The 55029-nt window shown below is 67.6% G+C and carries 56 protein-coding genes, 1 tRNA gene, 1 pseudogene and 1 riboswitch (1 of these 59 only partly in view); of the genes and pseudogenes, 30 read left to right on the top strand and 28 right to left on the bottom strand.

The window, feature by feature from the left end; translation table 11 throughout:
• Both HV798_RS15820 and HV798_RS15815 read left to right on the top strand, forming a co-directional pair.
• Window positions 1–690, top strand: the 3' portion of a protein-coding gene (locus tag HV798_RS15820) for a CaiB/BaiF CoA transferase family protein (RefSeq protein WP_175193622.1). Its footprint begins 540 nt before the window's first position; only the last 690 of its 1230 coding nucleotides appear in the window; the start codon falls outside the window, past its left edge; the stop codon is at window positions 688–690.
• An 88-nt stretch (window positions 691–778) separates the two neighbouring features.
• Entirely contained in the window at window positions 779–2305 is a 1527-nt protein-coding gene (locus HV798_RS15815) for a 3-hydroxyacyl-CoA dehydrogenase (RefSeq protein WP_175193621.1), read from the top strand.
• 114 nt (window positions 2306–2419) lie between these two features.
• Here the strand turns inward: HV798_RS15815 and HV798_RS15810 are convergent, their stop codons facing one another.
• Complete coding sequence (locus tag HV798_RS15810) at window positions 2420–3331, bottom strand: c-type cytochrome (RefSeq protein WP_175193620.1); 912 nt, start codon at window positions 3329–3331, stop codon at window positions 2420–2422.
• A gap of 231 nt (window positions 3332–3562) precedes the next feature.
• On the opposite strand from HV798_RS15810, the gene HV798_RS15805 reads away from it, so the two are divergent.
• Window positions 3563–3637: transfer RNA gene (locus HV798_RS15805), tRNA-Arg, on the top strand.
• 185 nt (window positions 3638–3822) lie between these two features.
• On the opposite strand, the gene HV798_RS15800 is transcribed toward HV798_RS15805, so the two are convergent.
• A complete protein-coding gene (locus HV798_RS15800; protein WP_175193619.1) occupies window positions 3823–4983 on the bottom strand; it encodes a calcium:cation antiporter in 1161 nt (386 codons plus the stop codon).
• A 225-nt stretch (window positions 4984–5208) separates the two neighbouring features.
• Here HV798_RS15800 and HV798_RS15795 point away from each other — a divergent pair, with 225 nt between their 5' ends.
• Window positions 5209–6234 (top strand): AraC-like ligand-binding domain-containing protein, encoded by a 1026-nt coding sequence (locus HV798_RS15795; RefSeq protein ID WP_175193618.1) that lies wholly within the window; start codon window positions 5209–5211, stop codon window positions 6232–6234.
• Here HV798_RS15795 and HV798_RS15790 read toward each other — a convergent pair.
• Together HV798_RS15790 and HV798_RS15785 are read right to left on the bottom strand one after the other, a co-directional pair.
• On the bottom strand, window positions 6222–7013 hold the full coding sequence (locus tag HV798_RS15790) for a hypothetical protein (RefSeq protein WP_025135519.1): 792 nt from the start codon (window positions 7011–7013) through the stop codon (window positions 6222–6224). The two genes, HV798_RS15795 and HV798_RS15790, sit on opposite strands and share 13 nt — an antisense overlap.
• Before the next feature lie 48 nt (window positions 7014–7061).
• A complete protein-coding gene (locus HV798_RS15785) occupies window positions 7062–7889 on the bottom strand; it encodes an acid phosphatase (RefSeq protein ID WP_175193617.1) in 828 nt (275 codons plus the stop codon).
• A gap of 416 nt (window positions 7890–8305) precedes the next feature.
• Here HV798_RS15785 and HV798_RS15780 point away from each other — a divergent pair, with 416 nt between their 5' ends.
• Window positions 8306–9424: a porin gene (locus tag HV798_RS15780; RefSeq protein ID WP_025135521.1), complete on the top strand. Its 1119-nt coding sequence runs from the start codon at window positions 8306–8308 to the stop codon at window positions 9422–9424.
• Between the two features lie 300 nt (window positions 9425–9724).
• Here HV798_RS15780 and HV798_RS15775 read toward each other — a convergent pair whose 3' ends face one another.
• Window positions 9725–9970: a hypothetical protein gene (locus HV798_RS15775; RefSeq protein WP_025135522.1), complete on the bottom strand. Its 246-nt coding sequence runs from the start codon at window positions 9968–9970 to the stop codon at window positions 9725–9727.
• A gap of 207 nt (window positions 9971–10177) precedes the next feature.
• Between HV798_RS15775 and HV798_RS15770 the strand changes: the two genes are divergently transcribed.
• From HV798_RS15770 to HV798_RS15710, 13 genes are all read left to right on the top strand, one after another.
• Complete coding sequence (locus HV798_RS15770) at window positions 10178–11302, top strand: cupin domain-containing protein (protein WP_175193616.1); 1125 nt, start codon at window positions 10178–10180, stop codon at window positions 11300–11302.
• An 88-nt stretch (window positions 11303–11390) separates the two neighbouring features.
• Window positions 11391–12302, top strand: coding sequence for a fumarylacetoacetate hydrolase family protein (locus tag HV798_RS15765; RefSeq protein ID WP_175193615.1), 912 nt, complete (start codon window positions 11391–11393; stop codon window positions 12300–12302).
• Window positions 12303–12360: 58 nt separating this feature from the next.
• Window positions 12361–13530, top strand: a complete 1170-nt coding sequence (locus HV798_RS15760; RefSeq protein WP_175193614.1) for an ABC transporter substrate-binding protein — start codon at window positions 12361–12363, stop codon at window positions 13528–13530.
• The gene (locus HV798_RS15755) at window positions 13527–14441 is read left to right on the top strand and encodes a branched-chain amino acid ABC transporter permease (protein ID WP_175193613.1); all 915 of its coding nucleotides are present in this window, start codon (window positions 13527–13529) and stop codon (window positions 14439–14441) included. The genes HV798_RS15760 and HV798_RS15755 overlap by 4 nt, the downstream gene beginning before the upstream one ends.
• Entirely contained in the window at window positions 14441–15424 is a 984-nt protein-coding gene (locus HV798_RS15750; protein ID WP_232786473.1) for a branched-chain amino acid ABC transporter permease, read from the top strand. The genes HV798_RS15755 and HV798_RS15750 overlap by 1 nt, the downstream gene beginning before the upstream one ends.
• Entirely contained in the window at window positions 15414–16181 is a 768-nt protein-coding gene (locus HV798_RS15745; protein WP_025135528.1) for an ABC transporter ATP-binding protein, read from the top strand. Before HV798_RS15750 ends, HV798_RS15745 begins: the two co-directional genes overlap by 11 nt.
• The gene (locus HV798_RS15740; RefSeq protein WP_025135529.1) at window positions 16168–16860 is read left to right on the top strand and encodes an ABC transporter ATP-binding protein; all 693 of its coding nucleotides are present in this window, start codon (window positions 16168–16170) and stop codon (window positions 16858–16860) included. Before HV798_RS15745 ends, HV798_RS15740 begins: the two co-directional genes overlap by 14 nt.
• 21 nt (window positions 16861–16881) lie before the next feature.
• A complete protein-coding gene (locus HV798_RS15735) occupies window positions 16882–17943 on the top strand; it encodes a carbon-nitrogen hydrolase family protein (RefSeq protein ID WP_175193612.1) in 1062 nt (353 codons plus the stop codon).
• 54 nt (window positions 17944–17997) lie between these two features.
• Window positions 17998–18759 (top strand): GntR family transcriptional regulator, encoded by a 762-nt coding sequence (locus tag HV798_RS15730; RefSeq protein WP_175193611.1) that lies wholly within the window; start codon window positions 17998–18000, stop codon window positions 18757–18759.
• Entirely contained in the window at window positions 18752–19636 is an 885-nt protein-coding gene (locus HV798_RS15725) for an alpha/beta hydrolase (protein WP_175193610.1), read from the top strand. Before HV798_RS15730 ends, HV798_RS15725 begins: the two co-directional genes overlap by 8 nt.
• A gap of 25 nt (window positions 19637–19661) precedes the next feature.
• The gene (locus HV798_RS15720) at window positions 19662–20576 is read left to right on the top strand and encodes a LysR family transcriptional regulator (protein ID WP_175193609.1); all 915 of its coding nucleotides are present in this window, start codon (window positions 19662–19664) and stop codon (window positions 20574–20576) included.
• 157 nt (window positions 20577–20733) lie between these two features.
• Complete coding sequence (locus HV798_RS15715; RefSeq protein WP_025135534.1) at window positions 20734–21726, top strand: Bug family tripartite tricarboxylate transporter substrate binding protein; 993 nt, start codon at window positions 20734–20736, stop codon at window positions 21724–21726.
• A 45-nt stretch (window positions 21727–21771) separates the two neighbouring features.
• Window positions 21772–22716, top strand: a complete 945-nt coding sequence (locus tag HV798_RS15710) for a M14 family metallopeptidase (protein WP_175193608.1) — start codon at window positions 21772–21774, stop codon at window positions 22714–22716.
• A gap of 6 nt (window positions 22717–22722) precedes the next feature.
• Here HV798_RS15710 and HV798_RS15705 read toward each other — a convergent pair whose 3' ends face one another.
• The 3 genes from HV798_RS15705 to HV798_RS15695 are packed head-to-tail and all read right to left on the bottom strand — an operon-like array spanning window position 22723 to window position 25810.
• Entirely contained in the window at window positions 22723–23244 is a 522-nt protein-coding gene (locus HV798_RS15705; protein ID WP_025135536.1) for a lipocalin family protein, read from the bottom strand.
• Between the two features lie 53 nt (window positions 23245–23297).
• Window positions 23298–24869, bottom strand: a complete 1572-nt coding sequence (gene gshA / locus HV798_RS15700) for a glutamate--cysteine ligase (RefSeq protein WP_175193607.1) — start codon at window positions 24867–24869, stop codon at window positions 23298–23300.
• Between the two features lie 32 nt (window positions 24870–24901).
• Window positions 24902–25810 (bottom strand): alpha/beta hydrolase, encoded by a 909-nt coding sequence (locus HV798_RS15695; RefSeq protein WP_246288846.1) that lies wholly within the window; start codon window positions 25808–25810, stop codon window positions 24902–24904.
• Window positions 25811–25855: 45 nt separating this feature from the next.
• Between HV798_RS15695 and HV798_RS15690 the strand changes: the two genes are divergently transcribed.
• Window positions 25856–26395: a hypothetical protein gene (locus tag HV798_RS15690; protein WP_175193606.1), complete on the top strand. Its 540-nt coding sequence runs from the start codon at window positions 25856–25858 to the stop codon at window positions 26393–26395.
• Here the strand turns inward: HV798_RS15690 and HV798_RS15685 are convergent.
• A complete protein-coding gene (locus HV798_RS15685; protein ID WP_175193605.1) occupies window positions 26385–26621 on the bottom strand; it encodes a helix-turn-helix domain-containing protein in 237 nt (78 codons plus the stop codon). The two genes, HV798_RS15690 and HV798_RS15685, sit on opposite strands and share 11 nt — an antisense overlap.
• Before the next feature lie 109 nt (window positions 26622–26730).
• Between HV798_RS15685 and HV798_RS15680 the strand changes: the two genes are divergently transcribed.
• Complete coding sequence (locus HV798_RS15680; RefSeq protein ID WP_175193604.1) at window positions 26731–27627, top strand: AEC family transporter; 897 nt, start codon at window positions 26731–26733, stop codon at window positions 27625–27627.
• Between the two features lie 46 nt (window positions 27628–27673).
• Here the strand turns inward: HV798_RS15680 and HV798_RS15675 are convergent, their stop codons facing one another.
• The 5 genes from HV798_RS15675 to HV798_RS15655 all read right to left on the bottom strand — a co-directional run bounded on the left by HV798_RS15675 (window position 27674) and on the right by HV798_RS15655 (window position 32255).
• Window positions 27674–28681 (bottom strand): Ldh family oxidoreductase, encoded by a 1008-nt coding sequence (locus HV798_RS15675; protein ID WP_175193603.1) that lies wholly within the window; start codon window positions 28679–28681, stop codon window positions 27674–27676.
• 31 nt (window positions 28682–28712) lie between these two features.
• Window positions 28713–29648, bottom strand: a complete 936-nt coding sequence (locus tag HV798_RS15670; protein ID WP_175193602.1) for a hydroxyacid dehydrogenase — start codon at window positions 29646–29648, stop codon at window positions 28713–28715.
• A 13-nt stretch (window positions 29649–29661) separates the two neighbouring features.
• Window positions 29662–30675 (bottom strand): Bug family tripartite tricarboxylate transporter substrate binding protein, encoded by a 1014-nt coding sequence (locus tag HV798_RS15665; RefSeq protein WP_025135544.1) that lies wholly within the window; start codon window positions 30673–30675, stop codon window positions 29662–29664.
• 90 nt (window positions 30676–30765) lie between these two features.
• Window positions 30766–31941 (bottom strand): UxaA family hydrolase, encoded by a 1176-nt coding sequence (locus tag HV798_RS15660; protein WP_175193601.1) that lies wholly within the window; start codon window positions 31939–31941, stop codon window positions 30766–30768.
• Window positions 31942–31973: 32 nt separating this feature from the next.
• The gene (locus tag HV798_RS15655) at window positions 31974–32255 is read right to left on the bottom strand and encodes a UxaA family hydrolase (RefSeq protein ID WP_175193600.1); all 282 of its coding nucleotides are present in this window, start codon (window positions 32253–32255) and stop codon (window positions 31974–31976) included.
• 183 nt (window positions 32256–32438) lie between these two features.
• Between HV798_RS15655 and HV798_RS15650 the strand changes: the two genes are divergently transcribed.
• From HV798_RS15650 to HV798_RS15635, 4 genes are all read left to right on the top strand, one after another.
• On the top strand, window positions 32439–33194 hold the full coding sequence (locus tag HV798_RS15650) for a GntR family transcriptional regulator (RefSeq protein ID WP_175193599.1): 756 nt from the start codon (window positions 32439–32441) through the stop codon (window positions 33192–33194).
• Between the two features lie 79 nt (window positions 33195–33273).
• Window positions 33274–33355, top strand: a riboswitch (SAM riboswitch).
• The gene (metX, locus tag HV798_RS15645; protein WP_025135548.1) at window positions 33345–34622 is read left to right on the top strand and encodes a homoserine O-succinyltransferase MetX; all 1278 of its coding nucleotides are present in this window, start codon (window positions 33345–33347) and stop codon (window positions 34620–34622) included. It overlaps the preceding riboswitch by 11 nt.
• Window positions 34619–35233 (top strand): methionine biosynthesis protein MetW, encoded by a 615-nt coding sequence (gene metW, locus HV798_RS15640; RefSeq protein ID WP_025135549.1) that lies wholly within the window; start codon window positions 34619–34621, stop codon window positions 35231–35233. The genes metX and metW overlap by 4 nt, the downstream gene beginning before the upstream one ends.
• Window positions 35234–35303: 70 nt before the next feature.
• Window positions 35304–36587 (top strand): muropeptide transporter, encoded by a 1284-nt coding sequence (locus tag HV798_RS15635; RefSeq protein WP_425486148.1) that lies wholly within the window; start codon window positions 35304–35306, stop codon window positions 36585–36587.
• Between the two features lie 23 nt (window positions 36588–36610).
• Here the strand turns inward: HV798_RS15635 and HV798_RS15630 are convergent, their stop codons facing one another.
• Complete coding sequence (locus tag HV798_RS15630; protein ID WP_175193598.1) at window positions 36611–37480, bottom strand: universal stress protein; 870 nt, start codon at window positions 37478–37480, stop codon at window positions 36611–36613.
• A gap of 250 nt (window positions 37481–37730) precedes the next feature.
• Between HV798_RS15630 and HV798_RS15625 the strand changes: the two genes are divergently transcribed.
• Together HV798_RS15625 and HV798_RS15620 are read left to right on the top strand one after the other, a co-directional pair.
• Window positions 37731–38369 carry a trimeric intracellular cation channel family protein gene (locus tag HV798_RS15625; RefSeq protein WP_025135551.1) on the top strand — a complete coding sequence of 213 codons (639 nt, stop codon included), beginning with the start codon at window positions 37731–37733 and terminating at the stop codon, window positions 38367–38369.
• A 164-nt stretch (window positions 38370–38533) separates the two neighbouring features.
• On the top strand, window positions 38534–39259 hold the full coding sequence (locus HV798_RS15620) for a GntR family transcriptional regulator (protein WP_425486149.1): 726 nt from the start codon (window positions 38534–38536) through the stop codon (window positions 39257–39259).
• A 28-nt stretch (window positions 39260–39287) separates the two neighbouring features.
• On the opposite strand, the gene HV798_RS15615 is transcribed toward HV798_RS15620, so the two are convergent.
• From HV798_RS15615 to HV798_RS15600, 4 genes are read right to left on the bottom strand one after another with little or no spacing between them, the layout of a single operon-like run.
• Entirely contained in the window at window positions 39288–40055 is a 768-nt protein-coding gene (locus HV798_RS15615; RefSeq protein WP_175193597.1) for a LamB/YcsF family protein, read from the bottom strand.
• A gap of 1 nt (window position 40056) precedes the next feature.
• Window positions 40057–41055 (bottom strand): 5-oxoprolinase subunit C family protein, encoded by a 999-nt coding sequence (locus HV798_RS15610; RefSeq protein ID WP_175193596.1) that lies wholly within the window; start codon window positions 41053–41055, stop codon window positions 40057–40059.
• Window positions 41052–41786, bottom strand: coding sequence for a 5-oxoprolinase subunit PxpB (pxpB, locus tag HV798_RS15605; RefSeq protein WP_175193595.1), 735 nt, complete (start codon window positions 41784–41786; stop codon window positions 41052–41054). The genes HV798_RS15610 and pxpB overlap by 4 nt, the downstream gene beginning before the upstream one ends.
• A gap of 24 nt (window positions 41787–41810) precedes the next feature.
• The gene (locus tag HV798_RS15600; RefSeq protein ID WP_013391240.1) at window positions 41811–42242 is read right to left on the bottom strand and encodes a VOC family protein; all 432 of its coding nucleotides are present in this window, start codon (window positions 42240–42242) and stop codon (window positions 41811–41813) included.
• Between the two features lie 140 nt (window positions 42243–42382).
• On the opposite strand from HV798_RS15600, the gene HV798_RS15595 reads away from it, so the two are divergent.
• Both HV798_RS15595 and HV798_RS15590 read left to right on the top strand, forming a co-directional pair.
• On the top strand, window positions 42383–43246 hold the full coding sequence (locus HV798_RS15595) for a LysR family transcriptional regulator (RefSeq protein ID WP_175193689.1): 864 nt from the start codon (window positions 42383–42385) through the stop codon (window positions 43244–43246).
• Window positions 43247–43260: 14 nt separating this feature from the next.
• Window positions 43261–43860 (top strand): HD domain-containing protein, encoded by a 600-nt coding sequence (locus HV798_RS15590; RefSeq protein ID WP_175193594.1) that lies wholly within the window; start codon window positions 43261–43263, stop codon window positions 43858–43860.
• A gap of 438 nt (window positions 43861–44298) precedes the next feature.
• Here the strand turns inward: HV798_RS15590 and serA are convergent, their stop codons facing one another.
• The 9 genes from serA to phoB all read right to left on the bottom strand — a co-directional run bounded on the left by serA (window position 44299) and on the right by phoB (window position 53683).
• Entirely contained in the window at window positions 44299–45498 is a 1200-nt protein-coding gene (serA, locus tag HV798_RS15585) for a phosphoglycerate dehydrogenase (RefSeq protein ID WP_025135558.1), read from the bottom strand.
• Window positions 45499–45663: 165 nt separating this feature from the next.
• Window positions 45664–46137, bottom strand: coding sequence for a DUF411 domain-containing protein (locus tag HV798_RS15580; protein ID WP_175193593.1), 474 nt, complete (start codon window positions 46135–46137; stop codon window positions 45664–45666).
• 25 nt (window positions 46138–46162) lie between these two features.
• A complete protein-coding gene (locus tag HV798_RS15575) occupies window positions 46163–47107 on the bottom strand; it encodes a copper resistance protein B (RefSeq protein ID WP_175193688.1) in 945 nt (314 codons plus the stop codon).
• A gap of 18 nt (window positions 47108–47125) precedes the next feature.
• Window positions 47126–48943, bottom strand: coding sequence for a copper resistance system multicopper oxidase (locus HV798_RS15570; protein WP_175193592.1), 1818 nt, complete (start codon window positions 48941–48943; stop codon window positions 47126–47128).
• Between the two features lie 18 nt (window positions 48944–48961).
• Window positions 48962–49456: a cupredoxin domain-containing protein gene (locus HV798_RS15565; protein WP_175193591.1), complete on the bottom strand. Its 495-nt coding sequence runs from the start codon at window positions 49454–49456 to the stop codon at window positions 48962–48964.
• Between the two features lie 73 nt (window positions 49457–49529).
• Window positions 49530–50924 carry a heavy metal sensor histidine kinase gene (locus HV798_RS15560; protein ID WP_175193590.1) on the bottom strand — a complete coding sequence of 465 codons (1395 nt, stop codon included), beginning with the start codon at window positions 50922–50924 and terminating at the stop codon, window positions 49530–49532.
• Window positions 50921–51607, bottom strand: a complete 687-nt coding sequence (locus HV798_RS15555; RefSeq protein WP_175193589.1) for a heavy metal response regulator transcription factor — start codon at window positions 51605–51607, stop codon at window positions 50921–50923. The genes HV798_RS15560 and HV798_RS15555 overlap by 4 nt, the downstream gene beginning before the upstream one ends.
• A gap of 57 nt (window positions 51608–51664) precedes the next feature.
• Window positions 51665–52972, bottom strand: coding sequence for a phosphate regulon sensor histidine kinase PhoR (gene phoR / locus HV798_RS15550; RefSeq protein WP_175193588.1), 1308 nt, complete (start codon window positions 52970–52972; stop codon window positions 51665–51667).
• 12 nt (window positions 52973–52984) lie between these two features.
• The gene (phoB, locus tag HV798_RS15545; protein ID WP_006386862.1) at window positions 52985–53683 is read right to left on the bottom strand and encodes a phosphate regulon transcriptional regulator PhoB; all 699 of its coding nucleotides are present in this window, start codon (window positions 53681–53683) and stop codon (window positions 52985–52987) included.
• A 161-nt stretch (window positions 53684–53844) separates the two neighbouring features.
• Between phoB and ubiE the strand changes: the two genes are divergently transcribed.
• Both ubiE and HV798_RS15535 read left to right on the top strand, forming a co-directional pair.
• Window positions 53845–54621 carry a bifunctional demethylmenaquinone methyltransferase/2-methoxy-6-polyprenyl-1,4-benzoquinol methylase UbiE gene (gene ubiE / locus HV798_RS15540; RefSeq protein ID WP_025135566.1) on the top strand — a complete coding sequence of 259 codons (777 nt, stop codon included), beginning with the start codon at window positions 53845–53847 and terminating at the stop codon, window positions 54619–54621.
• 180 nt (window positions 54622–54801) lie between these two features.
• Window positions 54802–55029 (top strand): annotated as a pseudogene (locus HV798_RS15535) (Tim44 domain-containing protein); the annotation flags it as partial.

Raw genomic sequence — 55029 nt, 5'->3', positions numbered from 1 at the left:
GTGGCGGATCTGATGACCGGCATGTATTCCACCGTGGGCATCCTGGCGGCGCTGCATGAGCGTTCGGTCAGCGGGCTGGGGCAGCACATCGACATGGCGCTGCTCGATTGCCAGGTGGCCATGATGGCCAACCAGAATCTGAACTTCATGACCTCCGGCAATGCGCCGCGGCGGGCCGGCAATGCGCACCAGAACCTGGTGCCGTATCAGGTTTTTGCGGCCAGTGATGGCCACCTGATCGTGGCAGTGGGCAATGACAGCCAGTTCCGCAATTATTGCGGCGCCATCGGCTTGCCCGAGCTGTCGGCGGATCCGCGGTTTTCCACCAATCCGCAGCGCGTGAAGAACCGCGAAGAACTCGTGCCCTTGCTGGTCGAGCGCATGGCCACGGGGGCGCGTGATTACTGGCTGGCGGCGCTGGAAGGCGTGGGCGTGCCGGCCGGGCCCATCAATACGCTGGACCAGGTCTACGAAGATCCGCAGGTGCTGGCACGCGGCATGAAGCGCGAGCTGCCGCATCCGGTGGCCGGCACGGTGCCCATGGCGGCCAGTCCGCTGAAGTTCTCGGGCAGCCCGGTGCAATACCGGCGTCCGCCGCCCATGCTGGGCGAGCACACGGCGCAGGTGCTGGCTGAAAAGCTGGGCTTGTCCGCCGAAGAAATCCAGGCGCTGGCCCAGGGCCAGGCCTGATTCATATGGCCGCGCGGCGCTTGCCGCCGCGTGGCAGCAAGCGCCGCGGCGCGCGAACACTATTCCCATTACAGGCAGGAGAGAGTTGATGACGGAGATTCAAACCATCGGCGTCGTGGGCGCCGGGGCCATGGGGCGGGGCATTGCCCAGATCGCGGCGCAAGCCGGTCTGCGCGTGCGCCTGTACGACACCAGCGCCGACGCAGTGGCGGCGGCGCGCGAATCGCTGCGCCAGACCTGGGACAAGCTGGCCCAGAAGGGCAAGCTGTCGGCCGCCGATGCGCAGGCCGCGCTGGACCGCGTCGAATCGGCCACGGCGCTGACCGATATGTCGCAGTGCCAGTTGGTGGTCGAAGCCATCGTCGAGCGCCTGGACGTCAAGCGTGACCTGTTTGCCGCGCTGGAAGGCGTGGTGGCCGATGACTGCATCCTGGCCTCGAATACCTCGTCGCTGTCCATCACCGCCATCGCCGCGGCGTGCAAGCGGCCGCAGCGCGTGGCGGGCTACCACTTCTTCAACCCGGTGGCGCTGATGAAGGTCGTCGAGGTGATCGACGGCCTGCGCAGCGCGCCCGAAACCGGCGACGCGCTGGCCGAGCTGGCGCGCCGCATGGGCCACACGCCCGTGCGCGCCAAGGACATGCCCGGCTTCATCGTCAATCATGCGGGCCGTGGCATGAATACGGAAGGCCTGCGCGTGGCGCAGGAATCGGTGGCGACCTTCGCGCAGGTGGATGCCATCATGCGCGAGCAGGCCGGTTTTCGCATGGGCCCGTTCGAGCTGCTGGACCTGACCGCGCTGGATGTCTCGCACCCGGTGATGGAATCGATCTATCGCCAGTTCTTCGACGAGCCGCGCTTCCGTCCGTCGCCCATCACCACCGTTCGCCTGGCTGGTGGCCTGATCGGCCGCAAGGCTGGCGAAGGTTTCTACACCTATGTCGACGGCCAGAAGCAGGTGCCCGCCGAGCCGCCCGTGCCGGCGTTGCCGCAGGGCCTGAAGGTCTGGATCAGCCCCAAGCATCCCGAGGGCTATGCACGCGCCACGGCGCTGCTGGAAAAGCTGGGTGCGCCGCTGGTGTCGGGCGCATCGCCGGCCGCGGACGCGCTCATCATCGTCACGCCCTTTGGCGAAGACGTGTCCACCACGGTGTCGGCGCAGGGCCTGGATGCCTCGCGCACCGTGGGCCTGGATACGCTGCAAGCCTTTGACACGGCGCGCCGCCGCAGCATCATGGTGTCGCCGGCCACGCAGGACAAATGGCGCGATGCCGCCCATGCCTTGCTGGCGGGCGATGGCGTGCCGGTGTCGGTGATCCAGGATTCGCCGGGTTTCGTGGCCCAGCGCATCGTGGCCATGATCGTCAACATCGCCGCCGACATCGCGCAGCAGCAGATTGCCACGCCCGAGGACATCGACCGTGCCGTGACGCTGGGCCTGGGTTACCCGGTGGGCCCGCTGGCGCTGGGCGATGCCCTGGGCGCCGAGCGCATCCTGGAAATCCTCAAGAGCATGCAGCGCGTCACGGGCGACCCACGCTATCGCCCCAGCCTGTGGCTGCAGCGCCGCGTGCAGCTGGGCATGTCCTTGCTGAAGGCATCCGCCGCCGACTGATCCCCGTCTGGCTGTGCGCCATGTAAAAAGCCCTTCGATTTCTCGAAGGGCTTTTTCTTGCGGGGGCGTGGTGTGCCTGGCGCCCTGCGTGCGCCGCGGGGCGTGGATGCGGCCTTATTTGGCGGCGTCCACCATGTACTGCACGGCCGCGCGGATGTCGTCTTCCGAGGCGTTGGCCGCGCCGCCCTTGGGGGGCATCGGCGGCTTGCCTTGCATGGCGACCTTGACCATCGCGTCCATGCCGGTCTTGATGTAAGGGTCCCAGGCGGCCTTGTCGCCGAACTTGGGCGCGTTGGCCACGCCGGTGGCGTGACAGGCGAAGCAGACGCTCTTGTAGAGCTTTTCGCCGGCCGGATTGACGGCAGCGGTGGACTGCGCGGGAGCCGGCGCAGCAGCAGGAGCCGGTGCAGCGGCGGCGGCAGGGGCGGCCGCAGCGGGGGCTGCAGCAGCAGGGGCAGCGGCAGCGGGCGCCGCGGCCGGCGTGGCGTCGGCTTCCTTCTTGGCGCCTTCTTCCGCGGGGGCGGCCGGTTCGGGCAGCGAGCCGCCGGACTTGTTGGCCATGTAGACCACGGCGCGGGCCACTTCGTAGTCGGACAGCGTGGGGTTGCCGCCCTTGGCGGGCATGCCGCCCTTGCCATGCAGGGCCACGTTCATCATGGCGTCAAAGCCGGACTGGATGAAGGGCGCCCAAGCGGAGTTGTCGCCGATCTTGGGGGCGCCCGCCACACCGGCGGTATGACAGGCCGTACAGACGGCGGCAAAGACTTGTTCGCCCGTCTTGAAGACCTTGGGGGCGTTGGCGTCGACCAGATCGAAACCGGCGACTGGGGCAATGCGTTTGGTGACGGCTTCGTTGGACAGGGTGTCCGAGCCGGCGCCTACCTTGGTGCCTGATACGACCAGATTCACCAACAGGATGATGATCGCGATGGGCACCACGAAGGATAGGACGATGGTGACGACCAGTTGCTTCGGGGTCTTGATGGGGGAGGAGTGCTCTTCTATGTGTTCCTGCTCGTTGCTCATGACCAAATCCTGCTAACGGGTACCGGGGGCGCCTGGCGGCGGCAACAGAAAATCAGTACTGCACAAAGGGCGGCAAAAGCAGACCGCCTTGCAAGCAAACGCTGGATTATATAACGGTGTCATGGACACGCGTCCAACCCCCGGACACGGGTTTTCGCGGAGTTTTCCCTATGGTTTGATCTGCTTCATGCAGATTGCGCAAAACTAGGTACAATACCGCCTCCTTGCGCTGCGCCCGTAGTTCAATGGATAGAATGAGAGTTTCCGAAGCTCTTGATACAGGTTCGATTCCTGTCGGGCGCGCCACCTCTGCGCTTTACCCCCTCCCTGCAAGTCTCCCTCCAGCTTTATTCAAGCCCTGTCTTCGCCGTTTCGAGCCAGACTCGAATATGCCGTGGCCGATGCATGCTGCCTGGTCGTCGCAATACTGAAGCTGGCGGTTCGTTGCCATGACGAATATCGGGCGCGCGTTCAACGTCAGCGATTCCGCTTCAGGGGTTGAATAATAAAAAGCCGTACACCGCAAACAGCGCCAGGTGCATCGCGCCCTGCATGACGGACGTCCGCTGGCTATTGAAAGACAGCATGCCCAGCAGCACCGTCAGCCCCAGCAATACCGTTTCCAGCATCGATATGCCCATGACGACCTGCTTGCCGGTCACCAGGCCGATGACGAGCACGGCGGGGACGGTCAGGCCGACGGTCGACACGAAGGCGCCCAGGCACAGGTTGACCGAGCGCTGCATTTCATTGCTGCGCGCGGCCTTGATCGCGGTCAGTGATTCCGGGGTGAAGACGATGATGGCGATCAGCACGCCGCTGACGGCAATGGGCGCGCCGGCCGTGACCACGCCGTAGTCGATGACGATGGCCAGGTGGTGCGCCAGCAGCACGATGGGGATGATCATGCCCAGCAGCAGCGCGCTGCTGCGCCAGATCGAGGTGTTGTCGCCCGATTCGGTGGCCGGCTCGTTGGGCGCAGGGGTCGCGCTACCGGCGGCCACGGCCATCTGCCCCGCGGGCGGCTGGATGAACAGCCGCTTTTCGCGGCCCATCTGCAGCCCCAGGAACACCGCATACAGGCCGGCCGTGATGGCGGCAATGGTCCAGGCCTGCAAGGTCGTGAATTCGCCGGCGCCCGACAGGTAGTTGGGCAGGACGAGCGCGGTGCCGGTCAGCAGCACGATCATCGTCAGGTAGGCGTTGGCGCCTTGCGCGTTGTATTCCTGTTCGCCGTGTTTCAGGCCGCCCACGACCAGGCAAAGCCCCATGACGAGGTTCAGGATGATCATCATCACCGCGAAGATCGAGTCGCGGCCGATGGTGGGAAATTCTCCCGGGCCCAGCAGCATCGACGCGATCAGGATCACCTCGATCGAGACGATGGACAGCGTCAGGATCAGCGTGCCGTAGGGTTCGCCCAGCTTGTGGGCCAGCAGGTCCGCTTCGTGCACCACGCCAAACGAGGCCGCGACGATGGTGAAGAACAGGACGGCGAAGCAGAGCATCGCGGCCACCGGGGTCAGCGGCTGCGCGAGCCACGTGCCGCCGTAGACGGTGAAGGCAATCACGACCAGCCAGGCCCAGCCCAGTTTCAGCCAGGTGGTCTTGGGGATGCGAGAGGGGTGTGCAGAAGAGGAGGGGACGGGCATCGCTGTTCTTTCCGTGAAAGATGACAGGGTCGTCCCTAGGAGTGACACGCCGGCCAGGTCGTCCTGGCGGGGTAAGCGCAAGTGCGCTTGAGTGAATGCGATTTTAACCGATCGGGCGTCGCGCTCAAGCGGGCCGCCGTGCCCGGATCGTCACACATAGCGGCGGCAAAGCCACTTGCGTCGGTTATCCTGCGGTTGATCGCTCTCAAAGAAGAAGACCTCATCATGGCCTCCACGGATATCCTTATTTCCACGGACGCAGTCGAGCCCGCGCTTCGCAACGACTACTGGCGCGAGGTCACGCGGCCGTTCTGCGACACGACGCCGATGGCCGATGACGAGGCCGCGACGCTGGAAGGCACGATGCGCATCCGCACCGTGGCCGGCTTGACGCTGGGGTCCACGGCCTTCAATGCCCAGCGCTACAGGCGCGACCGCTGGACCATCGCCCGAAGCCCCATCGACCATTATCTGGTGCACGTGCTGGTGGCCGGCTCGATCCGTGGCGACTTTGCCGGGCGCAATGCCGTCGCCGCGCCCGGGGGCATCTGCATCATCGACCTGTCGCGGCCCTACGCCTGCGAGGTGGACGCGGGCGTGCGCCTGGCCACGACGGTGCCGCGCGCCAGCATCGATAAATTGCTGGGCGCGCGCGACCTGCACGGCTTCGCGCTGGATCCCCGGCTGCCGATCACGCGGCTGCTGGTGGATTATCTGCAAGGGCTGCATGCGGTGTCCGGCGATCTGTCCGCCAGCGAGGACGTCGCGGTGCAGGATGCGCTGATGACCTTGCTGTCGGCGGGCCTGGCAGGGGCGGGCCCCGCCCAGGATGAACCGCAATCCGTGCTGGGACGGGCGCTGCGCGCACGCACGCTGGCCTTCATCGACCGCTACCTGGCAGACCCGAAGCTGGGCCCGGACATGCTGATGCAGCGCTTCAGCGTCTCGCGCGCCCATCTGTATCGCGCGTTTGCCGATCTGGGCGGCATTGCCCACGTCATCAAGAGCAAGCGGCTGGATGCCGCCTACGCCGCGTTGATCGATCCGCGCAACGCCGCGGTCGCCACGGCGCGGATCGCCGCCGATACGGGGTTTGCGGATACCGGCAAGTTCCGCAAGGCGTTCATCGAGCGCTTTGGCATGACGCCGCAAGACGCGCGTGATCGTGAACACTGGCCCGTGTCCATCACTGGCGGGGCGCCCCAGCTATCGCAGCATTTCGCGGCCTACGGCGCGGATCAGAAGCGGTAGGCCAGCCCCATGATCGGGCCTTGCTGAACCACGTTGTAGATGAAGCCGTTGCGGTTGTAGTTCACGCCCAGCGCGCGATAGCCCAGCACCGCGGAAAAATTGTTCTTGAACTGGTAGCCAAATGCCGCGGTGGCGTCCCAGTCGAGCCGGGCCTGGCCCGCGCCGACGAGGCCCCATCCGGTCACGAACCAGCTGTCATCCAGCATGTAGCGTCCGCGCAGGCCGACGACGGCGTCGATCCACGTCGCGCTGTCGCGTTCACCCTTGCCGTCCAGCCGTCCGCCCTTCAGTGAAATCTCGGTGCTGGCATACCAGAGGCGCCCGCCGCCGACGACGTCCAGGTGGCCGCGATCGGATTCGGCCACGCTGTAGCCTGCCCCTAGAAAGCCGGAGAACGACTTGGACGTGATGTCGACTTCCTTGCTGAGCACGCCGATGCGGTTCTTGCCGCTGACCGACAGGCGGCTGTACATGACGTCGCCCAGCAGGCTGACGCGTTGGCGCCGGGCTTCGATGGCGCCCATGAAGGCCAGGTCCAGGTCGCTGAAGATCTTGCTGAAGCTGGAATCGATCTTGCTGGCCGGCTGGCCGAATTGGCCGGCCTTGCCGCTCAGGCTCGCGGCCCAGATATAGGGGCTGGCGCTGACGCTCCAGCTGTCGCCGCTGTTGGCGTTGTCCTTGAGCAGCGGGCTGATGGGCAGCGGGTTGTCGGCCAACGCCGCGCCGGACAGGGCGGACAGCGCAGTGGCGAGGATCAAGGTGGGGACGAAAGACCGCATGATTTCCTGATGAAGCAATGTCTGGAAAGGCGTGGCGATGCGCGCCGATCAACGCGCCGACAAGACGGCGTCTTCCACACCGCAGTTCTGCTTGGGCGCTGCGCCATTGGCCTTGGCCGCCAGCACTTCCTGGCGGGCGGCCGCCATGTCGGCCAGGAATTCGGCGTTGGTGTGCAGCTTGGCCACGGTCGCAGCGCCCATCGTGCGGCCGGCGTCGACATCGCTTTGCCAGTGCGCATTGCAGATGACGCGGCTTTGGCCGAATTCCAGGCCGCGGCGCAGCAGCGCGTCGGTTCGTTCAGGATTGAGTTCGGCCAGCACCAGCGCCCAGGCCCAGCCCGCAGCGGTATGGCCCGAAGGATAGGAGCCGTCGTTGCGCAGCAGCGGTTCCTGCTCGGCGAAGCAGGTGCCCTCGTTGTGCACCACAAACGGACGGGTGCGGTTGTAGGTGTTCTTGACGCCGTAGGTGGACAGGCCGGCGTCGGTCAGCACGCGCTGCATCAGCACGAACAGGCGCGGCGTGGTGGTCTCGCTGATGTCGATGCCCATCGCGCACGAGAAGTTCGCGGCCGGCTGCGGAAACTGCAGATCGGCGTCCAGCCTTGCCAGGCCGGCGCGTGCCTTGCCGCGCAGGGGGATCGTGGCGGTGCGGGCTTCTTCATCGCGGGCCAGCGCCGCGCTGCCCTTGGCGGGCGGGGGGCCGAGCAGTTCCAGGCTGTCGGGCAGTTCCTTGGGCGGGATATAGCCGGCCGCCAGCTGGAAGTGCGGATCGGTGACTTTGGGGCCGGGCGCGTCCTGCGCGGCAGCGACCCCGGCGTTCATGCCGGCCAGGGCCAGCGCAAAAAGGGTTGCCGTCTTGGAAATTCTCGAGCGCATGTTCGGCCTGTACCGTCGGTGAAATCAGTGTCTGCGGGAAGTCATTCAATGCGGCCTGGCGCGGCCCGACCTGAATGTGCGGCAGAATTTACACCGGGGTATCGCACGTAGAACCACGCGTGCGGCGGGATGAGACAAATTGGCGGGAAGATTGAGACAGATGGATGCGAGGGGCCGTCGAGGCCTCTTGAATAACACACCTGCATGACACCCCATGCAGCGGCTCGGCACGCATTGTCGCTGTCGGCCATACGCCACAGATCGCCCTTGATTGCAGTGTGAGTCAGCTGTTTCCGCTTGTGTCCCGAAAACTGACACATAGCGTTCCTAGAATCCGTTCCTGTCATGCGCGGCGTTGCCGCTGGTGTTGCGGGGCGCCCGCAAGCGCATGTCTGTTCAATTAACGGGAATCTGTAATGAAAAAGACTTTGTTCGTCACCGCCCTGTTCGCCGCGCTGTCTGGCGTTGCGCACGCTGATACCTCGGTGACTCTGTACGGCTTGATCGACACGGGCGTGGGCTTCCAGCGCATCAAGGGCAACGATGGCTACAAGGAATCGAAGGTCGGCATGACCAACGGCGTGTCCAGCGGCTCGCGTTGGGGCCTGCGTGGCGCCGAAGACCTGGGCGACGGCCTGAGCGCCGTCTTCACGCTGGAAAGCGGCTTCAACTCGGCCAACGGCCAGTCGGGCCAGAGCAGCCGCCTGTTCGGCCGCCAAGCCACCGTCGGCCTGAAGAGCGATTCCTGGGGCCTCCTGGAATTCGGCCGCCAGACCAACATCGCCTCGAAGTACTTCGGCGCGATCGATCCGTTCGGCGCCAGCTACGGCCAGGCCAACGTCGGCGCGGCCTTTGGCGCGGCCAACACGGTCCGTCACGACAACATGGTGCAGTACTCGACCCCGTCGTTCGGTGGCTTCCAGGTCGGCCTGGGCTACTCGTTCAACGTGGCTGACACCACCGCCGCGCAAACCGGTTTCAAGACCGCCGACAACACCCGCGCTATCACGGCCGGTGTGCGCTACGTGAATGGTCCGCTGAACGTGGCCCTGTCGTACGACCAGCTGAACCTGGCCAACCAGGTTGCTGGCGCCAACGACTCGTCGCCCAAGCAGTGGATCATCGGCGGTTCGTACGACTTCGAAGTGGTCAAGCTGGCCCTGGCCTACGGCCAGACGCGTGACGGCTGGTTCACCGGCCAGGCCATCAACGCCTTCGGCAGCGGTTCGACCACGGCCAAGAGCTTCGGCAGCAACGTCGTCGCCAAGGACTTCAAGTCGAACTCGTACCTGGTCGGCCTGTCGGCCCCGATCGGTGGCGCAAGCAGCATCCTGGCCTCGTGGCAGCGTGCTGACGCCAACAACACCGCTCTGACTGGCGACGATGCCACGATGAACATCTACAGCCTGGGCTACACGTACAACCTGTCCAAGCGTACCAACCTGTACGCGCTGGCTTCGTACGCCACGAACTTCGCCTTCATCGACGGTGTGAAGAGCACGGTCGGCCTGGTGGGCGTGCGTCACCGCTTCTAAGCGACGCCTCGCGGTCCGGCGCCTCGGCGGCGCGTGCATCGTGCGCGCCGTGGAGAAGCCGGACCCGCCGAACCAGCGGCCATGCCGCCGGTTCGGCGGACCGCGGTTGCATTGAGCGGACTGGGCGTCTTACCCGGCCACAGACGCGAAAAAAGCGGCCACCTCCCTAGCTCCACTCTCAGTCCGCTCACCCTAACCCAGGTCAGGATGAGTCAGCCTGCCCGAAGGCCCAAGCGCCACCGGCACCGCAATGCGGTGCCGGTGGCGCTTCCGTTTGAGGGGACGGAAAAGGGGAAGGGGTCAGTCGTCCAGCGACGGCACGGTGCCGATCTGGGCGAGGATGCGAGGCGATTCCATGTCGCCGGTTTCCTTGTCGATCATGACTTCGTAGGCAGCCACGCCGGCGAACTTGGAGGCCATGGAGTTGGCGATGCGGATGGCGCCGAACTCGCTGCTGGCCGGTCGGATTTCTCCGGGGGCCACGCCGTTGGCGGCAGCGCGGTAGGGGACGACGATGTACTGGACGAGATGTGCGGCTTCGGACACAGGATTCTCCTGGACGACGTTTTTCGGGCGAGCGAAATGTAGCATGTTGCACTGTGTTTTTGTACAGTATTTTCAGCAAGTGCGCAGGTAAATTTTTGACGGGCCCATCGGCCCCAGGAAAACCCCTAGCGCGCAAAGATTGCCCAAAGTCCCGCCCGCCTCTAATATTTTCGAAAATCTTTTAGGTTTTATAAAAAGAGGCAAGGGATGGAAGCGAACAGGTACGACGCCTACCGGGAAAGCACCGCCGGCCGCGCCAACGTGGCGGATTCGCCGGAGCGCATCGCCTACTACGAGGAACTGGCGCGCCTGGAGACCGGCGCGCTCTGGACGGTCGCCAACAAGATCGAACCCTGGGCGCCGCGTTCGGCCTCGGTGCCAGTCGTGTGGCGCTACCAGGAACTGCGGGGCCACGTGCTGCGCTCGGCCGAGCTGGTCTCGCCCGAAGAGGCGGGCCGCCGGGTGATCTACCTGAACAACCCCGGCCGGCGCGACGTCGCCGCGGCGGTGGGCTGGCTGTATTCGGGGTTGCAGGTGATGCAGCCGGGCGAATTGGCGTCGGCCCATGCGCATTCGCATTCGGCGCTGCGCTTCATCATGGAAGGCACGGGCGCATTCACGGTGGTCGATGGCCACAAGATGACGCTGGGCGCGAACGATTTCGTTCTGACGCCCAACGGCACCTGGCACGAGCATGGCGTGGCCGAAGACGGCAGCACCTGCATCTGGCAGGACGGCCTGGACATTCCGCTGGTCAACGCGCTGGAAGCCGGCTTCTATGCGGTGCATCCCGACCTGAACCAGACGGTGACGTACCCGGTGGACGACACCAGCGCCAATTGGGGCAACGTGGCGCTGCGGCCGCAGGCGTCAGGCTGGACGAAACCCTATTCGCCGCTGTTCAAGTACGAATGGGAACCCACCTACGAAGCGCTGCGCCGCCACGCGCGGGTGTCGGCGGGCAGCCCTTACGACGGCGTGCTGATGGACTACGTGAACCCGGCCACGGGCGGGCCGGTCATGCCCACCATCGGCGCCAGCATGCAGCTCTTGCGGCCGGGCGAACACACGCAGGCCCACCGCCATACCGGCAGCTTCATCTACCAGGTGGCCAAGGGCAGCGGCTTTTCGATCATCGATGGCAAGCGCTTCGACTGGACCGAACGCGACATCTTCTGTGTGCCGTCCTGGGCCGTGCACGAGCACGCCAACCTGTCGTCCAACGACGATGCCTGCCTGTTCTGCTTCAACGACCTGCCGGTGATGCGATCGCTGGCCCTGTACCGCGAAGAGGCGGTCAAGGACAACGGCGGCCACCAGAAACTGATCTAGCGGCGGCACCCCCTCTCTGAATCTTCATCCGCCGCCCGGGGCCACCCGGGCGCCTGTCTCAACTCGTCTTGAATTTCCTGGAGTTCCTATGCGCTTGGTAACTTTTCGCGCCCATCCCACCGCCGCCGCCCGCCTGGGTGCGCTGGCCGAAGGCTATGTGATCGACCTGGCCCGCTTGGGCGAGGCCGGCGGCGTGGCGCTGCCGGACGACATGCTGGCCTTCATCGACCTGGGCCCGGTGGCCGTGGCGCAGGCGTCGCGGCTGCTGGAGGCCTACCGCGGCAATTGGCCCGTGGGCGCCGCCCTGCCGCAGGAAAACGTGAAGCTGCTGGCGCCGATTCCGCGGCCGCGCAAGAACATCTTCGGTATCGGCCTGAACTACGTCGAGCACGTGGCGGAATCGAGCCGCACGCTGGACACGTCGGCCGACCTGCCCAAGCAACCCGTGATTTTCTCCAAGCCGCCCACCACGGTGATCGGCCCGGGCGACGCCATCGAGCACAACGCCAAGATTACCCAGCAGCTGGACTGGGAGGTGGAGCTGGCGGTGATCATGGGCCGGCGCGCCACGCGCGTGGCCGAGGCCGATGCGCTGTCGTACGTGTTCGGCTACAGCGTGATGCTGGACATGAGCGCGCGCGATTGCCGCCGCGCCGGCCAGTGGATCTATTCCAAGGGCCAGGACACCTACGCGCCGTTCGGCCCGTGCATCGTCACCGCCGACGAGATTCCCGATCCGCAGGTGCTGGACCTGTGGCTGACGGTGAACGGCGAAAAGAAGCAGGGTTCGAACACGCGCCACATGCTGTTCAAGGTGCCGTTCCTGATTTCCGACATCAGCGCGGGCATCACGCTGGAGCCGGGCGACATCATCGCCACCGGCACGCCGGAAGGCGTGGGGGCGGGCCGCAAGCCGCAGGAATGGCTGTGGCCGGGCGACGTGGTGGTGGCGTGCGTGGAAGGCATCGGCACGCTGCGGCATCCGGTGGTGGCGGTCTAGGCGAATTCCGGCGCCGGTCGCAAGGGCGGCCGGCGCAGCGGTCTCCAAGGGGAAAACAATGATCAAGCAAACAGTATGGGCGGCCGCATTGGCCATGGCGCTGGCCGGCGCGGCGCAGGCCGCGGACCCGGTCAAGATCGGCTTCATCGCCACGCTGTCCACGCCGGCCGGCTACATCGGCGAAGACGAACGCGATGCCTTCAATCTGGCCATCAAGCAGGGCGGCGGCGCGCTGGGTGGGGTGCCGGTGCAGCTGGTGATCGAGGACGACGGCCTGAAGCCGGCCAATGCCAAGCAGGCGGCCGACCGGATGCTGCAATCGGGCGTGAAGCTGTTCACCGGCGTGAATTTCTCGAACGTGCTGGCCGCGGTGGCGCCGGGCGTGGTCAAGGCGGGCGCCTTCTACGTCAGCCTGAACCCCGGGCCGTCCAGTTTCGCGGGCGAGAAGTGCGACCAGAATTACTTCGTGGCCTCGTACCAGAACGACGCCTTCCACACGGCCGGCGGCGTGGCCGCCAACGAGCTTGGCTACAAGCGGGTCGTGCTGCTGGCCCCCAACTACCAGGCCGGGCGCGACGCCATCGAAGGCTTCAAGCGCACCTACCAGGGCGAGGTGGTGGCCGAGATCTACACCAAGCTGGACCAGTCGGACTTTTCGGTAGAGCTGGCGCGCCTGCGGTCGCTGGCGCCCGAAGCCGTCTACCAGTTCCATCCGGGCGGCACCGGCATCAACTTCGTCAAGCAGTACGCAGCGGCCGGCCTGAACAAGACCATTCCGATGCTGATGCCCAGCTTCTCGATGGATGCGCGCATGATCCAGGCCACCGGCGACGCGGCGCTGGGCGCCTACACCACCGGCATCTGGTCGGTGGACTTCGACAACCCGCAGTCCAAGGCCTTCGTGGCGGCATTCAAGGCGGCCTACGGCCGCGTGCCGACCGACTACGCCATGCAGGCCTACGACACGGCGCAGTTGATCGGGGCGGGCCTCAAGGCCACGGGCGGCGACCTGTCGCGCCAGGCCGAGTTCCGGGCTGCGCTGCGCAAGCCGGAATTCGCGTCATTGCGCGGCAAGTTCAGCATGAACACCAATCAGCACCCGGTGCAGGACCTGTACCTGATGAAGATTGAAAAGGATGCCAGCGGCGCGCTGTCGCCGCATCTGGTGCGCAAGCTGGTGTCGGACGACAAGGACGCTTACGCCCAATTCTGCAAGATGCCGTCATGACCTTGCTCTTTGAACAGTTGCTCAACGGGCTGCAGTTCGGCGCGATGCTGTTCCTGCTCGCGGCCGGACTGACCCTGATCTTCGGGATCATGGGCGTGGTGAACCTGACCCACGGCTCGTTCTACATGGTGGGCGCGTACTGCGCGGCCTACGCCATCGGCACCACCGGCTCGTTCCTGGCGGGCGTGCTGGCGGCGTTGCTGGGGGCGGGGCTGTACGGCCTGTCGGTCGAGGTGCTGGTGATTCGCAAGCTGTACAAGCGCGACCACCTGTACCAGGTGCTGGCCACGTTCGGCCTGCTGCTGTTTTCGAACGAGGCGGTCAGCCTGATCTTCGGGCGGCGCCCGCCGCTGGTGGGCATTCCGTCGTTTCTGGAAGGCGCGGTGACGCTGGCGCCGGGGTTCCAGTATCCGCTGATCCGCCTGTCGTTCATCGCCATCGGCGCGCTGGTGGCGGTGGGGCTGTGGTGGCTGGTGAACCGTACGCGCATCGGCATGCTGATCCGTGCCGGCGCCGACGACCGTGAAATGGTCGACGCGCTGGGCATCGACATCAAGAAGCTCTACACGCTGGTGTTCGGCCTGGGCGCGCTCTTGTGCGGCCTGGCGGGCGTGATGGCCGCGCCGCTGCTGGCGGTGGAAATCGGCATGGGCGAACGCATCCTGATCACCACCTTCGTCGTGATCGTGATCGGCGGCGTGGGCTCGGTGCGCGGGGCGCTGGCGGGGGCCTTGCTGGTGGGCATGGTGGACAGCATGGGACGGGCCTTCCTGCCGCAGCTGCTGGGCGCGGTGTTTTCGCCGGCCACGGCAGACCCGCTGGCCGCGGGCCTGGCATCGGCCAGCATCTATGTGTTGATGGCGATCGTGCTGATCGCCAAGCCGGGCGGGCTGTTTCCGGCGCGGGGATGATGATGACAATGAATCTTTCGAATCGCGCGCGCTGGGGGCTGGCCGGGCTGGTTCTGCTGCTGGCGCTGCCGGGGGCCGCGGCGGCCTCGGGTTCGCCGTTCCTGATCGGCGTGGTGACGCGCTTTCTGATCTACGGGCTGGCGGCGGTCAGCCTGGACCTGGTGATCGGCTACGGCGCCATGGTCAGCTTCGGCCATGCGATGTTCTTCGGGCTGGGCGGCTATGCGGTAGGCATCATCGCGTTCCACACGGCCGAGGCGGGCCCGCTGTTCGGCTGGGCCGGCAGTAACGCCGCGCTGGTGGTGTGGCCGATCGCGCTGGTGGTGTGCGCGCTGGCGGGCTGGGTGTTCGGCTACCTGGCGCTGCGCACGCGCGGGGTGCAGTTCATCATGATCACGCTGGCGTTCGGCCAGATGGTGTATTTCATCCTGGTGTCGCTGCAGTTCTACGGCGGCGACGACGGCCTGATGATCGCGCAGCGCAATGTGCTGCCTGGCCTGAACCTGGAGAACCCGGTGACGTTCTACTACGTCTGCCTGGCGCTGCTGGTGGCCTGGACGCTGCTGTGCATCCGCATCGTCAATTCGCGCTTCGGCATGGTGCTGCAAGCGCTGCGCCAGAGCGAGCGGCGCGCGCTGAACCTGGGCGTGGCGCCCACGCCGTACCGCCTCTCCGCCTTCGTGCTGTCGGCGGTGGGCACGGGGCTGGCCGGCGTGCTGTGGGCGAACTATGCGGGGCTGGTGACGCCCGACATGGCGGCCTGGACCAAGTCCGGCGAGCTGATGGCGATTGTGATCCTGGGCGGCGTGGGCACGCTGCTGGGCCCGATTGCGGGCGCGGCCGTGTTCCTGGGGCTGGAGCAGCTACTGTCGTCGTTGACCGAGCATTGGCTGCTGTACATGGGGCCGATCCTGGTGCTGGTGGTGCTGTGGGGTCAGAAAGGCCTCTTCGGCCGCCTGTTGGAGACCCGTCATGCCGACTGACACGCAAACCCTGTTGCAGCTGTCTGGATTGCGCAAGGCTTTCGACGCGGTGGTGGCGACCAATGGGGTCGACCTGGATGTGCGGGCAGGTGAGATCCACGCCATCATCGGCCCGAATGGCGCGGGCAAGTCGACGCTGATCGCGCAGATCTGCGGCGAGATCCGGCCGGATTCGGGGACCATCCACCTGGAAGGGCGCGACGTGACCGCGCTGCGGGCCTTCGAACGCGCCCGGCTGGGGCTGGGGCGATCGTTCCAGATCACCGAGCTGTGCCACGAATACACCGCGCTGGAAAACGTGATTCTGTCGAGCATGCTCAAGGGCGGCCGGGCGTTCGGCGCCTGGTCCGACCCGCGGCGCGATGCGGGCCTGAAGGCGCAAGCGATGCAGTGGCTGACGCACGTGGGCCTGGCCGAACGCCGCCATGTGCGCACGGCCGACCTGGCCCATGGCGAAAAGCGCCAGCTGGAATTGGCGGTGGCGTTGGCGCGTTCACCGCGGCTGTTGCTGCTGGACGAGCCCATGGCCGGGATGGGGCCCGAGGAATCGGCCCGCATGACCCGGCTGCTGCTGGGCATGAAGGGCGACTACGGCATCCTGCTGGTGGAGCACGACATGGACGCCGTCTTCGCGCTGGCCGATCGCATCAGCGTGCTGGTCTACGGCAAGGTGGTGTTCAGCGGTGCCCCCGACGAGGTGCGGCGCCATCCGGACGTGCGCGCCGCCTACCTGGGAGAAGAACATGTTGAAGGTTGACGGCCTGACGGGCGGCTATGGCTCGAGCAAGGTGCTGTTCGGCATGTCGTTCGAGGCGGGCGAGGGCGAGGTGATTTCGCTGATCGGCCGCAACGGCATGGGCAAGACCACCACCATCAAGACGCTGATGGGCATGCTGCCGGCGACCGGCGGGCAGGTGCAGTTTCGCGGCCAGACGCTGTCGCGGCCCGCGCCCAGCGTGGTGGCGCGGCTGGGCGTAGGTCTGGTGCCCGAGGGCCGGCGCGTGTTCGGGTCGCTGACGGTGGAAGAGAACCTGGTGGCGACCTCGCGCGCCGCACCCGGCGGCTGGGACCTGGCCCGCGTCTACGCGCTGTTTCCGCGCTTGCAGGAACGCCGCGGGCAATCGTCGCGCACGCTGTCGGGCGGCGAACAGCAGATGCTGGTGGTGGGCCGGGCGCTGATGACCAACCCCAAGCTGCTGATCCTGGACGAGGCCACCGAAGGGCTGGCCCCGCTGATCCGGCAGGAAATCTGGCGGTGCCTGCGCACCCTGAAGGCCGAAGGCCAGACGATTCTGGTGATCGACAAGAACCTGCCCGAGATGGCGACGCTGGTGGACCGCCACTACATCGTCGACAAGGGCCGCGTGGCCTGGTCGGGCCAGCCTGCCGAACTGTCCGCGCAGCCCGAGCTGGCGCAGCGCTATCTGGGTATCTGACCCGCAACAGGAACCGAAATCATGCTGAATCTGCCCCAATTCAAGGCCGCTGCCGTGCAGGCGGCGCCCGTCTTCCTGGACACCGACGCCACGGTCGACAAGACCTGCGCGCTGATCGCCGAGGCCGCCGGCCAGGGCGCCCGCCTGGTGGCGTTTCCGGAGGTGTTCATCTCGGCTTATCCCTACTGGAGCTGGGTGATGAACCCGGTGCAGGGTAGCCCCTGGTTCGAAAAGCTCTGCAAGAGCGCCATCGAACTGCCCGGCCCCGAGATCCGCCGCATCGCGCAGGCCGCACGCCAGCACGGCATCAACGTGGTGGTGGGCGTGAACGAGCGCAGCCGTTTTGGCGTGGGCACGATCTACAACACCATGGTGTTCATCAACGACGAAGGCCGCATCCTGGGACGTCATCGCAAACTGGTGCCGACCTGGGCCGAAAAGCTGACCTGGGCGCACGGCGATGGCGAATCGCTGCGGGTGTACGACACCTCGGTCGGCAAGCTGGGCGGGCTGGCCTGCGGCGAGAACACCAATACGCTGGCGCGCTTTTCGTTGCTGGCGCAGGGCGAAATGGTGCACGTGGCCAGCTATATCTCGCTGCCGGTGGCGCCGCCCGACTACGACATGGCCGAGGCCATCCGGCTGCGCGCAGCAGCCCATTCCTTCGAAGGCAAGGTGTTCACGGTGGTGTCGTGCTCGACGATCTCGACCGAGATCCAGGACGCCATCAGCGCCAGCCACCCCGAGGCCCGCGAGACGCTGGCGCGCCGCAACAGCGCGTTTTCGGGAATATTGGGGCCGGACGGCCGCGTGATCGGCGAACCGCTGATCGACGACGAAGGCATCGTCTATGCCGACATCGACCTGTCGCGCTGCATCCAGCCGCGCCAGATGCACGACATCACCGGCCACTACAACCGCTTCGACGTGTTCGACCTGCGCGTGAACCGCCGGCCCCTGCAGGCGGCCCGCTATGACGACCAGGACGATCTGAATCGCGAGGAGCCCGACTGGACCCTGTCGGCCACGCCCGCCGAGCCGCAGCCCGATGCGCGCCGGCAAGGGCGGCCGGCCCGCGAGTAGAATGGGCCGCCGGCCCCGGGCCGGCCGGCCAGCCGCCGACATCTGGAGAGCACGTTGAAGCCAAGAATCAAAGCCTCCCGCCAGGACGAGCCCGGATCGGACGGGAGCGCCGAGGTAGAGGAAATCACGCTGTCCGAGCAGGTCTACCGCCTGCTTCGACGCGACATCATGAGCGGAGCCTTCGCGCCGGGCCAGTCCCTGCGCCTGGAATTGCTCAAGCAGCGCTACGGCAGCAGCTTTTCTCCCATCCGCGAAGCCCTGAACCGCCTGCGCAGCGAGCGCATGGTGGTCACCACCACCTCGCGCGGTTTCCGCATTGCACCCCTGTCGATCGAAGAGATGTGGGACGCCTGTGAAACGCGCATCCTGATCGATTGCGACGCCTTGAGACGGTCGCTGGCCAATGCCGACGATGCCTGGGAGACGCGGTTGGTGGGCGCCTACCACGCGCTGACGCTGGCGGCGCAGCGCGCGGGCGAAGCCTCGCCGCCCAGCCAGGAACTCGAAGAATCGCTCGAGGCCCGCCACCTGGATTTCCATCACGCGCTGATCGGCGCGTGCCGTTCGCATTGGCTGCTGGACCTGTCCACGCAGCTGTACGCGCAGACCGAACGCTACCGGCGCCCGGCGCGTGCCGGCGCCACGGCCTACGGGCCCGAGCGCAACGTCGACGACGAACATCGCCAGCTGCTGGACGCCGCCATCTCGCGCGACGTCGAGCGTTCGGTGGCGATGCTGGCGGCGCATTACCGCAAGACAGCGCAGTTCATCGAGCACATCATTTCCCAGGACGACAGGCAGGCCATCAATGAGTGACGCGGATATCGATCTGTTTTTTCCCACCATCGCCGAGCGCGAGGTGCAATACAACGCCCGGGAATCGGTGCCGGATTTCGACGCCTGCGTGCGCCGCTACGCGGAATCTGCCGCGGCGGTGAAGTCGCGCCGCCCCGGTCTCCTGAACCTGCGCTACGGTATGGGACACGATGAACGGCTGGACCTGTTCCTGCCCGCCGCCACGCGCACGCCGGCGCCGCTGTTCGTGTTCATCCATGGCGGCTACTGGCGCGCACAGCGCAAGGAAGACGCGCCGGTGATGGCCGAGGCCTTCAACAATGCCGGCGCCGCGGTGGCAGTGCCCGAATACACGCTGGTGCCCGAGGCCACGCTGGGCGAAGTGGTGCGCGAAATGCGTTCGGCGCTGGCCTGGCTGTATCACAACGCGGCTGCCTATGGCGTGGACCGCGACCGCATCTACGTGGGCGGCAGCTCGGCGGGCGGCCAACTGGCCGGCATGCTCGCCGCGCCCGACTGGCCGGCGCGTTATGGCGTGCCCGACGACGTGGTCAAGGGCACCCTGGCGCTGAGCGGCCTGTTCGATCTGCGGCCGCTGTGCGACATCCTGCCCAACACCTGGCTGCAGCTCACGCCCGACCAGGCCGCGCACCAGAGCCCGATCTTTCACCTGCCCAAGCGCGCGGGCCCGATGCTGCTGGCGGTGGGCGGGCTGGAAACGCAAGGCTTCAAGAACCAGACCGAGGCCTTTGAACGGGCCTGGAAGGGCGCCGGCCTGCAAGCCACCCGCATCCCCACGCCGCAGTGCAATCACTTCGACCTGGTGAACGAGCTGGAAGACCCGAACAGCGACCTGACCCGCGCCACCCTGGCGATGATGGGCCTGGCGCCGGCCTGACGGCCAAGCCGACGCCTCGCATGCCATGGCTGACCTGAAGCTGCTGGAAGACCTGATCGCGCTGGCGCAGACCGGCAGCTTCGTGCGCGCCGCCGAGGCGCGGCATGTGACGCATCCGGCGTTCGGGCGCCGCATCCGCGCCCTGGAAGCCTGGGCCGGCGCGCCGCTGGTGGAGCGCCAGCGCGTGCCCGTCACGCTCACGACCGAAGGCGAGGCGCTGCTCAAGACGGCCACGCAGGTGGTCGAACAGATGGGGCTGGTGCGGCATCGCATTCGCAGTTCGGGGGCGGGCGGCGAGGCGGTGCTGCGCATCGCCACCGGCCGCAGCCTGGCGCGCACGCTGGTGGCCGACTGGATCGCGCGGCTGCGCCACCGCGCACCCAAGGTACTGGTCGACGGCACCCAACTGGAAATCTCCACCGGCAAGATGGAAGACATGGCGATGCGGCTGGAGCAGGGCAAGGTGGATCTGCTGTGCTGCTACGAGCATCCTGCCCTGTCGATGCCGCTCAATCCCGTGCGCTATCGCTACATGACGCTGGGCACCGACAAGCTGGTGCCTGTCAGTCAGGCCGACGGCCGCGGGCGCGCCCGCTACATGCTGGGCGAGGGCGGCCAACCTGTGCCGCTGATCACCTATGCCGGCGGCCTGTCGATGGAACGCATTCTGGGCGACCGGCTGGAAGCCACGCCCTACGCGCTGGCGCCGTTCGTGCGCAGCGACTCGTTGGACGCGGCGCACGGCGCGGCCGCCAAGGGGCTGGGCGTGGCCTGGCTGCCCTGGTCGATGGTGGCGGCCGATTGCCGCCGCGGCACGCTGGTGTCCCTGGGCGGACGCAGCGATGAGATCGCCTTCGAGGTGCGGCTGTACCGGTCGCGGGCGCGCCTGGCGGATCTGGCCGAGGCGGCCTGGGAAGCCACCGCCAATCGCAAGGCCTGAGCGTTGCCGGTCATGGCGGGGCGCTGGCCAGAGAGCCGAATTAGCACCGGAATGTGCCGACTCGGCACGTGGCGGGCCAGGCCTGCGCCGCAAAATGTCTCCCGAAATTCGAACGAGGCGGCTCCGCCGTCCGACTCAGCACCCCAGGGAGAAATTCATGAAATCCGTACCGTATCCGCTGCGCGGCGCATTGGCCGTGTTCTGTGCCGCATCGGCGTTGGCCGTGGCCCAGCCGGCCGTGGCCGCCGGCTACCCCGATCATCCCATTTCGCTGGTCGTCGGCTACCCGGCCGGCGGCAGCGTCGACCTGACTGCGCGCCTGTTCGGCGAAGAGCTGGCCAAGCGCATGGGCCAGAGCGTGGTGGTGGAAAACGCCGGCGGGGCCGGCGGCACCATCGGCGCGCAGCGCGTGGCCCGCGCGGCACCCGACGGCTACACCCTGCTGCTCGGCTCGACCAATGAAATGGTCATTGCCCGCATGATCAACAACGCGGTCAAGTACGACGGCGCCAAGGACTTCACGGCGTTGGGCGTGATCGCCTCGCAGCCGATGCTGCTGGCGGCCAGCAAGAATTCGGGCGTGAAGACCGCGGCCGACTACCTGAAGAAACTGCGCGAGGCCAAGCCGGGCAGCTTCAACTATGGCTCGTCGGGCGTGGGCACCACGTTGCACCTGGCTGGCGAAATGATCAACCAGTCCACCGCCACGCGCGCCGAACACGTGCCCTATCGCGGCGTGTCGCCGCTGGTGACCGACCTGATGAGCGGCCAGCTGGACTTCGGCATGCTGGTGCTGTCTTCAGGCTTGCCGCAAGTGCGCGGCGACAAGATCGTGGCGCTGGGCGTGACGCAGAAGCAGCGTTCGCCGGTGGCGCCCGACGTGCCCGCGCTGGCCGAAACCCCGGGCTTCGAGTCGGTGGACATCAGCGTGTCGTTCTCGCTGTACGGCCCCGCCGGCCTGCCCGAGCCCGTGGCCGCCAAGCTACGCGAGGCGCTGGCCGATACGCTCAAGTCAGAGCAGTTCCGCGCCAAGATGCAGGAAGCGGGCGGCGTGCTGTCGCAACCGGGCCTGGACCCGGTGGCCTACCAGGCTGAAGAAACCCGCAAGTACGGCGCCCTGGTCAAGGCCGCCAAGATCGAGGCGCAGTAAGGCGCCATCGCACTTCCGCTTCACCGTCATCACGCAGATAACAAGATGGATTTCACGCTTTCCGTACCTGACCTCGCCGCCGAGCGCATGGGCAATACCGACACGCCAGGCGTCTGGCATTTCGATTCCGGCGTGCCCGGACGCACCTTGATGCTGTCGGCGCTGGTGCACGGCAACGAGCTGTGCGGCGCCTGGGCGCTGAAAGACCTGCTCGCGGCCGGCGTGCGGCCGCGCCGCGGCAGCCTGACGCTGGCGTTCTGCAACCTGCCGGCCTTTGACCGGTTCGACCTGGCCCGCCACGACGCCTCGCGTTTCGTGGACGAAGACATGAACCGGGTCTGGAGCGCCGAGCGGTTGGACAACCCCGCAAGCGTCGACCGCCAACGCGCAGTGCAGCTGCGCCCCTGGGTGGAACGCGCCGATTGGCTGCTGGACCTGCATTCGATGCACGAGCCGGGCGCGCCGCTGCTGTTGACCGGCGTGCTGCCGCGCAATATCGCGCTGGCGCGGCGCCTGAAGGCGCCGCAGCACGTGATCGTGGACGCGGGCCACAAGGATGGCGTGCGCATGCGCGACTTCGCCCAGTTCGGCGACCCTGCGCGTGAAGACGCCTGCGCCTTGCTGATCGAATGCGGCTTTCATGGCGACCCGGCCGCGCGCGACGTGGCGCGCGACATGGTGGCGCGCATGCTGGTCGAATCGGGCGTGGTCGATGCGGCGGACATCCCGGCCGGCTGGCTGCGGCCCGACCCGGCCGTGCAGCGCGTGCTGGAAGTGACCGACGCCGTGGTGGCGCCGTCGATGGACCTGACGTTCTCGCAGCCCTGGCAGGGGCTGGAAACGCTGGACAAGGCGGGGTCGGTGATCGGCTGGGCGGACGGCCAGCCGATCGTGTCGCCGTATGACCGCTGCACGTTGGTCATGCCTTCGCTGCGGCAACTCAAACCCGGCGTGACGGTGGTGAGATTGGCGCGCGACTACGCGGGCTGAGCTCGCTTATTTCTGCGGCGTGTAGCGCAGCTCGTCCAGCTGGTAACCCTGCGCCGTGGCGGCAGCCAGGGCGCGGTCCAGGTCTTCCTTGGGCAGTTGCGGCGAGCGCGACAGAATCCACAGGTACTTGCGGTCGGGGGTGCCGACGACGGCCCAGCGGTAGTCGGGGTCCAGGCCGATCACCCAGTAATCGCCCTTGATCGGCTTGAAGAACGAGACTTCAAGCTTGGCGTTGTTGCTGCCTTCGACCACGGTGGCGGTGCCCGATGCCGAGTCGACATCGCCGTCTTTCGTGCGGCAGCGGTTGTTCACGCCAACGGTGCCGTCCGGGTGCAACGTGTATTCGGCGGTGGTGTCGCCCACGCAGTTGCGCTGGAAGAACATCGGGAAATTGGCGATCTCGTACCACATGCCGGCATAGCGCTTCAGGTCCACCGAGTCCACGGTTTGCATGGGCGGCGGGGCGGCGTGGGAAATCGCCGCGGTGCTGGCGGCCAGGGCCAGCAATAGAGTTGCGAAGCGGCGCATGGAAAGAGTCTCCTGATCCAAAACCTGGGTATCAACAGGCCATACGATACGCCTTATTTGCGCGGCGCCTTCAGGGCGGCGTGGTAACGCGCGACGTAGGTGTCGAAATCCACGTCGTCCGATTGCTCGATGCGCAATTGCTCGGCGCTGGAGTCCAGCGCGCCTTGGCGGTACTGGGCTGCCAGGTCCGCCGGCAGGGCCTGCGCACGCAGCGTGTCGGCGTGTGCCTGGCTTTGGCGCAGGGAGAAGTCGTGGAACGATTCGCCGCTGTCGGTCAGCGCGGCCAGCAGGTGCGCCGACGGGGTGGCGTCGGGGCGGCCGAGCTTGGCGCGCTGCACGGCCAGGCTGTCGGCGTAGGCACTGCCGCCCAGCGCGGCGTCGTACAAGGCGGCGTACGGGGCGATCTGGTCCAGCAACTGCTCGCCCCATTCGGCCAGCCCGATGGCCTGGCCGTCGCGGTCCAGTTGCAGGCCGGGCTTGCGGCCTTCCTTGACGACGGTGGAGAAATTATCGGCGCTGCGCTGGCAATAGCCGTTGGCCGGGAAGAACGGGCTGTCGGCGGTGGCGCAGAACAGCAGGAAGGCGTCGACGAAACGGCTGGTGTCGGCATCGATGCCCACCGGCGATTCCGGATTGATGTCCAGGCAGCGCACTTCCACGTATTGCACGCCGCGCTCGGCCAGCGCGGTGATCGGGCGTTCACAGCGGCCGGTGGCGCGCTTGGGGCGGATGCTGGAGTAGTACTCGTTTTCGATCTGCAGCACGTTGGTGTTGAGCTGGATCCATTCGCCGTTGCGGTGCGTGCCCAGCTTCTGGTAATCGGGCCAGGGCTGGGTGACGGCGTCGTACAGGCGGCCCAGGAAGGTATCCAGGTCGTTGTAGCAGAGCTTGAGCTGCGACTGCGCCTTGTTCTGGTAGCCCAGGTCGCTCATGCGCAGGCTGGTGGCGTAGGGCAGGTACAGCGTGTGGTCGCCCAGGCTTTGCAGCGGGTGTTCGCGGCCGCGCAGGAAATCGCGCGCCAGCGCGGGCGCCGCGCCGAACAGGTACATCAGCAGCCAGGAATAACGCGTGAAGTTGCGGATCAGGCCGATATAGCCGCGCGAACGGCGTTCCTGATCGGTGCCGGGCTGGTTGTCCAGCACCGACCACAGCTGTTCGGGCAGCGAGAAGTTGTAGTGCACGCCGGCAATGCATTGCATGGTCTTGCCGTAGCGTTCGGCCAGGCCGCGGCGGTACACGTGCTTGAGCATGCCGGTATTGGACGTGCCGTACCAGGCGATGGGAATGTCGGCCTCGGACGGCAGCGTGGCGGGCATGGACTGGTTCCAGATCAGTTCATGGTCCAGCACGCTGTAGACGTGGCGGTGGGTCGCCGTCAGTTCGGCCAGCAGGGCCTCCACATTGTTGTGGGTGCCGGTGATGAGTTCGAGCAGGGATTCGGAATAGTCGGTGGTGACGTGCTCGTTGGTCAGCGCGGAACCGAGGCCGGCCGGATGCGGCGTGCGGGCCAGGATGCCCTGCTCGTCGACGCGCAGGCCTTCTTTTTCGATGCCTCGCAGGGTCTGGGCCAGCAGCGGGCGGTTGGCCTCCAGGCGGGCGAGGCGGTGTGCGGCGGTATCAGTCACGGAATATTCTCGATGGGGTCTGTCGCGGGATTTTACGGGGTGCTGGCCTCCTCTGCAGAGGGAGTCAGTACTGGGGACAGGGACAATACCGCGGCGGTGCGCGCCAGCCACTCGTCCAGGTCGGCGTAGACCGGGTCGGCGATGGGGGCGGTTTCATTGAAAATCTCGTGCCAGGCCGTGTCGTACCAGCGCAATGTCAGCAATTCGGCGGGGGCCCGCTGGGCGAATTGGCGGCTGCCCTCGGCCGCCACGATGGAATCGTCGCCCGCCACCATCAGCAGGGTGCGACAGGCCAGCAGGTGGGCCTCGCGCAGGGAATCGCGCCCGCCGTCGTCCACGAAACGGGCCAGCCGGCCGGTCATGCTGCGGCGCACCAGGGGGTCGGATCGGTACGCCTTGACCACCGCCCGGTCGTGCGAGATGCGGGCCGGCGCCAGGCCGTGGGGCACCCGCAGGTCGGGGGCGTGCAGCGACATCCAGGTCAGGGTACGGCGCACCCACATGGGCACATTGACCACGAACGGCGGCGAACTGAGCACCAGGGCATCGATCGGGGCCAGTTGCTGCAGGGCGATGCGCACCGCCACCAGGGCGCCCAGGCTGTGGCCCAGCAGGATGGGGGGACGGCCATGGGCGGCCGTCCAGGCGTCCAGCCGCGATACCGCGTCGGTCACCAGGTCTTCCTGGCGCGCCAGGGTGGCGGGCCGGCCGGCCGAGCGGCCGTGGCCGCGGTGGTCGTGGGCGCCGACCGTCCAGCCGCGGGCGGTCAGCCAGCGCGCCAGCCGGTCATAGCGCCCGGCGTGCTCGCTCAGGCCATGCAGCAGGTAGATGCTGGGGGTGCCGGGGCCGGAGACCGGGGCGGGCACATTCGGGGCGGCAGCCCAGACATAATTGGCCAAAAGCGTGCCGTCGGGCGCGGGGGTCATCGAAATCGGCGACAATTTGGGGCTTTCCTCGAAATGAAAAGACCGTGGGGTCTTCCGGTAATGACGATTTCATCGCTGTTTCGTTTCATGTTCAAGAAAGGCGGCGCGATTCTTGCGCTGGCCCTGCTGCTGGCCGCCTGCTCGCCCCGTTACAACTGGCGTGAAGTCGACGTGGCGGACGGCCGCGTGCGGGCGGCATTTCCGGATCGGGTGCAGACCGAGACCCGCCAGCTGCGGCTGGATACCCATACCCTGAGTTTTACCCTGGCCACCGCCACGGTGGGCGAGGCCGTGTTCGCGGTCGGGTCGGCCCCGCTGCCGCCGGACATCGCCACCGACCCCGTGGCCCGCCAGGCGCTGGGCATGGCGCTGATGCGCTCGTTGTACGTCAACATGCAGGCGCCGCCGCCGACCGAATGGCCGCCGTACGGGCAGGACATCGATGTGCAGGGCAAGGCCATGGGCAAGCCCGGCTGGCTGCGGGCGCGGGTGTGGGTGACCGACAACATGCTGATCGAGGCCGTGGCTGCCGGCACCGAGGAAAGCCTGCCGGCCGAGCGTGCCCGAGAATTCCTGAGATCGGTCGTCGTCAAGCCGTGACGGGGTGCAGCAGCCCCCGCCGGATGGCCGCCGCCACCGCGGCGCGCCGGCCCCGCACCTGCAGTTTTCGGCTGGCGTTGCGCAGATGGAAATTGACGGTGCTTTCACTGATGTCGAGAATGCGGCCGGTTTCCCAGCTGGTCTTGCCGGCGGCTGCCCAGTGCAGGCAGGCGGATTCGCGCGGCGACAGCCGGACGGCGGGGACGGGTTTGGCGGGCGTGGGCAATGGCGAGGGTTCCTGGCAAGAGAATCCCCATGCTGCGGCCAAGCCGTTGCGCCGGGCAAGCTTTGATGCTGCCGCGAATTACTTTACTTATCTCTGACGGAATAACCGGATGCTCGCCATCGCGCAGTTCTACCTGTCGGCCATCGTGCTGATGATGCCCCTGTTGTCGTGCGTGGGCATCGGCGTGTTCTGGGGCAAGCGCGACCTGCCGTTCGGCGGTTCCTTCATCACCACGCTGGTCACGTCGGTAACGACGCCCGCGCTGGTGTTCCACACTTTCGTCACCACCCATCTGGACGACCGCGCGCTGGCCGACGTGGCCGCGGCCACGCTGCTGGCGTTGCTGCTGTGCGCGCTGGCCTGCGCGCTGCTGCTCAAGCTGGGCCGGCTGCCGGTGCGCACGCTCTTGCCCACCGCCTTCCTGCCCAACGCCGGCAACCTGGGCCTGCCGATTTCGCAGCTGGCCTTCGGCGACGCTGGCCTGTCAGTGGCCGTGGCGTTCTTCGCCGTCAATTCCTTCGTGATGCACACGATCGCGGTGCGGCTGCTGCCGGGCGTCAACACCAAGGGCAGCTGGAAGAGTCCGATTTTGCTGGCATCCATCGTGGCGGTGGCCATGCGCATGCTGCACATTCCGGTGCCGGACTGGGTGATCGAAACCGCCCGGATGCTGGGCGCGGTGACCGTGCCGCTGATGCTGCTGAGCCTGGGCCACGCGCTGGCGCTGATACCGGCCAATGGCATCAAGGACGGCGCCAAGGTGGCGGCGATGCGCCTGGTCACCGGCCTGGCCGCGGGCCTGGCGATCGTGTGGTTGCTGGACCTGGAACCGGTGCTGGCCGGCGCACTGACGCTGCAGATGGCGATGCCCTGCGCGGTGGTCAGCTACATGTACGCCAAGCGCTACACCGCCATGGGCGATACCGCGGCCGGCGCCGTGCTGGTGTCGACCGTGGTGTTCCTGCTGCTGGCGCCGCTGATGCTGTGGTTCAGCCACGGCGGCTAGGTGCCGTGGCGGGGAAGGGGGCGGCGCCGCGCCGCCCCGGCCGGCGCTAGGCCGCGCCCGACATGGCGCGCAATTGCGCCATCAGCGCCTCGGGAATCTCCACGCCATGCTTGATCGCTTCGTCGCGCAGCTTGCGGCGGCGCTCGCCCGGCAGGCGCACGCCGTCGTCTTCCAGCATGGCGTCCACCAGGACTTCGACACGGTCCAGGTAGGTTTCCTTGCCGGCCAGGGCGCCGGGGTCGATTGCCATGAAGGCCTGGCCCAGGCGGGCGGGGCCGCCTTCGTCGACGAAGAACGATTCGGTCTCGAAGCCGAAGTGCGAGCCGGTCAGGGCGCACGCCAGCAGTTCGATGATCAGCGCCAGCATCGCGCCCTTGACGCCGCCCGCGGGCAGCATGCTGCCGGCCAGGCCGGCCTTGGGGTCGGTGGTGGGCTGGCCGTCGGCGTCCAGCGCCCAGCCCAGCGGAATCGGCTGGTTGTCGCGCGCCGCGATCATGAGCTTGCCGCGCGCGACTTGCGACAGCGACAGGTCGATGACGATGCGCGCGCCGCCGCGCCGCGGGAACACCGCGGCAATGGGATTGGTGCCGAACAGCGGGCGCTTGCCGCCCCAGGCCGGCATGGCGGCGGGGGAGTTGCTCAGGGCCAGGGCCACCAGGCCGGCGTCCGCCAGGGCTTCCAGGTGGTAGCCGGCTTCGCCGAAGTGGTGGCTGTTGGCCACGCCGATGAAAGCCACGCCATGTTCGCGGGCGCGCACGGCGGCCTGTTCCACCGCCATGGCGCAGGCGGGGAATGCCAGTCCGGAACCCGCATCGATCAGGGCGGCCCCGCCGCGCTCGTGCACGATGCGTGGCACGGCGTCGCCGAGCGCGCGGCCGGTGCGCAGGTGGCCGGCATAGAACGGCACGCGCGACAGGCCGTGCGAGCTCAGGCCCTGGCTTTCGGCAAAGACCAGGGCTCGCGCCGTGCTGTCGGCCATGGCGGGGTTGGCGCCCGCGGCGGCCAGGCTGGCCGCGGCCAGGTGTTGCAGTTCGTCCAGATAGATGTGAGCCATATCCTTCCTGTTCGGGTGGGCGCGCCGCGCGTCATCGGGCGCCGCCGGTAAGCGCTATTGTCACACCGGCGGCCACCATGTCGGAAACCCGGGTGTTGGCTTCCTGCGTCAGTCCGGCGATGTGCGGGGTCAGGATCAGGTTGGGCGCGTCCGCCAGCGGGCCGCCGCCAGGCAGGGGTTCCTGGTCGAACACGTCCAGCGCCGCGCCGCGCAGGTGGCCCATGCGCAGCGCCGCGGCCAGGGCGGCCTCGTCGACGATGCCGCCGCGCGAGGTGTTGACCAGAATGGCGCCCGGACGCATGCCGCGGATGCGATCGGCATTGAGCAGGTGGCGGGTGTCGGCGTTCAGCGGCACGTGCAGCGACACGGCGTCGGCCTGCGCCAGCAGCGCGTCCAGCGGCAGGGGCGTGGCGCCGCTTTCGGCCCAGACGGGATGCGTGGCCGGCAGCGCCGCGTCGCAGGCGACGATGCGCATGCCCAGCCCCGCCGCCAGTCGCGCGGTCAGTTGGCCGATGCCGCCAAAGCCCACCACGCCCAGGGTGCGGCCGTGCGCCTCCAGCCCTTGCGACAGCGCCGTACGCGGCCAGCGTCCGGCCGCGACGTCGGCGCTGGACGCATAGGCGCCGCGCAGCAGCGCCAGCACCGTGCCGATGACGTATTCGGCCACCGCGCGGGCATTGGCGCCGGTGGCCGGCACCACCTGGATGCCCCGGGCGGCGCAGCCCGGCAGGTCGATGTTGTCCAGCCCCACGCCCAGGCGGCCCACCGCCCGTAGCCGCGGCGCCGCGGCCAGCAGCGCGGCATCCACCTGGCTGCGGTTGCGCACGATCAGGCCGTCGGCCTGGCGCGCGGCATCGAGCAGCGCATCGCGCGCATCCACCAGGTCGGGGGCGTAACGCACGTCAAAGCGCTGGCGCAGGGCGTCGACGGCGGGCGCGTCCATGAATTCCGAGATCAGTACATGCATGGGGCCTCCGGGCTCAGGCGATCTGGATGTTGGCATCGCGGATGATCTTGGCCCAGCGCTCCACTTCCGACCCCAGGTAGGTGCCGAAGGCTTCGGGCCCGCGCGGTTGCGGCACGAAGCCCAGCTGCAGCAAGGCTTGCTGCATGGCGGGCTGCGACACCTGCTTGACGATGGCCGCGCCGATACGCTGCACCAGTTCGGGCGGCATGCCGGCCGGGCCCATGACGCCGGTGAAGTTTTCCACCACCAGGTCGGGCAGTCCGGCCTGCGCCACGGTGGGCACGTCGGGCAGGTCGGCGCTGCGCTCGCGGGTGGTGATGGCCAGGGCCCGCAGCGAACCGTTCTTCACGTGCGACAGCGACTCGGGGTAATTCGAGAACACCACGTCCAGGTGCCCGCCAATCAGGTCGGTCAGCGAAGGCGCGCCGCCCTTGTACGGCACATGCATCAGCGGCGCGCCGGTCAGCTTCTGGTAGAGCGCCAGCGTCAGGTGCGGGGGCGTGCCGTTGCCGCTGGAGCCGGCCGCCAGCGGCTTGGCGGCCGCCGCGCGGGCCAGGTCGTCCATGGTCTTGATGGGGCTTTTGGCATTGACCACCACCATGATGGGCGACGAGGCCAGCCCGGCCAGCGGCGTCAGGTCGCGCGTCAGGTCGTAGCCGGCCTTGCCGGCGAACAGCGTGGCGTTGGCGGCGTGCGACAGGGTGATCGCCAGCCAGGTATAGCCGTCCGGCGCGGCGTGCGACACGTGGGCCGCGCCGATGTTGGCGCTGCCGCCGGGCTTGTTTTCCACCACCACGTTCCAGCGCTCGGCATCGCCCAGCGCCTTGCCGACCTGGCGCGCGGCCACGTCGGTCAGACCGCCGGGCGGGAAGGGCACGACGTAGTTGATGGGGCGTTCGGGCCAGGCGCGCTTCTGCGCCAGCGCCTGTTGCCAGGGCGTCAACGCACAGAGACCGGCGGCGCCCAGGGCGCCCAGCACGCGCCGGCGCTGCGCGCCGTCGATCGGGGGGGATTGCTCGCGATTCATCTGTCTTCCTCCTTGGGGGTGGCGCCCGGGTAGGAATGCATACGCCTGTGCTGCCGTGGCGGCTTGCGCCCGGGTCTGCGTGTTTTTTTGTCAGGCGCTTTCGAAGATGCGGGTCAGCACGAATTCGCGGTGGCCCAGGGCCTCGGCCGCGGTCCAGCGGCCATTGGCGGTGGCCAGCATGCATTCCAGCAGCTTGTCGCCGGCCTGGTTCAGGTCGATCTCGCGCTGCAGCAGCGCGCTGGTGTCCACGTCCACGTGTTCCGACATGGTGCGCACGGTGCGCGGGTTGGCGCAGATCTTGATGACCGGCAGGATGGGGTTGCCGATGACGTTGCCCTGGCCGGTGGGAAAGAAGTGCACCGCATAGCCGGACGCCGCGCACAGCGTCACCATTTCGGCCGCGGCCGACGACGAATCCATGAACCACAGGCCCGGCCCGTCAGGAATCTCGGCCTTGTCGATCACGCCGTCCACGCGGCAATGCTTGCCGATCTTCTGGATGTTGCCCAGCGCCTTTTCCTCGATGGTGGTCAGGCCGCCGGCGATGTTGCCCTTGGTGGGCTGGGATTCGGACAGGTCGCTGGTCTTCCAGCGGTCGATCATGGCCTGGTAGCGGTCGAACATGAACATGAAGCGTTCGCGCACGGCGTCGTTGGCGCAGCGCTCGGCCACGATGTGTTCGCCGCCCGTCAGTTCCGACGTTTCACCGAACACCAGGGTCGAGCCCAGCGCATACAGCTTGTCGAAGGCATTGCCCACCGTGGGGTTGGCGCCGCAGCCGGACGTGGTGTCGGACTCGCCGCACTTGGTCGACACCCACAGGTCCGAGATCGGACACGTGCTGCGCGTGAGCGCCGTGGCGTAGTGCACGAATTCCTTGGCGCAGCGCGAGGCGCGCATGATGGTGTCGTGGTCGCCATGCAGTTCGATGCTGAAGCCCATGACCGGCTTGCCGGTGGCGGCAATGCCGTCGACCACGCGCTTGGTCCAGCCTTCTTCGATGCCGATCACCACCACCGCGGCCACGTTGGGATTGCAGCCGGTGCCGATCAGGGTGCGAAAGTGCAGCTCCAGGTCTTCGCCGAATTGCAGCCGGCCATAGGGGTGGGGCAACGCCAGCGTGCCCTTGATGTTGTGGGCGACGGCCTCGGCCGCGGCGTTGGAAATGTCGTCCACGGGCAGCACGATGACGTGGTTGCGCACGCCGACCCGGCCATTGTCGCGGCGGTAACCCTGGAAGGTGGTCTGAGCATTGATGACGGACATGATTTTTTCCTCTTGGGGGGCGGGGGGGACGCTTACCAGCGCTTGGTCTTGATGTTGTGCACGTGGGCGTGCTGGCCGGCCTTGATCGGCGCCACCACGCGGCCGATGTCCACGCCGTACTTGAAGACCGTGTCGCCCTCGGCCATGTCTTTCATCGCGACCTTGTGGCCGATGGGGATGTCCTGCGAGGCCTGCACATGGATGATCTTGTCCTCGTCCATGATCCAGGCGTTCAGTTCCGTTCCGGCGGTCAGGCCTTCCACCACGGCGACCGCCACCGTGTCCTTGGCATCGTGCAATACGGCATGAATCATCGTCTTCCTCTCTTGGGCTGGGCGTGCGGCCGGGTGCCGCAAGCGCTTCGGGATCACAACGTCCGGCAAATCTTAAGATCGGCTTTTCGGCATGTCAACTAAATCATATATATGAATTGTATGACTTGAGCCAAGCCGTCGTGGACCGCTACACTGGAGGTCCCTGATTTTTGCGATGCACCCATGAACACCAGCCTGTCATCGACTGTGCCTTTGGGCAGTCCCTTGTACGAGCAGGTCAAGCAAGCCGTGCTTGCCGCGCTGGCGCAAGGCGAATGGAAGCAGGGCGAGGCGATCCCCCCGGAAAAGAACCTGGCGGAACGCTTTGGCGTGTCGATCGGCACGCTGCGCAAGGCCATCGACGAACTGGCCGCGGAAAACATCCTGGTGCGCCATCAGGGCCGGGGCACCTATGTGGCGGTGCACACGCGCAACCACCACTTCTTCAAGTTCTTCCGCATCCTGCGCCAGGATGGCAACAAGTCGTACCCCACGACCGAGCTGCTGCGGTTCCGCCGCGTCAAGGCATCGGCCGCGGCGCGCGAGAAGCTGGGCCTGCCTGCCGGCGCCTATGTGTTCGAGTTCCTGAACATGCTGTCGTTGAACGGCGACGTGGTCATGATCGACGACATCTGCCTGCCCGAATCGCGCTTTCCCGGCATGACCGAGGGGCACTTGCGCGAGCGCGCCAGCACCTTGTACGCGCTGTACCAGGACGTATTCGGCGTCAACGTCATCGCCACCGACGAGCGCCTGCGCACCTGCCTGGCCGACCGCGCCCATGCGCGCTGGCTGGGCGTGGCCGAGGGCGCGCCCCTGCTCGAGATCCGCCGCGTGGCGTTTTCGTACAACCGCCAGCCGGTGGAATGGCGCATCTCGCGCGTGAACACCGAGCATTACGAATACCTGGGCCACGAGCCCTGGGAGGCCGGCGCCTGACCGGTTGCCCGCTGCTGCGCGGCGTGGGTGGGGCTTGCGGCCCCCACCGCAAGCAGTGCTAGAATTCTTGCCGCACTATCCTAATTTCGGCGCCGATTTGCCTGATCCGCTTGCGGGCGCCTTCCAATAAATCCAGCTAAAGAGGTCCGTATGACCACTCCTGCCCAACATTTGGCCGGTGATTCGGCCAGCGCCGCGCTTGCAGGCTCGCCTGCCACCGTCGCACCCGTCACTCAGTCCGACGCCGTTGATCCCGGTTCCGTCGGTCTGGTCGCACCCGTCTATCTTCGTTTCGACGAGCCGCTGTCCTTGCTCAGCGGACAGTCGCTGGCCGCCTACGAACTGGCGGTCGAGACCTATGGCACCCTGAACGCCCAGCGCACCAATGCCGTGCTGATCTGCCATGCACTGAACGCCTCGCACCACGTGGCAGGCCAGGCGGCCGACACGCCCAGCGACGTGGGCTGGTGGGACAACATGGTGGGCCCCGGCAAGCCGGTGGATACCAACCTGTTCTTCGTCATCGGCGTGAACAACCTGGGTTCGTGCTTTGGTTCGACCGGCCCGGCCAGCATCAACCCCGAGACCGGCAAGCCCTGGGGCGCCGCGTTCCCGGTGCTGACGGTGGAAGACTGGGTGCAGGCGCAGGCCCGCGTCGCCGACCACTTCGGCATCGAGCGCTTTGCCGCCGTGATGGGCGGTTCGCTCGGCGGCATGCAGGCCCTGAGCTGGGCCATCACCTTGCCCGAGCGCGTGGCCAATTGCGTGGTCATCGCCAGCACGCCGCGCCTGTCGGCGCAGAACATCGGCTTTAACGAGGTGGCGCGCCGCGCCATCATCACCGACCCGGATTTCCACGGCGGCGACTACTACGCGCAAGACACGGTGCCGCGCCGCGGCCTGTCGGTGGCGCGCATGATCGGCCACATCACCTACCTGTCTGACGACGACATGGCCGAGAAATTCGGCCGTGCCCAGCGCGAGCCGGCGGCGGACGGTGCGTACCACTATGGCTACGGCGTCGAATTCGAGGTCGAGTCGTACCTGCGCTACCAGGGCGAGAAATTCACCCGCTATTTCGACGCCAACACCTATCTGCTGATCACCCGCGCGCTGGATTACTTCGACCCGGCCCGCAAGACCGGCGGTGACCTGGCGCGCGCGCTGGCGCCGGCCAAGGCCGACTTCCTGCTGGTGTCGTTCAGCACCGACTGGCGCTTCCCGCCGGAACGCTCGCGCGAGATCGTGCGGGCCCTGCTCAAGAACGCCAGCCCCGTCACCTACGCCGAGATCGACGCGCCGCACGGGCACGACGCCTTCCTGCTGGACGACGCGCGCTACCATGCCGTGGTTCGCGGCTATTACGAGCGCATCGCCCGCGAACTGGGCCTGGTCGACGCCGCTCAGATCGAAGGATCCTACGCATGAACCCTGTCACTCCCCGGCCCGCCGTGGCCACGCTGCGGCCCGACCTGGCGCGCATCGCCAGCTGGATCGAGCCCGGCAGCCGCGTACTGGACCTGGGCTGCGGCGACGGCGCGCTGCTGGCGCACCTGCGCGACCACCGCCAGGTGCGCGGCGCGGGCGTGGAACTGGACGACACCTGCGTCATCGCCTGCGTGAAGCGCGGCGTGGAAGTGATCCAGCAGAACCTGGAAGACGGCCTGGCGCTGTTCGACGACAAGCAGTTCGATACCGTGGTGCTGTCGCAGACGCTGCAGTCCATGCACCGCACCGAGCACATCCTGCGCGAAATGGCCCGGGTGGCGCGCCACGGCGTGGTGTCGTTTCCCAATTTCGGCTACTGGCCGCACGGCTGGATGATCCTGCGCGGCCGCATGCCAGTGACCGGCCAGATGCCTTACCAGTGGTACAACACGCCCAACATCCACCTGTGCACGCTGCGCGACTTCGAACAGCTGGCCGGTGAACTGGGCCTGCGCATCCTGGAACGCGCCACCTTCAACGAAGGGCGCGAGATCAAGGCGTTTCCCAGCTGGCGCAGCACCCTGGCGGTGTACCGCTTCGCCTCTCCCTGACTTTCTGCAACGGCGGCTGACGGCCCGGGCGATCCGCGCCTAAAATGCCGCAAGCCCGTGGCGCACGCCTGTGCGCCGCGCCGGCCCGTTCCAGGAGACCGTCATTACCGCTGTATCCAACGTCTACACCAGCCCCCGCGTCGCACCCCTGCTGGTCCTGGGGTTTGCCAGCGGATTGCCGCTGGCCCTGACCAGCGGCACCTTGCAGGCCTGGGCCACTGTGGCCGGCGTGCCGTTGCAGCAGATCGGTTTCCTTACCCTGGTAGGCACCGCCTACACCCTGAAATTCCTGTGGGCCCCGCTGGTCGACCGCTACGTGCCGCCGCTGCTGGGCCGGCGTCGCGGCTGGATGCTGGTCACGCAAGTCCTGCTGGGCCTGGCCATCATGCTGATGGGCACGCTGTCGCCGTCGTCGGCCTTGCAGACGCTGGCGCTGCTGGCGGTGTTGGTGGCTTTCCTGTCCGCCACCCAGGACATCGCTTTCGACGCCTATTGCACCGACGTGCTGCGCAAGGAAGAGCGCGGCGCGGGCGCGGCCATCAAGGTCATGGGCTACCGCCTGGCCATGATCGTCTCGGGCGGGTTGGCGTTGATCATGGCCGACCAATGGATCGGCTGGGGCAATACCTACGTGGTGATGGGCGGCCTGATGCTGCTGTGCGCGCTGGCCACGCTGTGGGCGCCTGAACCGGAACGCGTGGCCGTGGCCCCGCGCAGCCTGGGCGAAGCCGTGGCGGCGCCATTGCAGGAATTCTTCACCCGCCGCGGCGCCTTGCTGGTGCTGCTGCTGATCGTGCTGTACAAGCTGGGCGACGCCTTTGCCGGCGCGCTGTCCACCACCTTCCTGATCCGCGGCGCGGGCTACACGCCTACCGAAGTCGGCGCGGTCAACAAAGTCATGGGCATGGCCGCCACCATCGTCGGCGCGCTGGCCGGCGGCTTCATCATGTCGCGCTGGACGCTGTACCGGTCGCTGATGGTGTTCGGCCTGCTGCAGGCGGTGTCCAACCTGGGCTATTGGCTCATTGCCGTCAGCCCCAAGAGCATCTGGCTGATGGCCAGCGCCGTCGGTCTTGAAAACCTGTGCGGTGGGCTGGGCACGGCCTCGTTCGTGGGCCTGCTGATGGCCCTGTGCCGCCAGCGCTTTTCGGCCACGCAGTTCGCGCTCTTGTCGGCGCTGTCGGCCGTGGGCCGCACCTACCTGGCCGGACCGCTGACGCCGCCCCTGGTCGAACACCTGGGCTGGCCAGGGTTCTTCCTGGTGACGGTCGTCATTGCGCTGCCCGGCCTGGTGCTGCTGCGCATGCTGCGCAGCCGCATCGAGGCCATGATCCAGAACGGCGACGAAGCCTGAGTCCCCGCGTTGCGGGCGATCGCTTATTCGTCGCCGGTCAGCCGCACGATCAGCACGTCGCTGGGCAGGGCTTCCAGCAGCCGTTCGGCGACGCTGCCGATGGCGGTGCGCAAGAGGCCGGTGCGGCCGTGGGTGCCCGTCACCACCAGGTCGGACCGGTGGTTGAACGAGTATTCCGACAGCACGGTTTCCGGCTGGCCGCATTCCAGCACCACCTTGGGCGCCGCCACGTCCGCCAGTTCCGCCGTTTCGGCGATGAACTCGCGCGCGCTTTGCTCGGCCGCCTTGTAGAAGCTGCGCGTCACGGCGTCATCCGGCACATTCTTGCCCTGGAAGGGCACGTCGTAGGCGTGGAACAGCGTCAGGCTGGCGTCGGGCACCAGGTGCAGCGCGGCGCGCAGCGCCTGGCGCGAGCCCGGCGAAAAGTCGGTGGCGACCAGCACGTCGTGGTAGGGCTTGCGCGGGCGCGTCTTGACCACCAGCACCGGCTGGCGGGCCTGGCGCGCCAGCTTTTCCACCGTGGTGCCCAACAACAGCCGGCCCAGCGTTTCGTCGCGGGCAATGCCGGTGACGATCAGCGAGCAGCCGAAGCTGTCGGCGGTTTCCATGATGCGCACCAGTGGGTCGCCGGTGGCCACCACGACCTCGGTGGGAATCCCGGCGTCGGCCAGGTCTTCGGCCAGCTCGCGCTCGGCCAGGGCCTTGTGGTCGGTCGACAGCCGGCGCCAGACCGGCGTGGTCAAGCGCGCCGGCACGGAATGGGTTTCCATGACGTGCAGCACGACCAGCTTGGTATTGCGTTCCTTGGCCAGTTGCAGCGCCCGGTCCAGCGCGCGGTCGCCCCGCGCGCTCAGGTCCGTGGCCAGAAGGATGGGGCCTGGTTGTTCAGACATACGTTTCTCCCGAGGTAGGACCGGGCCGGTGGCTCCCGCCAGCCTCCGTCCGGCCGATGGCGCCCTTGGCGGGCATACCCCATTGTCCGGCCGCGGCGCGAACAGGGGCTTGACCGATATCAACGGGCTTTCAGCGTAAGGGATGGCGGGGGCCGGCGGCAACGCCATTGCGAGGTGTCAATACAATGGGGGCCTGCCGCCCGCCGTGGGGTCCGACCCCGGTGGCGCCTTTTTCACGCTTGCCCGATCCATGTTCCCCGATCTTTCTCCCACCCTGCTGCACACGCTTTACCTGGTCGCCATCGTGGCCGAAGCCATGACCGCGGCGCTCTCGGCCGGCCGGCGCGACATGGACTGGATGGGCGTGTGCATCATCGCCTGCGTCACCGCGCTGGGCGGCGGCTCGCTGCGCGATGTGCTGCTGGGCCATTACCCGCTGACCTGGGTGGTGCATCCGGAATACCTGTGGATGACGGCGGGCGCGGCGCTGCTCACGGCCCTGATCGCACCGATCATGCGACGGTTGCGCAGCCTGTTCCTGCTGGCCGATGCCCTGGGCCTGGTGGCGTTCACCGTCATCGGCTGCCAGGTGGCGCAACTGATGCAGCTGCCGATCACGGTGGTGCTGATCAGCGGCATGATCACCGGCTGCGCCGGCGGGGTGCTGCGCGACGTGCTCTGCAACGAGGTGCCGCTGCTGTTTCGCAAAGAGCTCTATGCCAGCGTGTCGGTGGTGACCGGGGCGCTGTACCTGGGCAGCCAGGCCCTGGGGCTGTCCGCCAACGCCGCCGTGCCCATCGCCCTGGCCGCCGGCCTGGCCTTGCGCCTGCTGGCCCTGCGCTTCAACTGGCAAATGCCCAAGTTCGTCTACCGCGACGACTGGGATTGATGCGGTCAGGCGACGTCTGCTGGCCTGATGCCTGACTCGCCAACTGCCACAGTTCACCTGCCACGCCCGTGGCCATCAGCGGGCTCACACACGAACTGCTGCAACAATTTTCTTATTTGTGTTTCAATAGATTTCTAGTATCTTCTCGGTGTCGCAATACTTGCATCACGCAGTACAAGGGGAGCCGATTGGACGTCAAAGCGCCCGCCACGATTCCGTATTTCCTACAGGAACAGATTCGTGAGTTGATAGTGGATGGCACTATCAGGCCCGGGCAGCCGTTGCGGGAACAGGAACTGGAGCAGCGTTTCGGCACCAGCCGCAGTCCCATCCGGGAAGCGCTGCGGTTGCTGGAATTGAGCGGCCTGGTGACGCATGTCCAACGCAAAGGTTTCAGGGCCACCCTGTATTCGGAAACCCAGATCCGCCACCTGTACAAGCTGCGCGCGGAGCTGGAGGCCTACTGTATCCGCCAGGTCGCCGAGATGGACGACGTGTCGCCGCTGGTGGCTGAACTGCGCACCTACGACGATGCCATCGCCGCGGCCATGGCCAAGCGCGACGTGCGCGCCTACATCGCGGCGCTGCGCGAGTTCTACCTGGCCGGCGCCCGCTTCACGGGCAACGCGCCGCTGGTGGGCGTGCTGACCAAGCTGTACGAGCAGGTCGAGCCGCTGCGCTATCTGCTGGCCAAAGAGACGATGGACTCGAACAACCTGCAGACCTACACCCAGGGCATCACGCAGGCCATGGCCAGCCGCGATTTCGATCGCGCGGCCGAACTGACGCGCAGCTACGTGCTGGATGTGCTGCCGGGCATTTTGCGGGCCTACCACGAGGCCTCGCTGCAGGACGCCGAAGAGCCGGCGCCGCGTTTCGGCCGCGGCTAGCGCGCGGCCTTTTTCACGTCGATACCCGTCAGCGCGCCTGCGGCGTGCGCACCGCGATGCCTGCCTGTTGCAGCGCGTCGCGGATGGCGCGCGCGAACACCAGCGCGTTGGGCTGGTCGCCATGGATACAGAGCGTGTCGGCCTGCACCGGCACGTCCTTGCCGTCGACCGAGCGCACCAGGCCTTCGCGGGCCATGCGCAGCACCTGCGCAACCGCCTGGTCCACGTCTTCGATCATGGCGCCCGCGCGGGTGCGCGGGGTGAGCGAGCCGTCGTCCTGGTAGGACCGGTCGGCAAAGACTTCGCTGGCCGCGGCCAGGCCGATGTCGCGGGCGGCATCGATCAGCTTGCTGCCCGCCAGGCCATACAGCACCAGCGAGGCATCCACGTCTTTCACGGCCTGGCAGATGGCGCGCGCCAGGCCGGCGTCTTTCGCGGCCATGTTGTACAGCGCGCCATGCGCCTTGACGTGATGCAGCCGCGCGCCCTGCGAAGCGGCCACGCCGGCCAGCGCGCCGATCTGGTAGACGACGATGTCGTAGGCTTCTTCGGGTGTGGTGGGAATGGCGCGGCGGCCGAAACCGGCCAGGTCCTGCAGGCTGGGGTGCGCGCCCAGCGCCACGCCCTGGGCCAGCGCGGCGGCCACGGTCTTGCGCAGGGTGGCGGGGTCGCCGCCATGGAAGCCGCAGGCGATGTTGGCCGAGCTGACGAACGCCAGCACCGCGGCATCGTTGCCCATGGTCCAGGCGCCGTAGCTTTCGCCCATGTCGCAGTTCAGGTCGATGCTTTGGCTCATGTCAGTGTCCTTGTGTCAGCAATGCGCGCAGCGGCGCCAGCGTGTCCAGCAATTGGGTAAAGGCGCGTTCGCGTTCGCCGTCCAGGCGCTGGGCCTCGTCCAGTTCGATACGCGCAAAGCGCAGCGTGCGTCCCGGCGCGTATTGGGCCAGCAGCGGCAGGTCGACGGTGGCGATCTGCGCGATCTTGGGGTAGCCGCCGGTGGTCTGGCGGTCGGCCATGAGGATGATGGCTTCGCCGCCGGACGGCACCTGCACGGTACCGAAGCAGGCGGCTTCCGACAGCATCTGGCGCGGCTGGCTCATGGACAGCGCAGGCCCCAGCAACCGGTACCCCATGCGGTCCGATTGCGGACTGATGCGAAATTCCGAGCCGCCGAAGGCATGGCGGGTGGCTTCCGAGAATTCTTCCCATTGCAGGCCGGGCAGGAAGCGGATGGCGTCGCGTTGCTTGTGGCCCAGCGCGCCGGGCAGGTAGATGCGGATGTCCCACAGCGCTTTCTGCAGGGCGTCCAGATCGGAATGGCCCAGCGCCTGGCGCAGGCCGACCTGGTCGCCCTTGGCCAGCGCGCGGCCTTCGAAGCCGCCGAAGCCGCTGCGCAGGTAGGTGGTTTCGCTGCCCATCACGGACGGCAGCGCAAAACCGCCATGCACCGCCAGGTAGCCGCGCACGCCGTTGGCGGGCCGGGCGCCGAACGCCAGCGTATCGCCGGCGCGTGCCACCAGCGGGCGGTGCAAGGGGATGTCCTGGCCGTTGAGCGTGGCGCCCAGGTCGGCGCCCGCCAGCGCGAAGCAGGCTGACGCATCAAAGCGCAGCGTGGGGCCGGTCAGGGTCATTTCGAGCGTGGCCGGGTCGCCGGTGTTGCCGGCCAGTGCATTGGCCAGGCGGTGGGCGCGTTCATCCATGGCGCCGGCAGCGGGAATGCCCTGGTGCTGGTAGCCGTCGCGGCCGCGGTTCTGGAAACTGGACAGCATGCCCGGCTTGATGACGGTGATGCTCACGGCCGGGCCTCGCGCAGACGGTCGAATTCTTCGGGGGTGATGGGCACGAAGCGGACCGAGTCGCCGGGTTGCAGCAGCGCAGCCGGTTCGCGCGCGGGGTCGAACATGGTCAGCGGCGTGGTGCCGATGATGTGCCAGCCGCCGGGCAGGCGGTTGGGGTAGATGACGGTCTGGCGGTTGGCGATGGCCACGGCGCCAGGGGGTACGGCGGTGCGTGGCGAGGCGCGCCGCGGCAGGTTCAGTTTTTCGTCGTGGACGCCCAGGTAGGCATGGCCGGGCGCAAAGCCCAGCATGAACACCATGCTGCGCGGCCCGCTGTGCAGCGCGATGACCTCGTCGGGCGTCAGGCCAGCGGCGGTGGCCACCTCGAGCAGGTCGGGGCCATGTTCGCCGCCGTAGCAGACAGGCACGTCGACGTCGCGGCCGGCGGCGGCGTCGGCGGCAATGCCTTCGGCCAACAGGGTTTCAATGCGGTCGGCCAGGCTGGCGTAGGTGGGGCCGTTGCCCAGGCCGTCGGGGCGGTAGTGGACTGCCACCGCCACGAACGAGGGCACGACGTCGGTCACGCCCGGCAGGCCGGCATCGCGCAGCTTGCGCGCCGCGGCCAGACAGGTGCGTCCGACAGCGGCGTCGATCTGATCGCCGAACGAGACGATCAGGCAGCGGTCTCCCTGGGGCTGGATGCGCCAGGGGGTTTCGGCCGAAGAAGGTGGGTCTGATATTGCGTTCAACGGCACGAAACCTGTAGAGACGGATTACTTGGCGAACAACGAATCCATGTTCTTGAACGCCTTGAATTCCAGCGCGTTGCCCGACGGATCCAGGAAGAACATGGTGGCCTGTTCGCCGACTTCGCCCTTGAAGCGGATGTAGGGCTCGATGACGAACTCGGTGCCGGCATCGGTCAGGCGCTTGGCCATGGCTTCCCATTGTTCCATGGAAAGCACGGCGCCGAAATGGCGCACGGGCACATTATGCGAATCGACGGCGCTGGTGGCCTTGTGGCCGCACTCGCTGGGGGCCAGGTGGGCGACGATCTGGTGGCCGTAGAAGTTGAAGTCGATCCATTCGGGCGAGCTGCGGCCCTCGGGACAGCCCAGCTTTTCGCCGTAGAAGGCGCGGGCTTCGGCCAGGTCGCGGACCGGGAAGGCCAGGTGGAACGGCGGCAAGTTGGTTTGAGCGGTCATGAAAAGCTCCGGATAAGGCGGAAAAGGTAAATCAGATTGCGGACCGTCACCATCGGGTCGTGTCCTGATTGCTAGTTTATGAATTGTTTTTTTGATTGAAAAACGATATTTTTTGTGTCTTAGCATCGAAAATATTGATTGTGATCAAAGAATTCAAGACCTTCATCGCCGTGGCGCGGGACGGCACCTTCACGGGGGCGGGCGCCCAGCTCGGCCTGACCCAGTCGGCCGTCAGTGCGCAGATCAAGCGCCTGGAGGAATACCTGGGCGTGGCGCTGTTCGACCGCGGCGCCCGCGCGGCGACGCTGAACGCGCACGGGCGCGAGATGCTGCCGCAGGCCGAGGAACTGGTGGCCATGGCCGAGCGCATGGCCACGGCGGGCGCGGGCCACGTCAGCGGGTCGCTGCGCATCGGCGCCATTGCGTCGGTGCAGCAGGACCTGCTGGTGCGGGCGCTGGGGGAGTTCCGCGCGGGCTATCCGGACGTGCGGGTGCGCATCGTGCCGGGGGTGTCGCTGTCGCTTTTGGGGCAGGTGGACGCGGGCGAGGTCGACATGGCGCTGCTGATCCGGCCGCCATTCGCGTTGCCGCCGGAGTTGGGCTGGCAGCCGCTGCTGCGCGAAGAAGTGGTGCTGGCCATGCCGGAATCGATGCCGCTGGCGCCGTGGCGCGAGCTGCTGGCAACGCAACCGTTCATTCGCTACGACCGGGCGTCGTTCGGCGGGCGGGTGGTGGATCTGTTCCTGAAGAAGCAGCGCATCACGGTGCACGAGGCGGTGGAGCTCGATGAAATCGAAGCGATCGCCAATATGGTGCGGCATGGGCTGGGGGTGGGGTTGTTGCCGCGGCTGCGGGGCTTGAACCTGGACGGGTTGCGGCTGTTGTCGCTGGGCGAGGCGGCGTTCTACCGGGAAATCGGCATCATCGGGCGCTTGCCGTTCGATGCCGGCAGCGTCGGGGGCAAAATGGCGGAATGCCTGGGGCGGGCCGCGGCCGCGCCTTGAATGAGGAGAAGTGGATGGAATTGACGGCGTTGGAGAAGCAACTGGGTTTCCTGCGGGAAATTGACCGGCTGAAATCGGTGGTGCGGCAGTCGCCGCTGCTGGACGCGAGCCGCAAGGAAAATTCGGCGGAACATTCGTGGCATCTGGCGATGTATGCGCTGGTGCTGAGCGAGTACGCCTGTGGCCCGGTGGATACGGGGCGGGTGATGCGGATGCTGTTGCTGCACGATGTGGTGGAGATCGATGTGGGTGATTTTCCGATCCACGGCGGCTCGTCGGCGCAGGTGCAGGCGGAGCAGGAGGACGCGGCGGCGGTGCGGTTGTTCGGGTTGTTGCCGGGGGCGCAGGGGGATGAGTTCCTGGCGTTGTGGCGGGAGTTCGAGCAGGCCGAGTCGGAAGATGCGAAGTTCGCGAAGGCGTTGGATCGGTTTCAACCGCTGCTGATCAATGTGTTTACCGGTGGGGGCACGTGGACGGAGAACGGAGTGTCTTATGAACAAGTGCTGGCGCGTTATGGGCCGGTGATTGAACGTGGCGCGCCCGCGTTGTGGGCCGTGTGTGAGAAATGGGTGGCGGCGCATTTTGTTGGGCAGGCGGGGGGTGATCGTCCGTAGTGCGCGCGGCTGTTGGGTGGCCGTGGCTTCGTAGGTCGCCTGGGGCGGGCGGCGCACAGGGGACGCGCGCCAACGATTGCGGTCCGGAGCCTTCGCTCCGGACTACCCTCTCGTCATCTTCGTTGTCGCCTTCGGCGCCTGCCTTCAGATTCCCTCGGGCGCATCGACGGCGCGCGTCCCCTGTGCGCCGCCCACCCCAGGCTACGGCGTGCGAGGTTTGGGGCGCTGTTGCGTTCGAGGCTGGCCAAGAGTGTGCGGGGTCGCCGATTTCCAGGCCGCGCGGGCGGCCGGAATCGGCATTGGCGCCTGTGGGGCGTCGTGGCGGTGCTGGGTTGCTGGCGGGGGGGGGAGGCGTGGCAGGGAGGAGGGCGGAATTGAAAAAAAAGAGGGGACCGTTTTTTGGTCCCCTCTTTTTTCTTGCCTTGCCGGTTGCGCGCTTTACAGCCGGTCGCAGCGGACCGTGATGGGGTGGTCGCGCAGCGTGGTCATGACGAGGTCGTCGACGTGGCCTTCGACGTCGGTGATGACGTAGCCGATCTGGCCCTTGGTCTGCAGGGTCTGGCTGACGATGTTCAGGCCGTGTTGGGCCATCAGGTTGTCGAGCGTGCCCAGGGCGCCGGGGGCGTTGCGGTGCACGTGCAGGATGCGGGTGGCGCCGGCCTGTTCCAGGAAGGGCAGTTCGGGGAAGTTGACGGCGCCCTTGGTGGTGCCGGCCTGCAGGAAGCGCACGAGCTTTTCGGCGACTTCGCGGCCGATGTTCTCTTGGGATTCCTGTGTGCTGCCGCCGATGTGCGGGGTGAGGATGACGTTGGGCAGGCCGATCAGGGGGCTGGCCAGCGGCTCGTCGGCGCTCTTGGGTTCGGTGGGGAAGACGTCGAGCGCGGCGCCGGCCAGGTGGCCGGATTTCAGGGCGGCGTGCAGGGCGTTGATGTCGACGACGGTGCCGCGCGAGGCGTTGATGAGGATGGCGCCGCGGCGCATGCGGGCCAGGGCGTCGGCGTCGATGATGTTTTCGGTGGATTTGCCGCCGGGCACGTGCAGGGTGACGACGTCGGCTTGTTCGAGCAGGTCGTTGAGCGAACCGGCCGGACGGGCGTTGCCCAGGGGCAGTTTGGCTTCGACGTCGTGGTAGATGACGCGCATGCCCAGGCTTTCGGCCAGGGTGCTGATCTGCGAGCCGATGTTGCCGTAGCCGACGATGCCCAGGGTCTTGCCGCGGGTCTCGAAAGCGCCGGAGGCGCTCTTGTCCCAGTGGCCCAGGTGCACGCGGGCGTTCTTTTCGGGAATGCGGCGCAGCAGCAGGATGGCTTCGCCCAGCACGAGCTCGGCGACCGAGCGGGTGTTGGAGAAGGGGGCGTTGAACACCGGGATGCCGCGTTGCATGGCGGTGTCGAGGTCGACCTGGTTGGTGCCGATGCAGAAGCAGCCGACGACGCGCAGGTCGGGGTTGCCGGACAGCAGGGCGGCGTCCAGGTGGGTGCGAGAACGAATGCCGGCGACGTGGGCGCCGCGCAGGGCGTCGTGCATCTGCGCGGGCGGCAGGGCCGCGGCGTGCGAGACGATGTCGGTGTAGCCGGCGGTTTCGAAGACGGCGCGGGCGCTCGGATGGATGTTCTCGAACAGGACGATTTTTGCCATGACTGCCAGGGGTCGGGTGGGGAAATGCGTTTTATTTATTGTGGCGCATTTTTGCTGCAGTGCAAGGAGTAGCCATTGGCGCGGTGTGGATGAATTGTTTCAAGGGGCGCGCCGGGGCGGCGTTCATCCCGCCGGTCCGGGAGGGAACCGGCGGGCGTGTTGCCATCAACGATACGCCTGGAAGACCTTGGCGCCACCGCGTTTGTCCACCAGCAGGACGTCGTGCGGGGTCTTGCGGCCGCCGTATTCGGGGCCGTCCATGCCGGGCGAGCCCAGGGGCATGCCGGGGGCGGCCAGGCCGGCGGCGTCGGGTTTTTCGAGCAGCAGGCGGCGCACGTCGCTGGCGGGTACGTGGCCTTCGATGGCGTAGCCGTCGACCACGGCGGTGTGGCAGGAGCCGTAGTCGGCCATGCCGGTGTTGCGGCGCACGGGGCCGGTGTCCTGGACGTCGTGGGTGGTGACGTCAAAGCCGTTGTCGCGCATGTGCTTGACCCAGTCTTCGCAGCAGCCGCAGGTGGGGGTCTTCCAGACCTGGACCTTGGGGGCGGTCTGCGCCAGGGCGAAGGCCGGGGCGTACAGCGGCAGGGACAGGGCGGCGGCCAGGATCAGGCGGCGGGTGGGGGCGAGCGTTTTTTTCATGGGGCTCCGTTGACGGGCAAGGGGGTCAGAACCAGAAGCGCACGCCGGCCAGCACGGCGGCCTGCGAGCGGCTTTGGCCGGCGTCGGATGCATAGTCCGCGGTGCGGCCGAATTTACGTTCAAAGGATACGCCAACGTAGGGGGCGAATTCGCGCGTGACTTCGTAGCGCAGGCGCAATGACAGCGAACCCTTGGACAGGCCCGAGCCGATGCCGCGTTCGGGGTCGTTGCGGCCGTAGGCGCTGGCTTCGAGTTCGGGCGTGAAGATCAGGCGCTGGGTCAGCAGCAGGTCGTATTCGGCCTTCATGGCCAGCGCGGTGCGGCCGGATGGGCCGGCGTAGGCGGTGGTTTCCAGTTCGATGTTGTAGGGCAGCACGCCTTCGATGCCGACGGCGGCCCAGTTGCGCTTGGGGCCGGTGCCGACGTCGCGCCGGGCGCCCAGCTGCAGGTCCCAGAAGGGCGAGATGGCGTGGCTCCAGAAGGCTTCGACCTTGGCGTCGGAACCGCCGCCGCTTTCGCGTTCGCCTTCGCTCTTGATGACCAGGCGATTAGTGGCGGTGCCGTACCAGAAGCGGCCGTCCCACTCCAATGCGTTCTGGCCGTCGCGATTGCGCGACCCGCCGAATTTGTCGAACAGCAGATGCCAGGTGGCCGCGTTGTCCATCATGTGCGGATGGATGCCGTAGCTGTCGTAGCCGCGCGGGGCCGCGCCGTCGCTGGACGGCAGGCTGCCGACGGGGGGCGAGTTGTTGGGGGCGGCCGGGTTCATGCCGGGCATCGATGCATGATTCATCGGTGCCGGCGCGGCCGGGGCCTTGTCGGCAGGGCCGTGATTCATCCCCGGCATCGAGGCATGATCCATTCCGGCATGATCCGGCATGGATTGGGCGCGGGCCGGGTGGGCCGCCAGGCCCGCGAGCAGGGCAGCGGTCAGCGCGGCGCGGCGGATGAAGGGAAGGCGGTCGGGCATGGTCGGATGTCTCATCGCCTACTCCACCACCACGGCCCTGAACATGCCGGCTTCCATGTGGTACAGCAGGTGGCAGTGGTAGGCCCAGTGGCCGCGGGCATCGGCGCTGACGCGGTAGGACAGGCGCTGCGCGGGGTTGAGCGACAGGGTGTGCTTGCGCACCTGGAAGGCGCCGTCGGGCGATTCCAGGTCGCTCCACAGGCCGTGCAGGTGGATCGGGTGGGTCATCATGGTGTCGTTGACCAGCACGAAGCGCACGCGCTCGCCGTAGCGCAGCAAGATGGGTTTCGCGTCCGAGAATTTCACGCCGTTGAACGACCACATATAGCGTTCCATGTTGCCGGTCAGGTGCAGTTCGATTTCGCGGGTGGGCGGGCGGTTGTCGGTGGGTTCGCGCACCGAGCGCAGGTCGGCATAGGTCAGCACCCGGCGGCCGTTGTCGCGCAGGCCGATGCCGGGGTCGTCCAGGCGGGTGGACACCACGTCGGGCAGCATGGAATTGCCGGGGCCGCGTTCGGCGGGGTAGGGGTGCCTGACCTCGACCATGCCGCCCTGATCGGCGCCGGCCCCGTGGCGGCTGCCATGGTCCATGCCGGGCATGGCGCCGTGGTTCATGCCGGCCATGGCACCGGTGGCCGCGGGGGTTGCGCCATGGCCCATCGCGGTGTGATCCATGCCGGCCATGTCCTGCCCGGCCGGCATGTCGTGCTTCATGCCCATGTCCATCATGCCCAGCAACTGCACCCGGTCCACTTCCGGTACGGCGGCCTGCATGCCGGGGCGTGGCGCGAGGGTGGCGCGGGCATAGCCGGACCGGTCCATGGCTTGCGAGAAGATCGTGTAGGCGCGGTCGTCGGCGGGCTCGACGATCACGTCGTAGGTCTCGGCCACCGCGATGCGCAGTTCCTCGACTTCCACCGGCCGCACGTCCTGGCCGTCGGCGGCCACCACCGTCATCTTCAGCCCGGGAATGCGGACGTCGAAGTAGGTCATGGCCGAGCCGTTGATCAGGCGCAGCCGCACCCGCTCGCCGGGCGTGAACAGGCCGGTCCAGTTGCCGGCCGGCGTGGCGCCATTGGTCAGGTAGGTATAGGTGGCGCCCGAGACGTCGGCCAGGTCCGACGGGTTCATGCGCATCTGTTCCCACATCAGCCGTTCGGACAACGCGGCGCGCCAGCCCTTGTCCTCTGCTTCGCGCGCCAGGCTTTCGACGCTGGGCTGGTTGCGGTTGTAGTAGTCGGGCATGGCGCGCAGCTTGTCGAAGACGCGCATGGGGTCTTCGTCGGTCCAGTCGGACAGCAGCACGGTGTAGTCGCGGTCCGAGGCGATCGGATCGCGCCGCCTGGGGTCGATGACGATGGCGCCGTACAGGCCGGTCTGTTCCTGGAAGCCTGAATGGCTGTGATACCAGTAGGTGCCGCTTTGGCGCACGTCGAAGCGGTAGGTGAAGGTCTGGCCCGGATCGATGCCGGCAAAGCTCAGGCCCGGCACGCCGTCCATGTCGGTCGGCAACAGGATGCCGTGCCAGTGGATCGACGTTTGCTCGCGCAGGCGGTTGGTGACGTGCAGGGTCACCGTGTCGCCTTCGCGCCAGCGCAAGAGCGGCGCGGGCACCTGGCCGTTGACGGTGGTGGCGATGCGGGCGGCGCCGGTGTAGTTCACCGGCGTTTCGCCGATTTCCAGGTGGAATTCGGTGCCGCGCAGTTCGGCGGGGCCGGCGGGCGTGGCTGGCGTGGCGGCCTGGGCGGCGCGCCAGCCGCCCAGGGCTGCCAGCGCGCCGCCGGCGGCCAGGCCCTGCACGAAGCGGCGGCGGGTGGAAAGCAGACGGGAGCTCATGGCGGATCCGGGCGGGCGCTACTGCACCGACACCGCGCCCTTCATGCCGGCGGCGTAGTGGCCGGGTTCCAGGCAGCCGAAGGACACGCTGCCGGCGCGGTCGAATTTCCAGACGATCTGGCCGCTCTTGCCCGCATCCAGCGACACGGCGTTGGCCTCTTCGTGGCGCATGCCGGGGTCCTGCATCATCATGGCGTAGTGGGCCTGCAGGTCGGCCTCGCTGCCCAGCACCATTTCGTGGCGGATCTTGCCCGAGTTGCGCACATTGAAGCGCACGGTTTCGCCGGCCTTCACCTGCACCTGGGCGGGGGTGAAGCGCATGGCGTCGGTCATGTCGATGTCGATGGTGCGCGTGACGCGGGCGGCGTCGCCGGGTACGCCGATGGGCGCGGACGCCATCGGCATGGCGTGGCCGGCGTGCTCGCCATGGGCGCCCGCCGCGAATGCGGAGCCGGCTCCCAGCAGGGCGGCCAGGGCCGCGGCCAGGGTGATGCGGTGCAAAGTGCCTTTCATGCTGTTCCCTTCAAGGGGGTTGACCATGCAGGCACTTTAGGAAAACCGGGGTGACCCGGTTCTGTCGCGCAGATTACTTCTTTGTAATGTTGGGTCCGGTGGGGGCCGGCCCGCGCAGGGTGATGCCGACCACCGTGCCGCCGGGGCCGGAGGCCGCATCGACCTCGCCGCCATGCATGCGGGCGATGGCGCGCACGATGGCCAGGCCCAGGCCGTGGCCCTCGCTGCGGGGCGCGCGGGCCTGGCCCGAGCGGAAGAAGCGGTCGAAGATGCGGGGCAGGTCGGCCGCGGGGATGGGGTCGCCCGGGTTGTGCACTTCGACCCGCGCGCCTTGCGGCTGCGGTTGGCAGGCCAGCACGATTTCGCCGCCGCGGGGCGTGGCCTTGATGGCGTTCGAGATCAGGTTGGCCAGCGCGCGGCGCACCAGGCCGGCGTTGGCGGCCACGATGGCGTCGCCCTCGCAGCGCAGCGCCACGCCGCGCTCTTCCAGCGCGGCCTCGTAGAAATCGGCCACCCGCCGCGCTTCGGCGGCCAGTGACACCGGCACCGGGTCGGCCGCCTGTTCGCCGCGGTCGGCGCGGGCCAGGAACAGCATGTCGTTGACCAGCGTCTTCAGGTCTTCCAGCGTTTCCAGGTTGGATTCCAGCGTCTCGCGCAATTCGTCGGCATCGCGGCCGCTGGACAGCGTGACCTGGGTGCCGTTGATCAGCGTGGCCAGCGGCGTGCGCAGTTCGTGGGCGACGTCGGCATTGAAGCCTTCCATCTGCTGGTAGGCGGCCTGCAGCCGTTCCAGCGTGCGGTTGAAGGACAGCACCAGTTCGTGCAGTTCGCGGTCGGTGTCGCGCAGCGGCAGGCGCACCGCCAGGTTGTCGGGCTGGATGCGCGCGGCCTGTTCCGACAGGCGGCGCGTGGGCGCCATGCTGCGGCGCACCGCCCAGGCGGCCAGCACCACGGTGGCGCCCACCCACAGCGCGCAGATCAGCGCCAGCGCAGTGCCGTAGGCGTACAGGAACTGCGAGCTGGTGCGGGTGCTGACCGCCACGGTCAGGTGCGCGCCGGGCAGGATGCGGTCGTCGACGGCCACGCGCAGGCCGCGCATGCGGCTGCCATCGGCCAGTTGCAGCAGCACCTGCTGGTCGGGCAGGGTGTCCAGCGTTTCGGGGGCGTCGCCGCCATAGACGGGGCGGCCCTGGGCGTCGACGATCCAGATGCCCAGCTGGCTCTGGCCGGTACGCATGTCGTCAAACGTCGCGGCCAGGTCGTGCAGGCCGCGCGCGCTGTTCTGCATGTCGATCAGGTGGTTGATCAATTCCAGCTTGCCGCTGACTTCGGTGATTTCCTGGCGTTCGACCTCGCGCTTGAGCGCCCAGAACAGCGTGGCGCCGGCCAGGCTGGACACCAGCAGGGCGATGGCGCCCAGCAGCAGGGTCAGGCGCGCCTGCATCGAGCGCATGCGCGGCGGTTTCATGGGCGCGCGGACGCCGGGCGCGATTCGAGCACGTAGCCCATGCCGCGCACCGTGTGCAGCAGCTTGGCCTCGAACGGATCGTCCAGCTTGCTGCGCAGGCGCCGCACGGCCACGTCGATGACGTTGGTGTCGCTGTCGAAATTCATGTCCCACACCTGTTCGGCCAGGGTGGTGCGCGACAGCACCTGGCCCTGGCGCCGCAGCAGCAGGGCCAGCAGGTTGAATTCCTTGGCGGTCAGGTCCAGCCGCTGGCCGCCGCGCGTGGCCTTGCGCCGCGCCAGGTCCAGTTCCAGGTCGGCCAGGCGGAACACGGTGGGTTCCTGCGAGCGGCCGCGGCGCAGCAGCGCCTGCACGCGCGCCAGCAGCTCGGAAAACGCGAAGGGCTTGACCAGGTAGTCGTCGGCGCCGCCTTCCAGCCCGCGCACGCGGTCTTCGACGGCATCGCGCGCCGTCAGCATCAGGATGGGGGTGTCTTTGCGGGCCCGTACCGACGCGAGGATGCCGAAGCCATCCACGCCCGGCAGCATCACGTCCAGCACGATCAGGTCGTGGCTGCCTTCCAGCGCCAGGTGCAGGCCGTTGACGCCGTCGCGCGCCAGGTCGACCACGTGGCTTTGCTCCGACAGGCCTTTTTTCAGGTAGTCGGCGAGTTTGGGTTCGTCTTCGATGACCAGGATGCGCATGGCCGGAAATTTACCACCCGCGCCGCCGGGGCGGCGCGGATGTCGGGCGCGCGGGGGTCAGGTCGGCAGGGCGACGGCGATGCGGTCGGGCGGAAAGCGCAGCGTGAACAGGCTGCCCTTGCCCGGTTCGCTGCTGATGAGCAGCTCGGCGTCGTGGCGCATGGCGATGTGCTTGGTGATGGCCAGGCCCAGGCCGGTGCCGCCGACGGCGCGCGAGCGGCCGCGGTCGACCCGATAGAAGCGTTCGGTCAGGCGCGGGATGTGGCGGGCGGGAATGCCGATGCCGGTGTCCTGCACGCTGTAGCGGCCGCCGCCGTCGGCCTCGCGTTCCCAGCGCACGGTGATGGTGCCGCCGTCGGGCGTGTAGCGCACGGCGTTGGTCAGCAGGTTCGACAGGGCCGAGGTCAATTCGGTTTCGGCGCCCAGCACGTCCAGCGTGTCGTCGATGTGCCATTCCAGCACATGGCGCCCGCCCGACAGGGCCTCGATCTGCTGGCGCGCCTTCTGCAGCAGCGCGCCCATGTTGACGGCGCGGGGGTCGCTGCCCGGCGACGATTCCAGGGTCGACAGCGTCAGCAGGTCTTCGACGATGGCCTGCATGCGCTGGGCCTGCTCGTGCATCATGTCGATGTACTGCGCGCGCTGTTCGGGCGGCAGGGCGTCGGCCGGCATGTCGCGCAGCGTTTCCAGGAAGCCCGCCAGCACGGTCAGCGGCGTGCGCAGCTCGTGCGAGACGTTGGCCACGAAGTCGCGCCGCGTGGTTTCCAGGCGTTCGATCTGGGTCACGTCGCGGGTGATGAGCAGGCGCTGGTTGCTGGCGTAGGCGGTCAGCTGCATCATCATCAGCCGTTCCTGGCCGTTCTGGCCCAGGCGCACCAGGATCGGGTCGGGCCAGGACGCGCGGTGCGCGTATTCGACGAATTCCGGCGCGCGCAGCAGGTTCAGCAGGTTGTGGCCGCGATCGGCCGGCAGGCGCAGCCCCAGGTGCTGGCGCGCCATTCGGTTGCACCAGTCGATCTGGAAGTCTTCATTGAGCGTCACCGCGCCGTCCGGCAGGGCCTGGGCGGCCGCCAGCATGCCTTGCATGGTGTCGCGGGTTTCGGTCAGCTCGCGGGCGCGGGCCCGGGTGTAGCGGTAGAGCGGGGCGAGAATATCGTCCCAGGGGCCCACCGAGGCGGGAGGAGAGGTGTCCGGGTGATTGGCCCAGTGGGAGACCAGGTGCAGGCGCCAGCTGCGCCAGAGCAGCATGGCGGTCAGCGCGGCGGAAAACACGATCCAGCCCGCCGGGTCTCCAATGAGCCATTGCGCCAATAGTGCCAACGCCGCCCACAGGGCGACCAGGAAGAGGGTACGCAGCCAGATCATCGTGCGGGAGTTTTACCGCGCCGGGACCTGTGCCGTAAACCGGTAACCGCTGCCGCGCACCGTTTCCACATGGGCGTCGTGGCCGCTGGGCTCCAGCGCCTTGCGCAGGCGGCGGATGTGCACGTCCACCGTGCGCTCTTCGACGAAGACGTGGTCGCCCCAGACCTGGTCCAGCAACTGCGAACGGGAAAACACGCGTTCCGGGTGGGTCATGAAGAAATGCAGCAGGCGGAATTCGGTGGGGCCGATCTGCAGCGACTGGCTGTTGCCCGACAGGCGGTGCGTCACCGGGTCGAGCTTGAGGCCGCCGACGTCGATCACGTCGTCGGTCAGCTGCGGCGCGCGGCGGCGCAGCACGGCCTTGATGCGGGCCATCAGCTCTTTGGGCGAGAAGGGCTTGGTGATGTAGTCGTCGGCGCCGGCTTCCAGGCCATCCACCTTGTCCTGTTCGGACCCCTTGGCGGTCAGCATGATGACGGGGACGGCGCGGGTGCGTTCGTCGTTGCGCAGCTTGCGCGCCATGGCCAGGCCCGACGTGCCGGGCAGCATCCAGTCCAGCAGGATCAGGTCGGGCAGTTCGGCGCGGATGAGGGTCTGGGCCTGGTCGGCGTCGAAGGCGCGCAGCACCTTGTGCCCCGCGAAGGACAGGTTGACGGCGATCAGTTCCTGGATTGCGGGTTCGTCTTCGACGACGAGGATAGTGCTGGACATGGCGGATAGGGCACGCTTCTGAGCGCCGGCGCGGCGCGAACATTGCGATAGTATGGCCGCAATATTTCAGGTATGTGACCGCAGGCTGCGCCAGGGGGCCGGCGGGCGGCCTTTGGCAGGCCCCGATAGGCTACCATTGGACGATATATCGGGAATTCACCATGCAAAACCCCTCCGAATCGCAACATTCCGCGGATTCCGCCTCGCAATCGACCCATTTCGGCTTCCAATCGGTGCCGGAAACCGAAAAAGCCCGCAAGGTCGCCGAAGTCTTCCATTCCGTGGCCCAGCGCTACGACATCATGAATGACTTCATGTCGGCCGGCCTGCACCGCGTCTGGAAAGCCTTCACCATCGGCCGCGCCGCCGTGCGCCCGGGCATGAAGGTCCTGGACATCGCCGGCGGCACGGGTGACCTGGCCAAGGCCTTTGCCAAGCGCGCCGGCCCCACCGGCGAGGTCTGGCTGACCGACATCAATGATTCCATGCTGCGCGTGGGCCGCGACCGCCTGGCCGACGCCGGCCAGCTGGTGCCCACGGCCGTCTGCGACGCCGAGCGCCTGCCGTTCCCGTCGGGCTACTTCGACCGCGTCAGCGTGGCCTTCGGCCTGCGCAACATGACCCACAAAGACCGCGCCCTGGCCGAAATGACCCGCGTGCTCAAGCCGGGCGGCAAGCTGCTGGTGCTGGAATTCTCGCGGGTGGCCAAACCCTTGGCGCCCGCCTACGACTGGTATTCCTTCAATGTGCTGCCCTGGCTGGGCAAGAAGGTCGCCAAGGACGAAGCCAGCTACCGTTACCTGGCCGAATCCATCCGCATGCACCCCGACCAGGACACCCTGGCGGACATGCTGCGCACCGCCGGTCTCGAGCGGGTGCAGTACTTCAACCTGACGGCGGGCATCGCCGCCCTGCACGAGGGTGTGCGGCTGGGCTGAGCGCCCCAGGTTCAGACGGCATTTCTTTGCCCCACGGGGAACTTGTGGGGCGGCGTCTTGTCCGTTATTCTTACGTCATTCAGATTACTGTAAGAAAGTCGCGCTGAGGGCTGCACGATATCCGTGCAGCTTCCTGCTGCTCGGGGCAGCAGGGGCGCGAGTACGAGGGAGCAAAAATCCATGACCAAATTCTGTTTCTCGCGGTTTGTCGCCGCGGCGCTCATCGCCATCTCCGGCGCTGCGCTGGTGACGGCGTCGTTTGACGCCGAAGCCCGCCGCGCGGGCGGCGGCTCCAGCGCCGGCCGCCAATCCTCCAACGTGACCCAGCAGCGCCAGGCCACCACGCCGCCGTCGGCCGCCAGCAACACGGCCGGCGCCACCGCCGCCCCGGCAGCCGCCGGTGCGGCC

This window comes from Achromobacter deleyi, from assembly GCF_902859705.1.
Classification (GTDB): domain Bacteria; phylum Pseudomonadota; class Gammaproteobacteria; order Burkholderiales; family Burkholderiaceae_B; genus Achromobacter; species Achromobacter deleyi.
The sequence above is the reverse complement of the archived record's forward strand: the minus strand, read 5'-3'. Positions and strand labels throughout refer to the sequence as shown.

Excerpts from the sequence above, each read along its gene's own strand:
- HV798_RS15815 (WP_175193621.1), top strand. The coding sequence starts at position 779 with ATGACGGAGATTCAAACCATCGGCGTCGTGGGCGCCGGGGCCATGGGG.
- HV798_RS15810 (WP_175193620.1), bottom strand. The coding sequence starts at position 3,331 with ATGAGCAACGAGCAGGAACACATAGAAGAGCACTCCTCCCCCATCAAG.
- HV798_RS15800 (WP_175193619.1), bottom strand. The coding sequence starts at position 4,983 with ATGCCCGTCCCCTCCTCTTCTGCACACCCCTCTCGCATCCCCAAGACC.
- HV798_RS15795 (WP_175193618.1), top strand. The coding sequence starts at position 5,209 with ATGGCCTCCACGGATATCCTTATTTCCACGGACGCAGTCGAGCCCGCG.
- HV798_RS15790 (WP_025135519.1), bottom strand. The coding sequence starts at position 7,013 with ATGCGGTCTTTCGTCCCCACCTTGATCCTCGCCACTGCGCTGTCCGCC.
- HV798_RS15785 (WP_175193617.1), bottom strand. The coding sequence starts at position 7,889 with ATGCGCTCGAGAATTTCCAAGACGGCAACCCTTTTTGCGCTGGCCCTG.
- HV798_RS15780 (WP_025135521.1), top strand. The coding sequence starts at position 8,306 with ATGAAAAAGACTTTGTTCGTCACCGCCCTGTTCGCCGCGCTGTCTGGC.
- HV798_RS15770 (WP_175193616.1), top strand. The coding sequence starts at position 10,178 with ATGGAAGCGAACAGGTACGACGCCTACCGGGAAAGCACCGCCGGCCGC.
- HV798_RS15765 (WP_175193615.1), top strand. The coding sequence starts at position 11,391 with ATGCGCTTGGTAACTTTTCGCGCCCATCCCACCGCCGCCGCCCGCCTG.
- HV798_RS15760 (WP_175193614.1), top strand. The coding sequence starts at position 12,361 with ATGATCAAGCAAACAGTATGGGCGGCCGCATTGGCCATGGCGCTGGCC.
- HV798_RS15755 (WP_175193613.1), top strand. The coding sequence starts at position 13,527 with ATGACCTTGCTCTTTGAACAGTTGCTCAACGGGCTGCAGTTCGGCGCG.
- HV798_RS15750 (WP_232786473.1), top strand. The coding sequence starts at position 14,441 with ATGATGACAATGAATCTTTCGAATCGCGCGCGCTGGGGGCTGGCCGGG.
- HV798_RS15745 (WP_025135528.1), top strand. The coding sequence starts at position 15,414 with ATGCCGACTGACACGCAAACCCTGTTGCAGCTGTCTGGATTGCGCAAG.
- HV798_RS15740 (WP_025135529.1), top strand. The coding sequence starts at position 16,168 with ATGTTGAAGGTTGACGGCCTGACGGGCGGCTATGGCTCGAGCAAGGTG.
- HV798_RS15735 (WP_175193612.1), top strand. The coding sequence starts at position 16,882 with ATGCTGAATCTGCCCCAATTCAAGGCCGCTGCCGTGCAGGCGGCGCCC.
- HV798_RS15725 (WP_175193610.1), top strand. The coding sequence starts at position 18,752 with ATGAGTGACGCGGATATCGATCTGTTTTTTCCCACCATCGCCGAGCGC.
- HV798_RS15720 (WP_175193609.1), top strand. The coding sequence starts at position 19,662 with ATGGCTGACCTGAAGCTGCTGGAAGACCTGATCGCGCTGGCGCAGACC.
- HV798_RS15715 (WP_025135534.1), top strand. The coding sequence starts at position 20,734 with ATGAAATCCGTACCGTATCCGCTGCGCGGCGCATTGGCCGTGTTCTGT.
- HV798_RS15710 (WP_175193608.1), top strand. The coding sequence starts at position 21,772 with ATGGATTTCACGCTTTCCGTACCTGACCTCGCCGCCGAGCGCATGGGC.
- HV798_RS15705 (WP_025135536.1), bottom strand. The coding sequence starts at position 23,244 with ATGCGCCGCTTCGCAACTCTATTGCTGGCCCTGGCCGCCAGCACCGCG.
- HV798_RS15690 (WP_175193606.1), top strand. The coding sequence starts at position 25,856 with ATGACGATTTCATCGCTGTTTCGTTTCATGTTCAAGAAAGGCGGCGCG.
- HV798_RS15680 (WP_175193604.1), top strand. The coding sequence starts at position 26,731 with ATGCTCGCCATCGCGCAGTTCTACCTGTCGGCCATCGTGCTGATGATG.
- HV798_RS15675 (WP_175193603.1), bottom strand. The coding sequence starts at position 28,681 with ATGGCTCACATCTATCTGGACGAACTGCAACACCTGGCCGCGGCCAGC.
- HV798_RS15670 (WP_175193602.1), bottom strand. The coding sequence starts at position 29,648 with ATGCATGTACTGATCTCGGAATTCATGGACGCGCCCGCCGTCGACGCC.
- HV798_RS15665 (WP_025135544.1), bottom strand. The coding sequence starts at position 30,675 with ATGAATCGCGAGCAATCCCCCCCGATCGACGGCGCGCAGCGCCGGCGC.
- HV798_RS15660 (WP_175193601.1), bottom strand. The coding sequence starts at position 31,941 with ATGTCCGTCATCAATGCTCAGACCACCTTCCAGGGTTACCGCCGCGAC.
- HV798_RS15655 (WP_175193600.1), bottom strand. The coding sequence starts at position 32,255 with ATGATTCATGCCGTATTGCACGATGCCAAGGACACGGTGGCGGTCGCC.
- HV798_RS15650 (WP_175193599.1), top strand. The coding sequence starts at position 32,439 with ATGAACACCAGCCTGTCATCGACTGTGCCTTTGGGCAGTCCCTTGTAC.
- metX (WP_025135548.1), top strand. The coding sequence starts at position 33,345 with ATGACCACTCCTGCCCAACATTTGGCCGGTGATTCGGCCAGCGCCGCG.
- metW (WP_025135549.1), top strand. The coding sequence starts at position 34,619 with ATGAACCCTGTCACTCCCCGGCCCGCCGTGGCCACGCTGCGGCCCGAC.
- HV798_RS15630 (WP_175193598.1), bottom strand. The coding sequence starts at position 37,480 with ATGTCTGAACAACCAGGCCCCATCCTTCTGGCCACGGACCTGAGCGCG.
- HV798_RS15625 (WP_025135551.1), top strand. The coding sequence starts at position 37,731 with ATGTTCCCCGATCTTTCTCCCACCCTGCTGCACACGCTTTACCTGGTC.
- HV798_RS15615 (WP_175193597.1), bottom strand. The coding sequence starts at position 40,055 with ATGAGCCAAAGCATCGACCTGAACTGCGACATGGGCGAAAGCTACGGC.
- HV798_RS15600 (WP_013391240.1), bottom strand. The coding sequence starts at position 42,242 with ATGACCGCTCAAACCAACTTGCCGCCGTTCCACCTGGCCTTCCCGGTC.
- HV798_RS15590 (WP_175193594.1), top strand. The coding sequence starts at position 43,261 with ATGGAATTGACGGCGTTGGAGAAGCAACTGGGTTTCCTGCGGGAAATT.
- serA (WP_025135558.1), bottom strand. The coding sequence starts at position 45,498 with ATGGCAAAAATCGTCCTGTTCGAGAACATCCATCCGAGCGCCCGCGCC.
- HV798_RS15580 (WP_175193593.1), bottom strand. The coding sequence starts at position 46,137 with ATGAAAAAAACGCTCGCCCCCACCCGCCGCCTGATCCTGGCCGCCGCC.
- HV798_RS15575 (WP_175193688.1), bottom strand. The coding sequence starts at position 47,107 with ATGCCCGACCGCCTTCCCTTCATCCGCCGCGCCGCGCTGACCGCTGCC.
- HV798_RS15570 (WP_175193592.1), bottom strand. The coding sequence starts at position 48,943 with ATGAGCTCCCGTCTGCTTTCCACCCGCCGCCGCTTCGTGCAGGGCCTG.
- HV798_RS15565 (WP_175193591.1), bottom strand. The coding sequence starts at position 49,456 with ATGAAAGGCACTTTGCACCGCATCACCCTGGCCGCGGCCCTGGCCGCC.
- HV798_RS15560 (WP_175193590.1), bottom strand. The coding sequence starts at position 50,924 with ATGAAACCGCCGCGCATGCGCTCGATGCAGGCGCGCCTGACCCTGCTG.
- HV798_RS15555 (WP_175193589.1), bottom strand. The coding sequence starts at position 51,607 with ATGCGCATCCTGGTCATCGAAGACGAACCCAAACTCGCCGACTACCTG.
- phoR (WP_175193588.1), bottom strand. The coding sequence starts at position 52,972 with ATGATCTGGCTGCGTACCCTCTTCCTGGTCGCCCTGTGGGCGGCGTTG.
- phoB (WP_006386862.1), bottom strand. The coding sequence starts at position 53,683 with ATGTCCAGCACTATCCTCGTCGTCGAAGACGAACCCGCAATCCAGGAA.
- ubiE (WP_025135566.1), top strand. The coding sequence starts at position 53,845 with ATGCAAAACCCCTCCGAATCGCAACATTCCGCGGATTCCGCCTCGCAA.